The organism is Lactobacillus sp. OTU4228 (genome assembly GCF_001006945.1).
Lineage (GTDB): Bacteria > Bacillota > Bacilli > Lactobacillales > Lactobacillaceae > Lactobacillus > Lactobacillus amylovorus.
Window position 1 is genome coordinate 1 of sequence record NZ_CDLD01000034.1, and the last position, 57,671, is coordinate 57,671.

The window sequence follows — 57,671 nt, forward strand, 5'->3', positions numbered from 1 at the left end:
TAATCAGTTTTCTAAAACCAGCAATGCGGACAATTCCCAGCTTAGGCAATTTAATATGTTTAGCATCAATAAATCTAGCTGTCCCGTTATCAAGATAGGCTTCTGACTGCTTAGGATATTGACAGTTAGTCTGATATGACCAGTCGCTGCGTTTTTTGTGAAAAGTCGGAATTCCATAACCAATCTTGCGATAGTTGTTCCAAGCTTTCTGATAATTTTGAATGGCGTTGGCAATAGCGAGGCTATCAATTTCTTTAACACGCAAAAAGCTATAAGTATCACGAATATTCCTTGGCTTATCCAATAGTTCGCTATTAGTGACTACTTCTTCTGCCAACCTAGTCTCATAATTATTAAGAATAGAAAAGGCAAAAGGCATTGCTTGATATTGTCTAACAGCTAAGTAGTGCTTAGCATGATAATTGCTTCGATTGCGTCCTACATAAGAGTTGTAGACAAAGCGCTGCGCATCATAGTTTAGTTTAATGATTTTCTTTTGCTTAGAACTAGGATAAAAGCGAAGCTTAACGCCAAAATGATAGGCTAAACTGCTCATTCTTTTCATGTATTTCACCTCCTTGTATTATTGTAATTTGATTATATCCTATGTATATCTTATAATCAACAGTAAATAGATACATAATAGACGAAAGGATATTAGACTATGAATAATAAGAGAGACAAAATAAAAGACGCAGGCTATGAAAAACACTACGTCTATAATGCACACTATCATCTAATTTGGTGTACTAAATACCGCAATCAAATCTTTACTAACCAAGACCTGGCTCAAGAAATGCGAGACCTGCTCAAGCAAATAGCCGAAGATAATCAAATCCAAATTGAAAAAATGGAGGTAATGCCTGAACATATTCATTTGCTTATCAGCTTTAGACCATCAAAATCAGGTTCAAGCGTAGTCAAAGCACTCAAAGGAAGAAGTGCTTTTTTATTCTTCAAGAATCATCCCGAAATTAAGCAAAACAGGATGTGGGGCGGGCATTTATGGTCGCCCAGCTATTACTTTGGCACGGTAGGGAATATGTCTAAAGAAGTAGTAGAAAAGTACATTAATGACCAGATCTACAATGCCGTTAGAGACGGCAAGCCCTATCCATCCCCGCATTAAAATACGGGGATTTTCGGGCGTTTTTCATTAAATTGTCGTTTCTCCTTTTTTTCATATGTTTCCATCTTTGTTATTACCTCCTTCGCAAAATCGTCCATGTTGACTCCAAAAAGAAAGCAAATTTTTTTCAACATATTTAAATCGGGTTCATTAACATCTCTCTCCCAATTCGATAGTGCCTGCCGGGTAACATTCAATTCCCCGGCTAGTTCTTCCTGTGTCATTCCCAATTGTGTTCGCAGATGACGTATTTGCTTTCCTGTTGTAATATTCGTCTGTTCCTGGTTCAAAATAGTTTCTCCTCTCTGATACTGATTTTATCAATGATATTTCGCAATAGCCAGCAATGAACGCTTGCATTGCGCAAGACGTTACATTATCTTCTGAAACATATAGCGCACCTTGTCCAGGCGGCTGTTTGGACGGCGGGGCTGGATGACTGGCTTGCCGACAGCGGCCTGATACCCTTTCAGTTCTGTAAGGCATACGCTCTGCCCGTTGGTGTAAGAGGCCAGATCAGTACGGTATGCCTGTATACAGCGGGCGGGAATCTCGCCAGTAAAGACAACTTCATCCTTTTTTACCTGGACCGTTTCGATGGTGGCACAGTATTTCGGTGCATCATGATAAGCCCTGGAAAGATATTCCCGGGGCGCATAGAGGGTGAAGGAGAGATAAGGTTCCAGCAGTTGCGTCCCTGATTCCTTCAATGCCTGTTCCAATACAATCGGGGCCAATGAGCGGAAGTCCGCCGGCGTGCTGACCGGACTGTAATAAAGCCCGTATTCAAAGCAAATCTTACAGTCCGTTACGTTCCAGCCGAACAAGCCCTGCTCCAGCCCGTAACGGATACCATCCCTGACAGCGTTTTGAAAACTCTGGTTCAAGTATCCCAGCGAAACCCGGCTCTCGTATTGTACACCGGAGCCAAGCGGGAGTGGTGTAACAGACAGTCCGATGGATGCCCAAAACGGGTTGGGCGGCACCTCGATATGGATGGTGTGGCTGGCTGCTTTGAGCGGCCGCTCCATATAAATGACGGTGGGTTCCTTTACCACTGTTTCAAGCTTGTATTTTTCCGACAGCAAAGCGGAAACAACCTCCAACTGCACCCGGCCCAAAAAAGAAAGAATGATCTCATGGGTGATGGAATCCACCTCGAAGCGCAAAAGCGGGTCAGTATCCGCAAGTTGCGTAAGAGCGTCCAGCAGCCGTTCTCTTTGCGCTGCCGTTTTCGGCGCAATCGACGTCCGCAGCATGGGGAGGGGGTCCTCACGCCACCTTTTACGAGGGAGCCGGGTTGGGTCCCCTAATACATCGTTTAACCTCACGCTGTCGCTGGGAAGGATAACAATTTCACCCGGATAAGCGGTGTCTGTCCGAACAATTTCCCCTTTGGATGGAATACGCATCTCTGTGATTTTCAGCTTTTCTCTCCCGGCCAGGGCCACCGTATCCCGCAGGCGCAGCGTTCCGCTGTATAGCCGTAGATAGACACGCCGCTGGCCGCAATCTGTATACTCCACCTTGAAAACGCTGCCGCATAGGGCGGCGCTCCCCTGTTCCCCAATCGGTTGGAACAGCCCTGTCACCGCATCCATCAACGGTTGAATGCCAAGGCCCTTTTTGGCGCTGCCATAATAGACCGGGAACAGGGAGGCGTCTTGAACCCGCCGCTGTTCCTCCCGCACAAGTTTTTCCCGGCTGATTGGTTCTCCTGCGATATACTTTTCCAATAATTTATCGTTATTTTCGATGACCGCATCCCATGCTTCTATGTCGGTATTTTCCTCCAGGACTATTTCCGGGGACAGCGACACCGTCTGCTTGATGATAATATCGGCGGAGAGCTTATCCCGAACAGACTGAACCACGCTCTGCAAATCAACGCCAGCCTGGTCGATCTTGTTGATAAAGATAACGGTGGGAATGTTCATTTTCCGCAGGGCATGGAACAGAATACGGGTCTGGGCCTGCACGCCATCTTTAGCGGAGATCACCAAGATGGCCCCATCTAAAACAGCCAAAGAGCGGTACACCTCCGCCAAAAAATCCATGTGGCCGGGCGTATCCACAATGTTGACTTTACATCTGTGCCACTGGAAGGAAGTGACTGCCGCTTGAATGGTAATCCCACGCTGCCGCTCCAAAAACATGGTGTCCGTCCTCGTTGTCCCTTTTTCGACGCTCCCCGGTTCTGAAGTGGCTCCGCTGGCATATAGCAGGCTCTCCGTCAAGGTCGTCTTTCCAGCGTCTACATGGGCAAGAATTCCAATATTGATTATTTTCATGTGATTTTCCTCCCTTTACTGCCCCGAAGGGCATAAAAATCCCCAGCAGTAAAATACTTTTACCACTGGGGATGATAATTTGCGGACATACACATATACAGCATACACCTGTTTGTGAGTGCTGTTTTTGGGGATATGTCAAAATTGATAAGGCAAAAGTATTCTTAAATTGGGTACAAAAAACTAAGCCCCTACAAAAGGGACTATCATAATCCTTTGTTCCCACTATTTGATTATAGTTTTATTTAAGAATACCTTGCCGCATATTTTTTACTCCTTTTCTGGAATTGAATTATTATATCACATCAGTTTTAGGAAAACAAGTATCTAAAAGAAATTTTTCTTCCCCTTATATGTAACAATCATACCGGCTTCCTAACGTTCAGAATGGTTTCTACTGTCTGCTGCGGTGTTTGGTTGGAATTGTCCAGCCAAAAGCCGATCCGTGGTGTTGTCTGCATTTTACTAAATACAAATTCAATGTATACAGAAAGAAATATATAAGGAGTGGGAGGGATTCCGCCGTAGTCGGCATTGTAGGAAAATCCAAAAGTTTAGATTTTCTCAAAATGCTTATCTTTTGGTCTTTGGTTCGGAATAGTGTAGTGCTGGCGGTCTATCTATTGTTTTCGGTTGCTTGCTTCTTTACCGTACATGAGCATTGGTCTAAGGGTGGTATCTGCATCTTTAGTCTTGCAGGTGATTTACTTAGTAAAAAAGACTCTGCTACGTGGGGTAGCATCATAAGAAGTAACTTTACAGTTGGACTTCAAGTAAAAGCACAGACTCCAAGTAAAGGTACCTTACAATCAGTTTACTTGTTAAACGCATCTGATTATTTAGATGATGACTGGTATAAGTTGCTGATCAGTACATCTACCGATACTCCTACTATTTCCTTCAACATTGTTGTCTCAGCAGACTATTTAAAAGAAGCACTAGATGGTAATACTTTCCTATCTGATTTTCTTCAGTCTAAACGACTAGTTAAATCAATTTATCGCAGTGCAGATACGATTGATTTTGAGTTTTACGATCATTATAAATACATATTCTCTATTGAAAGAGATCGAAATAAATCACTTAAACAGGCTATTGCTTCTTCACCGCTGCCTTCAGGAATTTTAATTACCAAATTTAACGATCACAGCCGTGAAATATATAGATATTAATGCAAAAAAGCTCTCAAGAATTATTACTTGAGAGTTTTTTGTTGTTTAAAAAGGTGTGTGACTTAGTTTCTGGTGCGAAGCTCTTGCCCCAGTGACCTGAAGTCTTGAAGTGTTTAAACCAACTAGTAGCACTTCCTGCACCAGGTCGTGGCGTCTTGTCTGCCTTGACAATACCTTCGTTATCATCTGATCTTACTTCAACAGTAACATGAGCACTGGCTTGGAAGTTGCCGTGCCTGAAAGTTCTCGTTGAACCGATCCAACATGCAGGTCCTCTACGTGTAAGTCTTTGGTAAATCCCGAAATTACCATTACCAATCATCTTTGTTTGGAAAGGACTCAATTCCTTAGCTGCAACTGATTGTGGTTTAATAACAAACAATGTTAGAAGACACGCTAAAATAAAAGAAATGCTCCATTTCTTTTCCATATCTATTTTCTACTCCCCTACTTTTAACTTGATAGCACGACTAACATTGTAATTCTTTATACTGATTTATGCTAAGCTTGTAAGCAGTAGCATTTTAATTTTTGTTAATATATTAATTTATATAAGATGCAAATAATAACACTATTAAGTTTTTAAAATATAAAAAAGACGCTACATTCGTAGCGCCCTTTCATTTTATTAATAAATTCTAGTTTTCAACGATCAAATTCTTAAGATCATCTGGTAAGTTAAGTGGAGCATACTTAGCACTAACAATCTTCAATGCTGATTGCTTTACGTATCTCTTCTTGCCAATGTAAACGTATCTAGTCTTACCGTTCTTAACAATCATTGATGACTTGTACTTCTTGCCATACTTAATAGTCTTCTTGCTTGCAGCGAAGGTAATCTTCTTTGACTTCTTACTCTTCTTGTAAGCGTAGTAGATCTTAGCACCCTTCTTTGACTTAGGGGTTACAGTAATGTATTGCAAGCTTCTTTTGTAAGCATCTTGAATGGCCTTTACATCGTTGTTTGCTTGTTCAACAAAGGCTGATTCAGTTGGAACATTGCCTGAAGTAGTTACATCAGTTGATGGAATGAAGACAAAGCTGTCTTTACCATTGATTGTTCTATTTTCAATGTAGTACAAAGTTACGGTCTTGTCGCCTTGCTTAGCTTCAGTTGACCATAAAACATTAATGGTTTGACCCTTAGTATAATTTGAATCAATTTGGTCTGGATTGGCTTGATCCTTAGCTACGACAACAAGCTTTGGATTATCACTATTTACAATAGCTGAAACAGTTCTATGTTTTACACTAACATTACCAGTCTTAGTATTTGAAGATTGAGTGGTGCCTGCGGCATGAACTGGTTGACCCATTGCCATGCCAGTACCAGCAAGACCTGCTGAAAGCATCACAGCAGCTGCTAATGAAGTAAATAATTTTTTAGTTTTCATTTATAAAATCTCCTAAAAACAAAACTCTTATAATTTAATTATAACATTATTTAGGAAATTGCATTAATTACTTCCCCGCAAAGAGCTGGCCGATTGTTTCCATATCTTCTGGGGCAATCGTAAAGTCAGTTTGCGGATTTTCAACGATATCATCTACTTGAACAATTGGCACAATTCTCTTTTGGGCAAAGTAGCGCAAAACTAATTCCATCGTGCTTGTACCATAATGGCCGGCGATTTCGGCCAATGCATCAATATTGCCTGCAACCGAAAGTTCCACTTGCATCTTGTTTTCTCTAGCTAATTTGATTAAAGATCCATCTTCGTAATCCAAATGAATTACGCTGGGCTTAATCTTAGGTGCTTTCAAAATAGCAGCCAAGGTATCACCATTAGCATTGGTTACACCAATATTCTTGAGCCAGCCTTGGATTTTAACTTGTTCTAATTCTTGCCAAAGTTGATTATTACGTTCGGCGTCATCACTTAAGCGAAGCATAGCCAAATCGGCATGTTTAGCAACTAGATTATTTCTGATTTCTTTCAAATTATTACGCATCTCTTCACGCGTATTAACTTTTTCAGAAACCTGAATTTCCACGTAAGTTTGTGGACTCAGATTTTTAAAATCGATTTTTTCATCCGCAGTGCAATTAAGCAAACGATAGCCTGCCTTCATTGCCCTTGCGACATCTTCATCACTGGTAACAGTGACGCCAACTTTTGGCATCAAGCTACCATCATTCAAAACAACTGCTTCATCTAATAATGACATTAAATCATTTCTCTCCTTAAGCTAATTCAACATAAATTTTGATAGCTTCTTTGACAGTTTGATAAACAGTTGAGACATGCAAAGTATGAGCTAAAAACTTCTCCTTCTCATCCTTTGACATTTCTGAGTCAAAGAAGACTTTTATGTTCATTTCAGTTACGACCGATTTGCCGTGACCTAGATTTTCAGTTTTAGCATTATTTTCTACACGAAAATTTTTCACGTCTAAACCATGTGACTTAGCGACCATTCCTGCGGACATTACGATGCAGGAATTTACGCTACCACATAGATATTCGACCGGGTTAGGGCCCTTATCATGTTCCTTATCGTTGTCATCACAGATAAATTCATGCTCACGGGCCTGGTTAGCAATTTGCCATTCTGTGTCTTCAAGCTTGGACTTTACTAAATATTCACTCATAATGTTGATCCTTTCTTCGTAAATTAATGGTGGTCAATTGCTTCGTTTAAACGTTTGCGCCAGATAAAGTAAACTAGCAGCATGAATGGAATCAATACTAGTTCTACTGGATAAAACCATTCAATTGGCAACACGCTATCAACTACTCCGCTTAGCATTGGGCCAAAGGCCATCGCAATATCAAGTCCTAAATAAAAGGTAGAACTAGCTAAACCTTGTTCCTCAATCGGAGCAAGTAAAAGTGAGGTTGATTGTAAAACTGAATAAATAATGCCATAGCCCATTGCCATTCCGACTGCGGCTAAAGCCATTTGCCAATTATTGTTCATCATGGCTAATAAGCTGATATATGCGATGGTTGAGATTAAGCTAATCCAGAACCAAACACCGAAGCGAACAGTATCAAAATAACGTTTCAACCCAATTCTGATGATCAGTAGTACTACCGCATAGATCAAGAAATATGATCCTACGGCAACAGACAAATGCTTTTGTTCAACATAGGTAACGAGATCTGCCTGCGTTACAAAATATGGTGTCGCAAACAAGGTAGTCAAAATCGCTACCGGTAAAACATTCATCTGAATAATCTTGAAATGCTTTTTAGGCATCTTGCTTTTATCTTTAACAATTGGCTTGGCATGATCACCCACGAATTGGATAGCTATTACCATTAATAATGCGGAAATAGCCGAGGCGATCAAGCTCTCACGATAACCGATTTTTTGATAAATATTAATCGATAATGCCGGTGCCAAAGCCATGGCTAAGGCATTCATCAAACCATAAAAGCCCATTGCTTCGCCCACGTGCTGCCGCGGCACCAAGAATGCCAGCCAAGTTGTCATACAAACGGTACACAAAACATAGCCGGTACCATTGATCAATCTGAATAAAAGCAGCCAAGCACTTGATGGCGTAAAGACATAGCCTAATACACCAATTAAAATCAAAACACCGCCAATAAAAGATAGACGATATTTTGAAAACTTATCTGTCAAATTGCCGGCAATAGGACGCAAAAACATTGCGGCAACGCTCATAATACCTACGATTACACCGGCAAAGGCGCTGCTTGCCCCTAAGTTCTTGGCATAGCCATTGATCAACGGATTAACGAACATCGTACTAAACATAAAGAAGAAAGATGCTGCCATCACTAATACAACATCTTTGGTATAAATAGATTTTTTCTTTGCCAAATTAATGCCCCATTTCTTTAGCTTAATTATACAGCTATTGGCAAAACCTATTTAGCAATCTTCAAAACTACGGCAAAGACGATCAGTGAACCGATCCCCAGTACCACGGCCACTCTAAATAACAGCCAGAAACGGTTGTAAATTAGCGTTTCGTTTAAAAATACGACCATTGTTTGACCAACGGAGTTTTTGGCAACCCTGTAAGCATATTGATTTCGACCTACATCTATGCTGCCTGAATCTTGATGGTCAGATAAAGCCTTTCTTGTAATGCTTTTAATTTTCGTACTGTTAACCTGATAAACATTATTATCGTTAACTACGGACACACGGTGTGACGCATCCACTGTCACTGCAAAATAGCGGTATTGATACACAGCTTCAGGATTATATGGCCCACCTAAGAAATTACGGTTGATGGAATCATTTTGATTGCCAAAGGCCGCATGTGCATTACGTGGTGATAAGTGACCCTCATTTTTAACCAAGGCAGTTAATACGCGGTCGACTTCATTCTTACTTTGCACTCGCGTGATCCCGACAAGACCGCCCAGAGTGATTAACAAAACCAGTAGCAATGCAGCAACGGAAGTCCCGATGAACTTCCAACGGAATTTTTGAATTATCTAATCACCTACTTAACTAATTCATAACTACCACCTTTTTCGCCTTCAATTTTAACTGTGCTACCGATTGACCGCAGTTTTTGGCGTAAATATGAAACATAAACCCAGAATACTTCTGGATTGGCATCTTCGTCGTTCTTCCAAACGCGATTAAAAATATCTTCGGTTGATAATTCTTTATTTTCATTTAGCAAAAAAATAATTCATCAATTGGATCTCAGGGCCGCTTAATTGAATGGAATTATGACTGGCCAGGTTTTGTTGTTCAACGTTAAGTGTTACATCCCCCACAGTCAATAAATTAGGAGTGTAATCATCTTCACGCCGTTCTTTTGAACACAATCTCGCAAGGAGCTCTTTTAATGAAAATGGCTTAGTAATATAGTCATCGGCACCACTATCAAGGCCAGTTACGCGGTCGTCAACTTCGGCTTTAGCAGTAAGCATCAAAATATAAGTCTTATCGTCGCTTTCTCTGATCTTCTTCAGCGCAGTAATACCGTCCATTACTGACGAATCGTCTGCATGCTTACATCACAAGAAGCAAGCTCGTCAGCTACTCGTTTTAATTCTTTCCCGATCATCTCAGGATTCTTGATCTGATGTTTATATTTCATTTCATGTTCAAGACTTGCCCAAGTGTCCATGGCAATTGTTCTTAGCTGCACTTCAACAAAATAATGACCTGGAATATTGCCGTCGACATCTTCGTCGGGTACGGTAATTTCAAGAATCATATGATATGAACGATAACCATTAGGCTTAGCGTTAGTAATATAGTCTTTTTCGTTATAAACACTTACATCATCCCAACTCTTGATGTAGTCAATACAGGTATAAATGTCATCAATAAAGTTGCAGACAACACGCAAGCCGATACTGTCACGCACTTCACGCAAAGCTGAGTGTGCAGTCAATGGATAATGCTTTCTGGTACATTTTTCTTCCATACTAGCTTCACTTTTTACACGGCCATTTAAGTGTTCATATAAACGCTCATGATGAACTTTTTGGTAATTGTTGTTTAATTCATCAAAACGATTCATTAACTGGTTAAGTATCTTATCCAGTGTGGGGGGCGTATTTTCCGTAAATATTCAACATTAGTCCCTTCTTTCGTTTCTATTATTATAACAATGCTTTTTGACTTTTCTTTGAAGGTCATGGGATTATTAGCAAATCATAATTTTCTATAAAAATCTTTTAAAATTGCAAAAAAGACACCTACCAATGAATTTCATTGATAGATGTCTTTTATTCTTCCTTCAATTCAAAATGGCTGCCATCTTCATCGACAATCCCGACTACTTCAGCATTTTTATCTCCAACTTTTATTGTCCCCATTTCAATTTTACCGTAACCTTTGGCCTCATCAGTTACTTCAATATCATCAAAAGCATTGCGCAATAATTTGCGAGCAATCTTACTTTTAATCCGGATTTCTTTTGACTTCTTGAAAGCTGCTTCTAGGGTATAACCTGCATCAAGTTGATCTTTAATAAAAGCAATCAAATAAACTGTTGCCAAACTGTAATGCCGCACGCCAGAACCTTCATTGATTGGCTTGATATAGCCCTTTTTCTCCCAATATCTAAGTTGACGCTGCGATACGCCCAAGCTACTACTTACGCCGCCTATACCTATTTCTAGATTTTCAAAAAGTTGATGTAATTTCTTTTTCTTTACATTTTCCATATTTATCAGCCTCACTAATTATCACAATTATATTAATTTATGTTAGATTTTTCAACTTTAGTGTCATATTTTATATCACTTGTGTAAGATTATTTGACATTGATATTTTTTAGGCTTATATTAGTTACCGAACTTAATTTTCACAAAAAGGGGGATGAACATGAATAAACAACCTGTCGATATTCATGAAAAACAATACAATCGTAACTTATTAGTACTAGTATTGATCATCGGCTCATTTTGTACGGTATTGAATGGTACGCTTTTGTCGACTGCTTTACCTTCTATTATGAGAGACTTCAAGATTAGTACTGCTACTGCAGAATGGCTTTCTACCGCTTTCTTATTAGTAAATGGAGTAATGATTCCTATTTCTGCTTGGCTAATCAATCGCTTCGGCTCTAGAAAGATGTACCTTTCAGCAATGTCAACCTTCTTCATTGGAACGGTAATTGCTGCTATTGCACCTAACTTTCAGACACTTTTAGCAGGGAGAATTATTCAAGGTCTAGGTGTTGGGGTCACCATGCCACTGCTTCAGACAATCATGCTTTCAATCTTCCCAGCTAATAAACGTGGGGCCGCCATGGGGACAGTCGGCATCGTTATTGGCCTAGCTCCAGCTATTGGGCCAACATTATCTGGTTGGGTAGTCGACAATCTTTCCTGGCGTTACCTTTTCAGCATTATTGCTCCAATTGCCGGAATTGTTGTAATCCTTGCTGCCTTTTTAGTAAAAGACGTTTTGCCAACTAAGGATGAAAAAATCGATGTCTTTTCAGTTGCCACTTCAACTATCGGATTCGGTTCTCTACTATATGGTTTTTCAGAAGCTGGTAATAAAGGTTGGACAAATCCTGAAATTTTAGCCTTTATTTTTGTCGGTATCATCTTCGTAATTCTCTTTGGTATTCGCCAATTGAAGATGGATGATCCATTTCTTGATATTAGAGTATTCAAGCACTTCGAATTCTCACTTGCTGCTATTCTTTCAGGTGTTACTAACCTAGCCATGGTTGGAATCGAAATGGTTTTACCACTTTATATTCAAAACTTACGTGGTGAATCCGCATTTCACTCTGGCTTGATCTTACTTCCAGGTGCTTTGATGATTGGGATTATGTCACCAATTACTGGTCGAATCTTTGACCGTTATGGTGCAAGAAAAATGGCCATTACTGGTATGACACTTCTTACTTTGGGAACTATTCCATTCGTATTTTTAACTGAGAATAGTTCATTCTTAATGATTATTATTCTCTACGCAATCAGAATGGTTGGTGTTGCTCTGGTTATGATGAACGTTACTACTTCAGGGATGAACTCACTTCCATTAGATAAGATTTCTCACGGTACCGCCGTTAACAACACCTTTAGACAGGTATTATCATCAATTGGTACTGCCATCCTTGTTTCAGTATTGACTACAACTACTAACAACAATATGCCAGCCAAGTCAATGCTTAAGACGTTGCCACTTCAATATAAGAATGGTGCAATTAATGCGACACTTGATGGTTTCCATGCCTCATTTGCAATTAGTATTCTCTTTGCATTGATCGCCTTAGTTCTTTCATTCTTCTTGAAGAAAGGTAATCGTGCACGTGAACGTTCAGAGAAGGTGGACAGCTAATGATTTTAATTATCTTAATTCTGGCAGTTATTGCCTTTATCTATTTCAATGTAATTCCTAAAAAGGGTTATATGCCGCTTGCGATTATTTCACTACTCATCGCAGTATTGAGTATCGCTGGAATCGTAGCTCACGACTACAATCACTATGGTATGAAGACCCAAACTACCACTGTTAAAAAAGAATTGGTCTCTTCTGCATCCCCGCAATTGCCAGTTCTTTTATACCAACCACTTGGCAACGGAACAGAAAAGATCTATTTATATAAAACAAAAAATACAGATAAGAAGCCTACCCCAATTAAAACCGATAAAACTCACGCTAGTATGAAAACTGCAGCTAAGCCTTCAATGACAATCAAGACTGAACGCTACGTTTTCAGTAATGGCTGGAATCAATTCTTGTTTGGCTGGTTTGGTCACAATAATGAGTTGAAGCATCGTGAATATACTTTCAATGTGCCAAAGAATTGGAAGGTTTTATCAATTAAGCAAGCTAAGTCTTTGCAAAAGCAAATGGCTAAACGTGCTGCGATGATGAAGAAGATGCAGCAAATGAAAAAGTAAACAAAAAGCGCAATTCCTTAATTGGAACTGCGTTTTTTCTATACTAAAATCTAAACTCTGGGCGATAGCCAACATAATGATGCAAAATGTAATCCGAATCTTCTTTCAAATCCCAATAATCGATATTATTAGAAAACATCATAACCGTTTCATTCGTCTTGTAATTGGCGATAAAGCACGAATTATAACCGGGGATGCTTCCATTGCCGGCGATCACATTATTATGGAAATATACGCCGCCAAAATAGGCCACCTCTTCATGCTGAGTCTGTTGAGAAAAAGTATTGATCATCTTAGGATTCTTTAGCACTGCCTGATTTATAAACTTCCAATAATCTTTTGGCGACATGAATAAGTTCCCTGCTCCAAAATCAGAAGACGTAGTTACTGTAACCTCATGCCAGCTAACATTATTTACAGGCTGAGGCACCTCATTTTTGGCAACCTCAGAAAAATCCTTAATTTGTCTAAGGTTAAGTGGCCCCGCAAAAGTCTGTTTAATATAGTCATTGTAGCTCAGATGCGTCTGCTTACTAATAATTGCTGCTAACAATTCATAGTCAATGTCTTGATAGTCCCAAGTGTGAAGGTGGTCGTACTTGATGTGCTTGAGCATGAAAGCAGTCTGCTCCTTTTCACCTTTTAGCGGCGAATCTGGCCGGGCATTATTGATTAAACCACTAGTGTGGTTGAGCAATTCACGGATCGTTATGCTCTTGCTACCCGGAATTTGAGGATAATACGTGGATAGCGACGTATTCCAATCAAGTTGGCCTGTTTGCTTTAATTTATAAATAGCAGTCCCAGTCATGATCTTTTGCAAAGAAGCAATTGGAAACAAGCGATTAGCTTCGACCACTTTTTCTTTATTCGAAGTTTCTTTGTTTTTCACCACAACGGGCTGGCCTTTTTTACCGCTAACCAGGGCTACACCATTGATGTGGTGCCACTTCATGTAGTCCTTAACCTGCGTGGGCAGATCCTTATCGCCGGTCTCTACCCTATCTACCGACCAAGTAAACATCGCTGTGACAACACCGATTGCCAAAACTCCACCTAGTAAAATTCTTCTCCAACGCATGATTTTTTCCCTTCCACTCAAGACTTTTTATATGTTTAGTATACATGTTACAGCAAAAAAGAGGCGTTAATTTTTACTATTCCTGCAAAAATCACCCTCGAAAAAGCCAAAGTCAATCTATAAATAAGCCAAAAATAATATTTTAAAAATCCTTAACCTATTCTAATGAAAAAATTCGATACAATATTAATTATGATTTTTCAATTTAGAAAGTAGGAAAGAAAGTGACCCAAAAAAGAACCATCACTCCTTGGGCGATTTTTATTGTTTGTTGTTTTATTTCAATGATTGGCTTTGGCCTGATTGTTAATACTATCGGTCTGTTCTTTGGGCCGATCAGCCAGGAATTTCATGTTGGCCGTGCCAGCGTAGCCTTGATGACTACCCTGCAGAACGCAGCTGCCGCTATTTCACTCCTTTTTGCAGGAAAAGTTATGAAGAAAGTAAACTTGCGCTGGTTACTAACTGCATGTTTCAGCATAATCGCCATCAGTATGTTAACGCTCGCTGCAGCTCACAGCTTAACGCATTTTTACATTGCTTGGATCATCATTGGTATTTGTCAGCCAATTGCAATTACTTTATCAATTCCCGTTCTTTTAAGTAATTGGTTTAACCAAAAACTCGGCACAGTAATGGGTATTTCTCTGGGCCTATCCGCATTCGGTGGAACCATTTTTAACCCGATTATCGCAGATATCATTACTAAATTCGGCTGGCGTGGCGGCTTTATCGCAGAAGGTCTTTTAATTGGCTTGATCTTAATGCCACTTGCTGCTTCAATTAGACCTAACCCTGATGAAAAGCACCCTGCTTACGGCACAACGACTAAGTCTGAATCAAATTCACTCTTAAACGGCATTACGCTTAAAGAAGCACTTCATCAACCAGTCTTTTATGCCTTAGCCTTTGCGATGTTAGCTTTGCAATTTGTGTCGGGAAGCGTTCAGCATATTTCAGGCCACATTACTAATTTAGGAATTTCACCAGTTTTAGCAGCTAGTGTGGTATCCGGTGTAATGATCGGTGCAGCTGTTGGTAAAATTTCCATTGGTTATTTCTTGGATAAATTAAGTCCAATTTTAGTATTGTTGGTCTACTCACTTTTTGGCATTTTAGGTTGGAGTGGCCAAATCTTCTTGACTAACAGTACCCTGCTGACTATCTCTGCTTTTATTCTTGGTTTAGGTCAAGGTGTCTGCCTAGTGGCTCTACCATACTTAATCCAAAAGCAATTTGGCGAAAAAGATTATAGTAATATTTTGTCCGTAATCAACATGCTGGGAGCATTCGCAATGTCGCTATCAGTATACTTGGTAGGTCTATTCTTCGACCAAACCCATTCTTACAACTTAGGATGGACAATTAACGTAATTGCCTATATTCTAAGTTTTATCGCAATCTTTATTACCTTAAGAAAAAAGGCATAAAGCAAAATAAAACCGGCTCTTTGTCAAGAAATCCTGTTGATGAAGAGTAAAAGATGAGGATTAAGCAATTAATAAATTGCTTGGTCCTTTTTCTTTTACCTTGTTTTCTTCCAGTCTGATTCTAGTTAAGAGATTGATAAAGTTAGAGTAGCCGTAAGCAGTTCTTTCGATTTGTTTTATCTTGCGGTTGAAGCCTTCAAGACAGCCATTGGAATAAGGCAGACTAGCACCGTTTAGAACGGCTTTTAGGTTATGCCTAAAGGTTAAAAGCGTCCTATGCATTAAAGGTCCAACCTTTTCTTTAGAGTAGATAATATCTTTCATAGCTTTAGTATCATGTTTATCAAGTGCCGTAAAGAAGGCCTGCAACAAGTTGTAGGAGTTAGTTAGAGTGTCGTCACATTCAATGCCTTCCATGACGATTTGTTCTTGAGTAAGCGAATCCTTGTAATGCCAGTTGTATCTGGGATGGATCTTTTCTAGATCATCAAACTTCTTAAGATATAGCTTCCAAGGAGATTTGAGCAGGCTGTATTCTCTGGTGCCTTTTTTAAACTTCTTCATAACAGCTACTCTTAGAGAATTTATAGATCTGGTAAGCATCTGCACCATGTGGAAGCGATCAATAATAATCTGAGCATTAGGGAAACATGCTCTAACGATATCCTGGTAATAGAAGTTAAGATCCATGGTTACGGTCTTAACGTTGGCTCTAGCTTTAAGCGTAAACTTGCCAAAGTATTTTAATAGATTCTTCTTGAACCTGTTTCTGAGAATTTGGACTACTTCATGAGTTTCGCCATTTAAGCAGATAAAATGAAGCTTTCTGTCTACTCCCTTAAACTCATCAAAAGCAAGATGTTCAGGCAAATAGTCATAGCCGTCAATAAAGCGATGAGAGCAAGATGCCAGTACCCTTTGAACTGTATTAACTGAAGTATTGTGCTCGCGAGCAATACTAGTCATTGAACGATCCTCAGTTAAGGCACTAAGGATCTTTAGCTTTGAAGTGTTAGAGATACAGCAGTATTTATTTACCAAGCTGCTTTGAGCCATGGATCTTTTACTGCAGTCACGACATTTGATCCTTTGCTTAAACAGCCTAATTAAGACAGGGACACTAGCATTAGCAGTGATATAGCGTACGTGGATCTTAAGGTGTCCGTTATGAATCAGACTAACTGAGCCACAAAAAGGACAGGCTGGCTGAATGAGCTCAGCCTCATAAATTTTATATTTAGTACCATTGAGAATTTTATAAAAATAATCTTTAAAAACAATGTTGTGGTCTTCAATATCAAGAGCAAATCTAATATAATCATTTAAAGAGGACATAGTAATACCTTTGTTTATACAAATAAAATGTTTGGTGGAACGGATTTTTTATTGTAGAGAGGACTATGTCCTCCTTTTTTATGCAATAAAAAATCCTGTTAACAGCTTATCACAGAGATAAGTCATCAACAGGAAAAATTATAGAGCCGCAATTTCTATTGATTTTGCGTGCGTTTCTGGCATGCTTTAAATTATCTAAAAAAGAGAGGAAGATCCTAATGAGTAAGACTGAAACCAAATCAGAAGAAAATTTTTCGAAGCCGTTCCGCCTGAAGCCTCAAACAAGTCAATATCTAATCAAGGCGTACGTTATTGCGATAGAATGTTTGTCCTAGAAAAAGACTGGGAAAACCTATCTAACCAAAACATAAAGCAATGACTCTGCCTAATTCCAATTTTGGAAAAGCCTTTGCTTACTCTTTGAATCATGAAACAACATTCAAACATGTTTTATTAAATGGCCGACTGGCTTTATCCAACAATTTAGCTGAACGGGCAATCAAGACGCTAGTAATTGAGCGCAAGAACTGGTTATTCTCTCAGAGTTTTAACGGAGCCAAATCTTCTATCATTCTTAGTTTGATTGAAACTGCAAAACGCAATGATTTAGATCCAGAAAAATATCTAAAATATTTACTCTATAAATTACCCAATGAATCAACTCTGACAGACAAAGCAAGTGCAGGCAAGCTGCAGATAAATTTTGAATATAATTAACCCCATCTTAGCACAAGCCAAGGTGGGGTTTTAAGATACTTCAGTTTTTTACGCTTACAATCAAACTTTTTCAGAAATATAAATTTCTTGAACATAAAATAAAAAAACAATGCGATGTGCATTGTCTTTCAATAAGGTTATAGATTATGATCTTTTGAGGAAATAATATTGAGGAATAATTTTAAAAGTTGATTTGCTTACCGTTAACCAAAACTCGGTAAGTTAAATCTTGTAAGTTAGCAGTTAATTCTGCTTTATGATTTTGTTCTTTATTGATTCGAACAATACGGATTTCATTTTCATTAGGGGTAGAGATATCAATAGAACCATTTAAGTCAAATGCAGGTTCATTGTTTCTAAAAGTAAAGAGTTTCAACAAAGAGGCAACAACAGGTCGCTGAATTTCTTGTTCAACTTCAGCTTTGCTGTAATAATGACGATTAATATTTCTCCCCTCTTTAGTTTCTTCAAGGAGCTTAATATCATTCTTGCCAGCTAACATCCCAACATAGTAGACCTGCGGAATCCCAGGAGCAAAGACCTGCAATAATCTTGCCATGAAGTATCTTTTATCGTCATCGCCCAAAGCTGAATAAAAAGTAGTATTAATTTGATAAATATCCAAATTATGATATTCAGCACTTGAATACTTTTTCTTAACATTAGCACCAACTTTATAAAGTTCTTGGCTGGTGTAATCGATCTCTTCTGGAGAAAGAATATCACGCGCATCAACTACGCCAATACCATCATGAGTATCCAAGGTAGTGAATTGCTTCATTGGACATTTCTTTAGCCAAGCTGCCAAACGATTGGATTTACCTGAATAAAGCGAATACAGAGTAACCATTGGTAGAGCAAAGTCGTAGATAAAGTAGCCATGTTTTGAAATCTTGAACGGCATAGAATAATGCTCATGGATTTCTGGCAAAATCGTTGCTCCTTCATCAGCAATATCATCTTGTACCTGCTTAAGCAAATTCCAGATTTCTGGTTCTACAAAGAAGTCATTAGTATCTAGTTTTTTCACAGCATAAGCAAAAGCATCCAAACGAATGATATCTGCTCCGTGCTTAATTAGGCTAACCAACGTGTCCTTAATAAACTTTTGCGTAACCTTTTTGCGCACATCTAAATCGATTTGCTCAGGACCAAAAGTATTCCAAAGTTTCTCCTTGCTCCCATCCGCAAAAGTAATCTCTTGATATGGAGCACGATCTTTACGCTTATAGATTAGGTCCACATCTTCTTTAGTTGGACGACCTTTTGGCCAAAACTTATCCCAACTTAAGAACATATCTGCATATGAACTTTTGTCCTTATTCTTTTGAAAATCTTCGTAATACTTAGAATGCCTAGAAATATGATTGATCATAAAATCAAACATCAGGTAGTATTTTTCGCCCAACTTTTCAACATCTGACCAATTACCAAATTTAGGATCAACTGTCGTGTAATCAGTTGGTGCAAATCCGCGATCACCCGTTGAAGGAAAGAATGGCAGTAAATGAATGCCGCCAACCGCACCTTTTAAATCATTTTCTAAGACTTCGCTTAATTCTTGCAAGTTTTTACCTAAACTATCTGGATAGGTAATCAACATTACTTTATTTTTAATTGGCATCAAAACACCTCTAGTCTATTGCTTTAAAGTGATACATATAGGCTTTAAAATCACCATGTTCAGCAGGATCATAAAAGCCCATATTCATCAGTTCATCGCCACCATAAACTTCGTGAGTAGCTTGATCCTCGTATTGTTTATTTGGATCAAGACCAACTAATTTCGTCTTAGTTAAATATGGTTGAGCTGAAGCCATTACTTTAACTGTGCTTAATACGACTTCATTTTGATCGGCTGAAACAGTCTCCCAAGCACACTGATTGCTAGTTTGGGCTGACTTCAAACGATAGAACTTGCCAAACTGGGTCACTTTTCTAATCTTTTTGTATGCAGCAACCTGCTTAGCCACCGCCTTACGGTCTTCTTGGCTTAACTTGGTTAAATCAAGTTCATAACCAAGATCGCCCCACATTGCTACTATGCCACGAGTATTGAATGGAGTAATTCGACCGTTTTGTTCATTAGGACTAACTGATACGTGTGAAGTCATCATTGATTGCGGATAAACCAAACTCGTACCATATTGAATGGTTAAACGATCAATGGCATCACTATCATCACTAGCCCAAATTTGTGGATCATAGTAAGCCATACCGGCATCAAAACGACCACCGCCACCAGAACAACCTTCAATTAAGAGGTCTGGATGAGCATCAACAATTCTTTCTAATAAGTCATAAAGACCTAGAACATAGCGATGGTAAACTTCTCCTTGTCGATTTGCTGGTAAATCTGTTTCATAGATATCAGACAAGTGACGATTCATATCCCATTTGATGTAATCAATCTTGCCTGATCCTAAAATCTTTTCCATCTGATTAAAAATATTATCACGTACTTCTTTACGACCTAAATCAAGTAAATACTGATTTCTTGATGGACTAGGATTTCTACCAGGGACATGCATCAAATAATCAGGATGATTCTTGTAAAGATCAGAATCATATGAAATCATTTCAGGTTCAAACCACAAACCAAATTTCAAGCCTTGCTCATGAACATAATCAGCAAAATGATCTAATCCTCTAGGGAACTTTTTTGCAAATACTTTCCAGTCACCTAATGAAGAATTGTCATCATTACGGTGACCGAACCAACCATCATCAAGAACGAACATCTCAATACCTAATTTCTTGGCATCATCAACAATGGTCTTTAATTTATCTTCATTGAAATCAAAGTAAGTTGCTTCCCAGTTGTTCACTACAATTGGACGAACTTCATTCTTATACTTGCTACGAATAATTCGATCATGAATCAAGCTGTGAAAGGCTTGACTCATTTTATTTAAACCCTGATCTGAGTAAACCATTAAGACTTCAGGGGTTTGAAATGCATCCCCTGCATTCAACTGCCAATTAAAGTTAAAGTCGTTAATTCCAACGTTTACATGAGTTTGTGCAAATTGATCTTTTTCGACTTCAAACTTATGATTACCAGAATATACAAAAGCAAAACCATATGCGTCCCCTTGGAATTCATCCGTATCAGGATCAACTAGAGCCAAGAATGGATTCATTTGATGACTTGAAGTACCACGATGACTTGAAAAGACATGGATACCTTGATGAATCTTACTACGATCCACTCTTCGTTCATGCGCATGTGCACCAGGCAAAGTAATTGATTCAAAATTACGATCTACAAAGTCGATCTGCATAGAAGCAACTTTTTCAAGATTAACCGTTTCCTTACCTGCATTCTTCACTTTTACTGAGCGAACAATAACTGGACGATCACGATAAATAGTGTAGAACAAATCAAAGTTCAACTCAGTTTTCTTATCTTCAAGAGTAACAATTAGAGTCTGAGCTTCACTTTTATCTTTTACCCATGAATGAGGTAATCCCTTTAAATTCGGCTTACCATCTTCAATACGATAATCCTTATAAGTTAAAAACAAAGCATTAGAACCATCAGCTTGCCGTACTACAGCAGCTGGAGTGTGATAATCCATTTCACCAGCTGTACTATATTCTTTAGGCAAAGAATCTCTTGAAAAAGTTCTATCAAGTGATCCTGGCAAATTACCAGAGAAGCCGCGATCAAGACGTGGATAGCGTAATTGATTATGGTAATTATTCACTTTTTTGCCAAAATACAAATGGCAAAGCGTACCACCATCTTCTACTGAAAGAAGATATGAAATTTGATCATTGTGTAGATGAAAAACTTTGTTTTTTTCATCAAAAGTGATTAATTCTTGTTTCATTTAACAAATTCCTTAATTTTCAACTGCCTTTTGTGTTTCAGGATCAAAGAAGTGAGATTTATTCATTTCAAAGCCCATTCTTACTTTGGCACCAGGCTTAGTAAAGTCACGAGCGTCTACCTTTGAAACTAATTCAGTATTGCCAACCTTGCAATAAAGTTGTGTCTCAGCACCCAAAAGTTCAGAAACAATAACTTTAGCTTCAACAACTTGCTCTGGGAAGCTTTCCAAGAAAACTCCCTCTGTGTGAACGTCTTCTGGACGAATACCAAAAATTAATTCTTTACCATTGTATCCTTTATCTTTCAAAACTTTTAATTTACCTTCTGGAACTGGAATTTCAAAGTCATGATTTTCCTTGTCGATAATCTTTCCATCCTTCAAGATAACATGAAAGAAGTTCATCGCAGGTGATCCAATAAAGCCAGCTACAAAGACATTTGCAGGCTTGTTATAAACTTCCATTGGCGTACCAACCTGTTGTTGAATACCATCTTTAATAATGACAATTCTATCGGCCAAAGTCATAGCTTCAGTTTGATCGTGAGTAACATAAATAGTAGTTGTCTTTAATTGTTGATGTAATTTAGCAATTTCTGCACGCATTGTAACACGTAATTTAGCGTCCAAGTTTGATAACGGCTCATCCATTAGGAAGATAGGAGCGTCACGGACAATTGCACGTCCTAAGGCAACACGCTGACGTTGACCACCTGATAAAGCTGCAGGTTTACGTTTCAAATACTGAGAAAGGCCTAAAATTTTAGCAGCTTTTTGTACTTTTTTATCAATTTCTTCTTTAGGAACCTTTCTCAACTTTAACCCGAAGGCCATGTTGTCATAAACAGTCATGTGAGGATATAAAGCATAGTTTTGGAAGACCATCGCAATATCACGATTCTTAGGTGCAACGTTATTCATGACTTTTCCACCAATCTTCAATGTACCTTTGGAAATATCTTCCAAACCAGCGATCATTCTTAAAGTAGTTGACTTACCACAACCAGATGGACCAACAAAGACGATAAATTCTTCATCTTTGATATGCAAATTAAAGTCAGTTACCGAATAATTATCGTTACCTTCATATTTCTTATAAACATGATCTAAATCTACTTTAACCATTTTCTTCTCTACCTCATTTTTCTCAATTACTTAACAGCACCGTTACTCATACCGGCAATAATATTCTTTTGGAAGATCAAGTACACAATTGTAATTGTGATAATTCCAACTACGTATGATGCGAAACTTGGACCATAGTCATTGAAGTATTGACCAGTGTAGTTGTATTGGAACAATGGCAAAGTCCACATCTTTGAATCTCTGTTTAAAATCAACAATGGAAGCATAAAGTCGTTCCAGAACCACATAGCATTAATAATTAATGTGGTTGCGTGCATTGGCTTTAACAATGGGAAGATAATTTTAAAGTAAGCAGTAATCTTGTTAGCACCATCAATTTCAGCAGCTTCATCCAAACTTTCAGGAACACTTTGTTTAATATAGCTGACATAAAGGAATAATGTTTGAGGTACAGCGTAAGTTAAGTACAAGATGATTAGTCCCCACATGTTAGCCAAACCAAGTTTACTCATCATTACTGTAATCGGAATCATAATTACTTGGAAAGGAACAAAGATACCAATGATTAATAAGATGTACATCCAGTTATATGCTGTCTTTTTGGACATATTTCTTGCAATGGAATATGCGGCCATTGGTACAAAAATCATTACCAAAACAATAGATAAAACTGTAATGATAATTGAATTACCGAAATAATTCATTACTCCATCGGCAAATAATCTTTGGAAGTTTGCAGTGGTCCAAGGATTAGGCCATGCAAAGAAATGTTCCATGATTTGTTTAGTTGTCTTAAATGAACTTAAAAATGTGTAAAGCAATGGGATTAAAATTAACATTCCACCGACAATCAGTAAGGCATAATCCCAAAATTTCTTTGATTTGTTTTCTTTTTCCATTTTGTATACTCCTCTTATTCAACGGCATACTTATTAGAAATTTTGATTTGGATAAATGAAACAATTGCAATCAAAAGGAATAATACAATCGCAATCGCGTTAGCATAACCAAATGAGTTATTGTTAAAGGCATAGTTGTAAACCAACAAACCTAATGAAGTAGTTGAGTTGTTTGGTCCACCAGCCGTCATTGCAAAGATTTGGTCGAAAGCAGTTAAACCTGATTTAAGAGCTAAGATAAAGACCATTGAAATACTTGGCAACATGTAAGGAAGTTCAATCTTCCAAAAGATTTGACGACTATTAGCACCATCGACTTCAGCAGCTTCTTTGATTTCATCTGGAATACTTTGTAAACCAGCTAAGAAAATAATGATCGGCATAGCTACACCTTGCCAGAGGAGGACGAAAATTGTAGCAATTATTGCTCCAGTGTCGGTACCTAATAAACTCGTTTGCAACCATGAAATATGAAGTGCATTACCAATTGCTGGTAAACCATAGTTGAAAACTTGTTTAAAAATCAAAGCGACTGTCAAACCTGACAAAACAGCTGGGAAGAAGAACCATGCTCTAAAAAAGGTTTGGCCTTTAATTTTAGAATTTAAAGCACGAGCTACCAGAATTCCGATAACGATTTCACCCACAATAAGGCAAATTGTTAATATTAAAGTAAAGCCAATCGACTTAGCAAAATTCTGATCCATAAACAATAACTTGTAATTGTTCAAACCCACAAATTTATAATTGTAAGTTAAACCAGTCCAATTAGTAAAACTGTAAAACGCACCTTGAACTAATGGAAAGTAGAAGAAGATGAGTTGCAGAAAAATTGGGACGATTAAAAATAGCCAACCCCAATATTTTTCAATAAAATTTTTCGATTTCATTTTTGCATCCCCCTAATTAGAAGCCTTCATTGGGTTAAAGAACGTATTCATATCATTAACCATTTGTTGCTCATTACCTGTCATTAAGTAACTTGCAGTTAAATTAAAGAAATCATTTTCACTAGTCCAATCTTGAGCAAGCCAGACCATATCGTGTTTTGTAAACGCCAAGCTTGATAAACCACCTAATTGAGAATCAAACCCCTTTTGTTTAACTCCTTTAACCGCAACAGGACTTCCATCAACGTCATAATATTTCTGCATAGCAGCAGGTGTTGTCATATAAGCAACAAATTTTTCAGCGGCTTTCTTATGCTTACTCTTTGAAGAAATTGATAAAGCTAAGTCACCTGAACCAACTGTCATTTCATGACCTGCTTTAGCAGCTGGAAAAGCAAAAGTTCTAACTTCAAATTTAGGTTTTTGTTGATTAATCATTGGTAAAGCCCAAGAACCATTTGGCATAATTAGACTTTGACCATTTGCAAATGAAACAACTGCGTCATTGTAACTAGCACCACGCCAGTTGTTTTGAGCATTTTCACGCAATAAATTTAAACGCGTAAAGTCTTTTTGAATATACGGATTATTGACCTTAATTCCATTTGGAGCTGAGAATCTGAGCAACTTGTTAGCTTGTTTTGCACCGCCAGTTACAGTTGCAAGAGATAATTGATGATAACCATTCAAAGTCCATGGTTCAGTTCCAGCTACTGCAAATGGTGCTTTGCCACTAGCTTTGATTTTCTTAACGGCTTGTTTGAATTGATCCCAAGTTTTTGGTGGCTTAATACCTAACTTCTTAAATTCAGTAGCGTTATAGAAGAAGCCATAGACATTTGCACTAAGTGGTGCATTATAGATTTTGCCGTTAACTTTGAATGAATCCGCATAATTATTCTTAATGTTTTTAATATATGGTGCATGAGTCATATCTTCAAAGTAACCAGCTTTAGCCCACTCTTGAAAATCAATATTTTGTGGGTAAATATTAATAACATCAGGAACATCACCAGATAAAATTCTAGTTTTCAGTACCGTACCAGCATTTGGTACATCTACTTCTTTTACATGAATGTCGGGATTCTTTTTTTCGAAATCCTTAATAATTGATTTTAAAGTACTCGACATTTCCTTCTTTTGGTTGAAATACTCAATAGTAACTTTTTTACCAGAATTACTATCTTGCTTTCCACAAGCTGAAAGACTTACAGCTGTTACAATAGCTGCTCCGATAAGAGCAGCCTTTTTCAGCCATCCTTTCATAAAAATCACTCCTCAACTATTAAATTCTCTTCTGAGCCTTCTTTAAGCGCTTTCATTATTTACATTCATTATTATTGCCTATTTAAATACAACAAACCATAGTATTTTAATTAGCATTATTGTCATTTTGTTCAATAATCATTTTGACATGTTAAATATAATGATTATCATATTGTCGCCATTCTGTAAGAATGATAAAATACATGTTAACATGTAAAAATATGATATTTTTTTCATAGGGGAATAAAAATGAAGGGTGAATACAAAACCTTAAATGATATTAGCCTGGAAAGTAACGTCCTATTTTTCGGCAAGGAAAGTTGCTTACCTAATTACTACTTCACAGGAAATAATGTGCGAAAGAATTACGTTATTCATTATATACTTAAAGGGAAAGGCGTTTTTTCCTCTGCAAATCATGAAGCAGTTCAACTTAAAGCTGGAGACATATTTATTCTGCCTAAGGGGGTTCCCTGTTTTTATCAAGCAGACGGTAAGGAACCCTGGACATACTTTTGGATTGGATTATCTGGCTTAAAAATTGCCACAATGCTATCAGGCTCTATTTTGTCTTCAAAGCATTACTTAAGGCAGGTCGAAGGTTCTAATTTTTGCAAAAGCTTAAATAAACTATTTGAAGTAGTTCATAATCCCAATGTGCTAACTAATGACTTACTAACAGAATCCCTAATTTATCAAACTTTTTATTATCTTGACACAGAATATCCCGTTAAGAAGAAAAAGCAACATATTGCTAATTCAGAACAATTAAAAATAGCATCCAAATATCTGCATGATAATTATGATGATCATAGTTGTTCAATAGCATCTCTATGTAATAAACTCGATGTTTCTCGCAGCTACTTATATAATCTTTTCAAAAATGGTTTTAATACTTCACCGCAAAAATTTTTAATAAAAATTCGTATGGAAGAAGCTAAAAATAGATTAAAAGATAGTCCAAACTCCATTCGACAAATTGCTGAAGCAGTAGGTTATATTGATGAATTTACTTTTTCTAAGGCTTTTAAGAAATATTCTGGTTTTAGTCCTAAAATTTTTCGCCAAATGAATACTAAATAAAGTAAAAAGATGATTGCTTTGTTGGGCAATCATCTTTTTACTTTATTCAAATTTCCAATCAACGGTCCGCTTAAACTTTTCATTCGGCAAAAGAGTAATTTGACCTAAATCATTACCTTCAGCTGGTGGACACTGTGCTTCAAAGGTCAATCCATCATATTGACCAATATTATCAGGGATACCTGTATGATCAAAATGATTACCAGCATAAAGCACTAACGCTGGAGCATTTGTTGTCACAGTCAATTTATGCTTATTTGAACTCAACACTGCATTCGGCAGATTGCCATTTAAAATGAACGGATGGTCCAATCCATTGCGAAGTTTGATTTGAGCATCATTACTATGTAATGCATCCCCTACTCGCTTCTTTTGTCTAAAATCGAAAGCTGTACCTTCAACTTCTTCCATGCCACGATCAGGTAAACCTGTTTTATCAACGGGCAAATAATAATCTGCGTTCATTTGTAAATCCAAATTCTCTGCTCGATCGCCTAAATTGAAATAAGTATGGTTAACCGGATTAAAAATAGTCAGTTTATCACTAACAGCTTCTAAGGAATAACGCAAAGTATTTTCATTATCAAGCTCATAGCAAGCATGTAATTTTAAATTACCAGGATAACCATTATGCCCATCTGGATCAAATAAAGTTAAATCTACTTTAGCAGTTTTTCCATCACAAGATGGCCTAAAATTCCAGACTTGCATATCAGTTCCAATACCGCCATGAATATGATTTTCACCATCATTTAACGGCAATTGATGGATTTCTTGACCATGCTTCCACTGTCCTTCACGCACGCGTCCTGCAATTCTACCAACGGTACCGCCTAAGAAGTTGCGTTCTCTTGAATAATCCGCTGGTGACTTCAATGATAAAATCATATTTTCACCATTAAGCAGTACTTTTTCAAGAGTGGCACCATAATTCAGAACATTGACGACCATATCATGATCATTTGTCAATGTGATTTCGCATAGATCTCTACTATCTTTTCTGCCATATTTTATAAAAGAAGTTTTCATTATTAACCTACATTTTCAATCAAAGTTGAGATAAATTTATTCCAGCCCTTGTCGCCATCTGCATTGTTCTTAAACACACCGGCATCTTGCAAAACTTGCTCGAAGACTTCAACCAAAGCTTGTTCCATTACTTGATCGACATTGTCCTTAGTAATGTTTTGTTCTGACTTAATTTTGTCAGCCCATTCTTTATGACTATCTGCCATGTCATTATCTTCGCCAAGCCAATATTTCTTAACTTCTTCAAGTTCACTCTTCAGACGACCTGGTAAAATAGCACGTCCCATAACTTCAATTAAGCCAATATTTTCTTTCTTAATGTGCCACAACTGCTTATGTGGGTGGAAAATACCCAGTGGATAATCCTTATTAGTATTATTATCACGCAGTACCAAATCAAGCACAAAGCCCTTACCCTCACGGTGCATAATAGGAGTTACCGTATGATGACGCGTTTCTCCATCAAAGGCCTTAATATCACGATCAGCATCAGAATATTGATCCCAGAACTTAATAATTTGGCTACCAAGATCGATTAGATCAAGTGAATTATTACTAATAAGGCGCAAATCACTCATTGGCCAATCAACAATCCCAGCCTTAACATCTGGATATTCATTAAAGACAACAGATTTCTTAATCTTAGCCTTCATCATTGGGAAGGTATGACGACCACCTTGATAGTGCTCATGAGCTAACATTGAGCCACCAACAATTGGTAAATCAGCATTTGAACCAACAAAGTAATGTGGGAAAGTCTTTTCAATTTCAACTAAGTTAATCAAAGTCTGCTGGTTAATAACCATGGGAATATGCTTTTGATCCAAGAAAATACAATGCTCATTGAAGTAAGCATATGGTGAATATTGGAAGCCCCAAGGACGACCAGCAATATTCATGCGAATAATTCTCAAATTAGAACGAGCATTTTTACCATAGCCACCTAAGTAGCCTTCGTTTTCAAGGCAAAGAGCACATTGTGGGTATTTTTTGCCAGTTGCATGAGCCGCTGCTGCGATAGCCTTTGGATCTTTTTCTGGCTTGGACAAATTAATCGTAATTTCAAGGCCATGTCCTTTTGAACTAGTTCCTGAAAAGACAACATTTCTGGCAATAGCTTCTTTTTTAACGTAATTGTTGTTTACACAAAGCTTATAAAACCAATCAGTTGCTTTTTCAGAAGATTTTTCCATTTTTTGCCAAAAGATACTATTAGTCTCAGATGGAGTTGGGGTTGCTAAATCATACAGTTGATCATTCAGCACCTCCCGTGAAGTTACATCATCTGGTATTTTTTTATTCTTCACAGCCATATCTACTAATTGTTTAACAGCTGCTTGATCATTTTCTTCTTCATCATGATCACCAACCAGACCACGAATTTTATTAATTACATAAACACGATCAAGCGGCTTATAAGCACCACTACTAATTACTTTATCCGCAAACTTTTCAATAACCTTCATAACTTACCCTTCCATAAAAATTATATTCTCTTAGTACCATCAACGATTTCTGCATCATAGAAGCTGGCATCGTAACCAATCTTGTCACGGTAGATATCGCCAACATTTTTCTTAAAGTTTTCTGCTTCTGACTTCTTAACAATAGCAATTGCACTACCACCGAAGCCACCACCAATCATTCTGGCACCCAATACACCCGGTTGCTTCCATGAAGCTTCAGCCAACGTATCGAGTTCCTTACCAGTTACTTCATAATCATAATGAAGTGAAACGTGTGAAGCATCGATCAAGCGACCCAACTTCTCTAAGTCGCCATCTTTCATCGCCTTAGTTGCGCGTAAGGTTCTTTGGTTTTCACTAACGGCATGACGAGCACGCTTTAGCTCTGTCTCATTATCAATAAGGTAAGAATATTCATCGAAAGTGTCGTTATCTAACTCACCTAGAGCCTTAATATCAAGCTTTTGTTGTAATTTCTTAACTGCATCATGACATTCGCGAACACGGTCATTATATGCAGAATCAGCTAAAGTATGTGGCTTGTTAGTGGCCATGATAATAATTTCATATTCGCCTAAAGCAAGTGGCATGTATTCATATTTCAAAGTATTGCAATCGAGGAAAATGGCACTATCTTTTTTGCCCATAATGCAGGCAAATTGATCCATAATACCTGAGTTCAAGCCTACAAATTCATTTTCGGTTCTTTGACCCATCTTAGCTAATACAATCCGATCAACATCTAAGTTGAATTCATCTTTTAAGATAATCCCCATCAACATTTCGATGGCAGCACTTGATGATAAGCCTGAGCCTGATGGTAAGTTGGCTTTAATATACAGGTTAAAGCCATGATTGATGTTGTCGTATTTTTCACGTAAGTAAGTGATCATGCCTTTAAAGTAGTTAGCCCAGAAACGATCGTCTTTCTCTACAGTGGTATCATCAATATCAAATTCGACGATATCACCATCAACATTGCCTGAGAAAAGACGTACTTTCTTGTCTTCTCTTGGACCATAAACGCCATAAACACCTAAGCTAATTGCGGCTGGGAAAACATGCCCACCATTATAGTCGGTGTGTTCACCAATAACATTAATTCTACCTGGTGAGAAGAATACATCTTGTCCCTTTTCACCAAAAGTTTTTTCGTATTCAGTAAGTAATTCTTCTTTATTCATTGTTTGTACCTCAAATTTGTACTGTAATCGTTTTCAGCTACTAGTATATCTCTTTCACTTCTTTTAGTAAATAGTTTACTAGAATAAATAAAATGTTTAATTAGATGAATTAAAAAAGCCAGACGCTTGTCTGCAAAAAAATAGCCTTAGCTCACACTAAGACCATTTTGCTTATTAAAATTTTCTTTCACCATGTTGGTAAACTTGTTTATCAGCTTGTTCAACTGCAGATACGTCTTTTAACGGATTATCTTTCAGCACTAAGAAATCTGCATATTTTCCTACTTCTAAAGAACCGTAATCTTGATCAATCTTAAGCAATTCCGCAGATCCTAAACCAGCCGCGCAAAGTGCTTGATAATTGCTAGCACCAGCTTTAGTTAATTCGGTAAGTTCTTTAGCCGTATCTTTAAGTGGATTCATGAAAGTACCAGCATCAGTCCCCAAAGCTAACTTCACACCTGATTCAATAGCTTTTCCTACATTCTTATAAAGAATGCTGCAAGTCCAAATAGAACATCTGTCATGTGCTCTGTTCTGTCTCTAAAGAATCTGGTTGAGACTTTCCAACTGAAAATTACTACTAGAAGCAAAGCGAAAAAAGTTTAATATACCGTTAGAAACCAGAGCGATTAAGTTTGCTACAGTTTGCAGTCCATGTTCAAATCCACTTTGTTGCCAAGTGGCCCAAGATCTGGAAATTAAACGACCTAATTGAAGGCCTTGCTTACCGAAAATTAAACCATTCATTGGGTCTACGATAACATTTTGGATCATGATACCGAAACCGGCAATCATAGTCGTAGCTGCGACAAGTACAAATGTATCACGCAGCGTTAATAATAATCTGTTACCGGAAATTTTTCCGGCAATTCTGATAAAACCATTTTCGAATTTCTTTAAACCCGATGGCGTCGAATTACTACTCATAATTTCTCTCCCTCTTTTTGTAACCGTCTACATCTCACTTGCAAATATATGATATAACATATTTTGTTTCGCCAATATTGTTATAACAAAAAGAGAGAATTTTTATTATTCTCTCCTTTTAAATCTATAAGACAATTGCTTCTTTTATTGGAAATTTTGTTATGCGGTAGTAAGTTTCGTTCCATTCAAACGCCCGGCCACCACTCAAATATGATTTTTGCAGCCATTTAAGTAGTGGTTCCTTTTCTTCAACTTGACCTTTTACTTCGCCTTTAGCAATCAAATCCTGATCAGCATGAACTAAGGAAATTTCGCGTGTTGCCTTAGCAGGCTTAACATTAAGTTTTTGTTGGATTAATGGATATATTGAAGATTCCATCATTTCCATATTCAGGCCTTGGATTACTTTGGCAGGAATACAAATTTTTTGAAAAGCCACAAGTTGCTTATTTGTTGCTATTGCTGCTCGTTTTATTGTATAGACGATATCATATGGCTGAACATTTAAGGCTTCTGTGATTTTTGGAATTACTTGCCCTACTTCAAAATCAAGCAATTTCAATTTGTACTTTTTAAGATTGATTAATTCCAATTGATTTGAATCTACTGTAGCATGCATTAAATTACGTTCCTTTACATAAGTGCCTGCACCTTGGATTCGATAGATTAGGCCTTGGCTTTCCAACTCTTTCATAGCATTACGAACCGTGATGCGACTAACATTGTATGATCTTGCTAGATCGAATTCTTTAGGAAGTTGATCATTAGGTTGATATTCCCCTGTTTCAATCTCATGTTTTAGCTTTTCTGCGATTGCTAAATATTTAGGCGTATCTTTCATATTCTCATCTCAATTCATGATTTGTTATATCATATTTGTTCTAACATGCTTGCTTTTTTAGTGCATGTATATCATACCGTATGATTTTTATTTTGGTTTACAAAAAAAGAGATAGGTATTCAACCTATCCCTAATCTTCGTTTTTTCTTATCTATTCATAATCAACCAATTCTGAAAGTGGATATCTAGTAGTTGTAATCTCATCTTCAGCCTTTGGATCGTGCTTACCAATCGCAATTGCCATTACTGGTACGTATTGCTTAGGATCAAGTCCCATCACGGCTGCAGCCTTTTTAGCATCATAACCTGCCATCGCATTAGTGTCATAACCGTGCTCACGTGCAATCAACATAAATTGCATGGCAGCAAGTGAAGAATCAACCATCGAATCCGCAACTAACATTTCTTGTGGTGCCTTTTCATATAGTGGCATGAATGTATTTAAAGCCGCTTCCATTGCTTCCTTAGTTACTTTCTTTTCTTCATACATGCTGTGCCATAATTGACTGTATTTCTTGAAAGCCAACGTGTTACCGAAGAATAGGACTATGGCAGAGCTATTATCAACTTGCGGGAAGTTAAAAGGCATAAAGTATTGGTGCAGCTTCTCTCTACCCTCTTTTGTATCAACAACTATGAATTTCCAGGCTTGCAAATTGCATGCGGAAGGAGCAGTGATAGTTTCTTCCAGCATTTCATTCATTTCTTCATGACTAATTTTTATGGATGGATCAAATCTACGTACTGAATGTCTTTCAGTCAAAATTTTATGAAAATCATTATTTACTATACTCATTTTTTAAGCCTCCATCGTTATTTCTTATCGCTTACATCACTAGTATAAAGCATATTAGTCATAATGTCGCTCTTATATTATTGAAAAAGGCGTAAACAAAAAGGATAAATAACTCCCTTTATTATCTAGATATGTACTATAATAATATTAGATTTAGCTAATGAAAGTTAGCTATTTCGATGACTACATTTTCATCTCTTGATATAGTCACGTTTTTCCAAACATCCTAGTGCATTGGAAATAATGATGCACTTGTTCGCATATAAAAAGACCACTGATTTATTCCGTCAGTGGTCTTTTTATTTATACTATATTCACAGTTAAGTGATATTATTACACTTTAACCATTGTTTAAGCTCTATTCTTGAAATGTCATTCACCCTCTTGCCATCCAAGACAAGCGTGTCAGGCAACAATTTTCTCAACTCTTCCACGCCACGTTCTGGGGTACTCAAAAGGAAGTTAGAAATTTCGCCTAGCTTCCTTATTTATTGATCTAAATTCGAGGGAAAGAAATAGGATTTGTTACTTGGTTAAGACTTGGACATCCCATCCTTTCATTGAACTCTTAGCTTTTTCGCCAGTTAAGATGTCTTCATAATCCGCAAATTTATTTGGCAATTCTCTTTCTTCATTGCTCATGTTAAGCACGAAGTAAAGTTCCTTGCCATCTGCTGTGACACGCTTAGTTACTTCAAGCTTATGGCTGTCGCAAACTAATGATTCAACTCCAGTTTCAAGCACAATGTGGTTGAATAATTGTGTCAAACCTTGGTGACCTAACTTGGTTCCAACGTACCAAGCCTTGCCTTTGCCATAATCATTTTCAGTAATCGCAGCAGTGCCAGTGTAAAACTCATCAGCGTAGCTTGCCAAAACTTTGGCCTTATTTGGATGAATCAAATCACACATTAAGTTAGTTTCGTATTCTTTGCCATCCATCGTGACTCTAACTTTTTGACCTGGAACCATTGCGTCGCTTTCTTCAACCCAGATGCCGGTGACATCTTTCAATGGACCAGGATAGCCGCCAAGGTAAACATTGTCAGTTGAATCAACCATACCTGACATGTAGGTAGTAACGAGGTGGCCGCCCTTTTCAACATAGCTGTTGATCTTTTCAGCTAAACCTGCTTTAACCATGTAAAGCACTGGTGCAACAACCAAGTCATAGTTACTAAAGTCATCATCAACACCAATAATATCGGTTGGAATGTTGCGTTCATAGAATTGACGGTAGTAGTCCAAAATTGAGTCAACATAATTCAAATCTTGAGTAATGCCATCAACATATTCGTATGACCAGAAGTTGCTCCAATCAAAGACAATTGCGACTTTAGCTTTAGTCTTTGAACCTAAGATTGTTGGACCAGCCTCCTTTAATTTTTGACCCAAATCAGCCAATTCACAGAAGGCTCTAGTATCAGTTCTTTGTGAATGAGCAATAATTGCACTGTGGAATTTTTCGGAACCACCCACTGCTTGCTTTAATTGGAAGAACTGAACAGTGTCAGCACCGTGAGCAACAGCTTGCAATTCAGTTGCGGCCATTTGACCTGGACGCTTTAGTGGACTGTAAGATTGCCAGTTAACTTGTGAAGGTGCAGATTCCATTAACATAAATGGTTGATGCTTAAGGCTTCTCATTAAGTCATACAAGAATGCTGGCTTATAAGCAGGTGCGTCGTAAGTTGGATAACTATCATAGGAAATAATATCTTGATCCTTGGCCCACTTTTGATAGTCAATCATCTTGTTTGGCAAACTGTGGAAGTTAGTAGTTACAGGCGTTTCAGGATCGTACTTCTTGATGACTGCCTTTTCCATCTTGAAGAGGTTTTGCAAACTTTCGGATTGAAAGCGCAAGTAGTCGATTGAAAGGCCAGCAACAATGGTTTCGCTACTTTCTGGACCCCATGCATCCCCCAACTCGTTTGGAACAACAATTTCATCCCAGTCATAAATCGTGTGACTCCAAACATTCATGTTCCAAGCCTTGTTGAGCGCACCCAAGGTCTTGTATTTGTTTCTCAACCAGTCACGGAAGGCGTTTTGACAATTTCCACAGTAGCAGTTGCCACCGTATTCATTGTTCACGTGCCAAACTACGATATGCGGATTGTCAGCGTAGTGCTGGGCCAATTTTTCAACTAACTCACTATCCAGTCTTTGATAATTCTTGCTGTTCGGACAGAAATTGTGCCGCTGACCAAAGACGTGACGTCTGCCTTGGTAATCAACTCTTGCGATATCCGGATACTTTTTAAACATCCAGGCTGGCATTGCGGCTGTTGCCGTACCCATCACAATATCAAAGTTTGCATCAGATAATTCTTGAACGATCTTGTCTAATTTAGAAAAGTCATAGACTCCTTCTCTAGGTTCAAGAACTGCCCAAGAGAAAATATTAATTGTAGCTGAATTTAAATCTACCTTTTTAAAGACCTTAATGTCTTCAGGCCATGTTTCTTCTGTCCATTGATCGGGATTGTAGTCTCCACCATAAAGAAAACGTGATAATGTTTTTGTCATTTTTAAACCTCTACTTAAACTGGACTTCTACTACTTCATCACCATGTTTTACAGTAGAACCTGCTTTAATTGGACTAGCTTTTTTAATTCTACCTGGTTGAGTGTAGAAGGTAATGATCGTATCCTTGTAGCCATTCTTAAGAGCCAAATCACGATCAAATTCTAGTAATAAGTTGCCCTTCTTGACTTCTTGTCCATCATCATAATACGTTTCAAAGCCTTCACCACGCAAGTTTACTGTTCCAAGACCAACGTGGACGACTACTTGCAAGCCATTATCTGAGACAATCTCAAAGGCGTGTTTTGTACCAAAGGTAAATCTAATCTTACCATCGAATGGTGCATAGATCTTGCCGGCACTTGGTTTGATTGCGAATCCCTTTCCTGGGAATGGCTTACCATCTTCATCGACGACGGAGGACATTTGCATCAATTCACCATCGGCTGGTGCGTAAATCTTTTGCTGTCTAGGTCTTGCTTTAGTTGAATCGTCTTTTTCGATTTCACCTTCAGCAAGCTTAGTCTTCAATTCTTCAACAACTTCGGCGTGTTTCTTTTCGGTCAAAGTTACTTTGCTTAAGAACACGATGATTGAAATCACAGCTAAGATTAAAGGAATATATAAGGCCATTGTATTAAAAGTGCTGATATCGTGTGCTGTCATGTCGGCAGCAGTTGCGGCACCTGTCATACCAGCTGCAATAGCTACATATCCAACCAAAGCATTAGAAACAGCACCAGTGAATTTATCGATCATTGGACGAACTGCCAAAACGACGGCCTCGTTTCTTTGACCACTCTTAAGCTGACCATATTCAATCGCATCAGTTAAGGTCAAAACAGTTACTAATTGAGCAAAGTTGATGTTGAATAAAACCAACCCTAAGTCCATTAACACAACATTATCACGGCAGAAAATGAATAAAAGATAAGCACAGATCATGCAAGTTTGACCTGCAACAAACAACCATTTTCTTGGAATGTACTTATTTAAAACTGGGAATAATGGACTGACACAGAACCCTACAATCGTTGCAGCAAGCCCTACAACCCAGAATTCGCCTGGTTTACCAATGACAAACTTGTACAGGTAGAACAAAACCCCGTTAGTAATAGTGTTAGCAAGTGAAAAGACTAAGTAGGCTAAACTCGGCCAAAGAATTTGATCGTTATGGAAAATAGCACTGAAGACTTGAGGCAAAGTAGTTTTCTGCTTGGCTGAATTTCTAATTAAATTGTGCTTTTCTTTAGTACCTAAGCAAACAATAATGGCACAAACAATTGCTAAAGCTGAAATTACGGCCGCAAAGGCAAGCCAACCTGGTGCGCCTTCTTCATGTTTACCAGTAACTGCATAAGTTACCCCAGTTACTAAAGGAACAACGATAATTGCTAAACCGTTCCAACCAATAGCACCTGAAAAGGCACCCAATGAAGTATAAATACCACGCTCATGTGAATCTTCACTTAAAGCCGGAACCATACCCCAATATGAAACATCGGATAATGAATAGAAGATATCAAAACCGATGTAGATAATTACGAATAAGATAGCGAAAAGAATCCAATTGCTTTGCGCTAAGCCAAAGATTCCAGTAAATAAAATTAATAATAATACTGCACTAACTACAGTACCCAAGAAAATCCATGGCTTAAACTTTCCCCATCTTGTTTTGGTATTATCAACTATGTTGCCCAAGATTGGGTCAATAACCAACTCGACAATTCTAATCACTACCATTAAGCCAGTGATTAAACCAATCAATTTATCAGCTACTGATTGCTCTAGCCCACTGAACATTCCGCTAGTAATAAAAATAATAAAGTATGTACTCATTACACCATAAAAAGCTGCGTGTCCTAAGTTACCCAGACAGAATGATGCATAGGAAATTATTTGTTTCCCTGAATTTTTATGACCGTTTGTCATAATGCTTCCTCCTAAATTGTTATCATCTGTAATCGTTTACATATCTGAGTATACGCTTAGTGTCAGTTTTGGTAAATTATTTATTTAATATAACTAAATTATTTACTTAGAGTAAATAATAAAAGAGAATGCTATGCTTCAGCATTCTCTTTTCAAAATATTCAAAATAAAAAATTTTTATTTACTAAAAAATTTACTCACCTTTAGGAATAAAGCTTTTACGTACCACCAAGTTAGTGTTCATATTCACATCAATATGCGCACGATCAGGTTGAATAATTAAATTGGTCAGCATAGTTAAAGCTAAATCAATCATTTCCTGCTGGTTGATGTTGTAAGAAGAAAGTGGTGGTGATACGTACTTCACTACATTACTGTTATTGATACTCAAGATTGCGGTATCTTTTGGTACGTTAATATTTTCTTCGTTAAAGGCCTGTAAAACACCGACTGCTAATGTATCAGAAGCAATTAAAAATGCATCTGGTAAATTGTTCTTGTACTTCTTTATTACTTCTTTGCCAAGCTTATAACCATTTTCAACGCTGAATGGTCCTGAAACGAACATGTTGCTGTCATCTTTTCCGCGAACCTTCATATATTCCGCAAAGGCAACGGAACGTGGATCATTTTCTTGAATATGATCATGCTTAGGGCCAACACCACCAATAAAACCAATCGATTTATAGCCGTTTTTAATAAACAAATCAATAGCATTCTTAACTGTTAAAGTTAAGTTAGGTCTAATTGAATCAAACAATTCGGGAGCTGGATTAGTATCAACAAACACCCCATTTGGTAAAACTCCGTGCAATTTTACCAACTCAGCATTTTCGATTGGCGCTGCTCCTACTCCAATAAAACCTTGGAACAATGAGGCATTTTCAATTAAGTCAGCCGCATTATAAAAGGTCTTCATCTTCATTGATTCTTGCTTAACGGTTTCTACCAAGGCTTGCTTTAAAGAAGTAAAATACTCATCTTGCAACTGTTCTTTATGGTTAGTGCGGTAAAGAAGCGCAATTGTAGGCTTAATTTCCTTTTCTTGGTGGTCTTTCCAATAACCAAGCTTATTAGCAATTTCTAAAATTTTATTTTTGGTATCTGCAGTAATCGATAAGTTAGGATCATTATTGAGCAACCGCGAAACAGTCGCAGAAGAATACCCCGACTTTTGTGCAATTTCTTTAATAGTTGTCATAATTATTTCTTTCCCATTTACTAATATTCCTGTCTTTATTATACAAAATATTTACTTAATTCCAATAAAGATCAATTTTATTCAAAAATATTTTCCTCGAGATTTGCCAATTAATTTATTTACTTTTAACAACTAAATTATTTATTTATTTGATAAATTATTTAATTTGGTGTTATAATAAAACCGTTTTCAAAATATATTTTTTATAGAAACTAGGTCTTATCATGAAAGCAAATATCAAATGGCTTGATGATCCTGAAGTCTTCAGGATTAATCAACTGCCAGCTCACAGTGATCATCCTTTTTACAAAGATTACCGTGAATGGCAAAACCACAGCAGCAGTTTTAAACAAAGCCTCAACGGTGCCTGGCAGTTTCATTTTTCAAAAGATCCTCAAAGCCGGCCCATTGATTTTTACAAACGCAGCTTTGACTCATCTTCCTTTGACACCATCCCCGTTCCTAGTGAAATTGAATTAAACGGCTACGCCCAAAATCAATACACTAACATTCTGTATCCCTGGGAAAGCAAAATCTATCGTAAACCTGCCTACACCCTGGGGCGCGGCATCAAGGATGGCGATTTTAGTCAAGGAAAAGACAACACAGTCGGTTCATATCTTAAACACTTTGACTTAAATCCTGCTTTAGCCGGCCATGACATCCATATTCAATTCGAAGGCGTTGAACGGGCCATGTATGTCTATCTCAACGGTCACTTCATCGGTTACGCCGAAGATAGTTTCACACCTTCCGAATTCGATCTTACACCTTACATTCAAGCAAAAGACAACATCTTAGCTGTCGAAGTCTTCAAACACAGCACTGCTTCCTGGCTAGAAGATCAAGATATGTTTAGATTCTCCGGTATTTTTCGTTCAGTTGAACTCTTAGCCTTACCTCGGACTCATCTAATGGATCTAGATATCAAACCAACTGTTGTTAATGATTACCATGACGGTGTCTTCAACGCTAAATTGCACTTTATGGGTAAAACCAGTGGCAATGTCCACGTCTTAATTGAAGATATCGATGGCAAAACTTTGCTTAATAAAAAGTTGCCACTTAAATCAACCGTTGAAATTGAAAACGAAACTTTTGCCAATGTTCACCTATGGGACAACCATGATCCATACCTTTATCAATTAATCATTGAAGTTCATGACCAAGATGGCAAATTAGTTGAACTTATTCCTTACCAATTTGGTTTTAGAAAAATTGAAATTACCAAGGATCATGTGGTTTTGCTTAACGGAAAAAGATTAATCATCAACGGCGTTAATCGTCACGAATGGGATGCTAAGCGTGGCCGCAGTATTACCCTAGCCGACATGAAGCAAGACATTGCTACCTTTAAACACAACAACATCAATGCCGTTAGGACCTGCCACTATCCAAATCAAATTCCTTGGTACTATCTCTGCGATCAAAACGGAATTTACATGATGGCGGAAAACAATTTGGAGTCCCACGGCACCTGGCAAAAGTTAGGCCAAGTTGAAGCTACTTCCAATGTACCCGGCAGCATCCCCGAATGGCGTGAAGTCGTCGTCGACCGTGCCCGCAGCAATTATGAAACCTTCAAGAATCACACTGCAATCTTATTCTGGTCACTTGGCAACGAATCATATGCCGGCAGCAACATCGCCGCTATGAACAAACTCTACAAAGATCACGATTCTTCTCGCCTCACCCACTACGAAGGCGTCTTCCATGCACCAGAATTTAAGAAAGAAATCTCAGACCTTGAAAGCTGTATGTATTTGCCACCTAAAGAGGCAGAAGAATATCTCCAAAATCCTAAAAAGCCACTTGTCGAATGTGAATACATGCACGACATGGGCAACTCCGACGGTGGCATGGGCTCTTACATCAAGCTAATTGATAAATACCCTCAGTACATGGGCGGCTTTATCTGGGACTTCATCGATCAGGCTCTGCTTGTGCATGATCCAGTCAGCGGACAGGACGTATTGCGTTACGGTGGCGACTTTGATGATCGTCACTCCGATTATGAATTCTCTGGCGACGGTTTAATGTTCGCAGACCGCACACCCAAACCAGCAATGCAGGAGGTTAGATACTACTATGGCTTACACAAATAATTTACACGTCGTTTATGGCGAAGCTAGTTTAGGAGTCAATGGTCAAGATTTCGCCTATTTATTCAGCTACGAGCGTGGTGGCCTTGAATCTTTGAAAATCAAGGACAAAGAATGGCTTTACCGCACGCCTACACCAACTTTTTGGCGGGCGACCACCGATAACGATCGCGGTAGCGGCTTTAATCAAAAAGCAGCCCAATGGCTAGGAGCTGACATGTTCACTAAATGTGTGGGTATTCACGTTCAAGTTGACGATCACCAATTCGACGAATTGCCTGTCGCTCCAATCAATAATCAATTTAGCAATCAGGAATTTGCCCATGAAGTAAAAGTGGCTTTTGACTACGAAACTTTAACTACTCCTGCAACCAAAGTCAAAATCATTTATAATATTAATGATTTTGGTCACATGACGATTACCGTGCATTATTTTGGTAAAAAAGGCTTGCCGCCTTTGCCTGTTATCGGCATGAGATTCATTATGCCAACCAAGGCTAAAAGTTTTGACTATACTGGCTTGTCTGGTGAAACCTACCCTGACAGAATGGCTGGAGCAGAACGCGGAACTTTCCACATTGACGGCTTGCCAGTTACTAAGTATCTTGTACCACAGGAAAACGGGATGCACATGCAGACTAATGAATTAGTCATCACCCGTAATTCTACGCAAAACAATGCGGACAAAGATGGCGACTTTAGTTTAAAGATTACGCAAACTAAGCAGCCATTTAACTTCAGTTTACTGCCATACACTGCAGAAGAATTAGAAAATGCTACCCACATTGAAGAGTTGCCATTGGCTCGTAGAAGCGTATTGGTAATCGCGGGAGCTGTTCGCGGCGTAGGCGGCATCGACAGCTGGGGCTCCGATGTAGAAGAGCAATACCACATCGATCCTGAGCAAGATCATGAATTCTCATTTACGCTAAATTAATTTAAATAATTTATTTTAAATTAGTAAATAATTTACTAAATAATGTGTTATAATGTAATCGGTTTAAGTAAAGACTAATAACCAATTAAAAAAGGAGTAAACATGAAAGTTTTAGTTATCGGCGGTGCCGGCTATATCGGCTCACACGCTGTTCGTGAATTAGTTAAGGAAGGCAACGATGTCGTTGTTCTTGATGCTTTGTACACCGGTCACAGAAAAGCCGTTGATCCAAAGGCCAAGTTTTACCAAGGCGATATCGAAGATACCTTCTTAGTTTCAAAGATTTTACGTGATGAAAAGATCGATGCTGTTATGCACTTTGCTGCATATTCATTGGTACCTGAATCAGTTAAGAAACCACTTAAATACTACGACAACAACGTTGCTGGAATGATTTCACTTTTGAAAGCAATGAATGACGCTGGTACTAAGTACTTAGTCTTCTCAAGTTCAGCCGCTACCTACGGCATCCCTAAGAAGTTGCCAATCACAGAAGACACCCCACTTAACCCAATCAACCCATACGGTGAAACCAAGATGATGATGGAAAAGATCATGGCCTGGGCCGACAAGGCTGACGGCATTAAGTACACTGCTCTTCGCTACTTCAACGTTGCTGGTGCTTCAAGCGACGGTACAATCGGTGAAGACCACGCTCCAGAAACTCACCTTATTCCAAACATTTTGAAGAGTGCTATTTCTGGTGACGGCAAATTTACCATCTTCGGTGATGACTACAACACTAAAGACGGTACTAATGTCCGTGACTACGTTCAAGTTGAAGACTTAATTGACGCTCACATCTTAGCTTTAAAGCACATGATGAAGATCAACAAGTCAGATGTCTTTAACTTGGGTACTGCTCACGGCTACTCAAACCTTGAAATTTTGGAAAGTGCTAAGAAAGTTACCGGTATCGACATCCCTTACACTATGGGACCACGTCGTGGCGGTGACCCTGACTCACTTGTTGCCGACTCAACTAAGGCAAGAACCATTTTAGGCTGGAAGCCAAAGCACGAAAATGTCGACGATGTAATCGCAACCGCTTGGAAGTGGCACAAGAGTCACCCAAAGGGCTACGAAGACAAGTAATAAAGTAAATTAAAATAAAATCTAACCCTATCTTTTTAACTATTTCTATTTTCTATTATCAAAAAATGTCAGTCCGATCAACTGGCATTTTTCTTTGGCACAAATCCTGGTACAGACCATTATTAATTTGATATTGTATAATAGTTGATGAAACAAATGGCGGAATTTTATGACAAGTATTAGAGACATCGCTAAAATTGCAGGCGTATCCCCTGCTAGCGTTTTGCGAATCTTAAACAATGATCCCACCTTTCATATCAATGAAGCTGCACGTGGTCGTGTAATCGAGATTGCCAGAAAGCTAAATTACAACAAAGCCAACAAAAAGCGCGGACCAAAACAACCTGATTCTTCCCTTTCAGTTGCTTTAGTTATGCGCTATGGCAACATGCGTGAATTCAACGACCCCTACTTTTCGAATATGCATAAAGGAATCGACGAAGAAGCTAAAAAATGGCACATAGAAATATCGCCTATATTGGTGGTAAATCTGCCGTAGTTAACTTAGATGGCAAAATTGTTTTAAGAAAAGATGACTTGCGTGAAGACGGCTATATCGCCTGGATGAAAATGCACAACTTTGATCAGTATTGTCACATCTTTACTGCTAACTGGTCAGCTGATGAAGCTTTAGAAGCTACCAATCAATTATTGCAGTTAAAAGATCGACCAACAGCGATCGTCGTTGCGAGTGACCCAATGGCCTTAGGCGTCTACAAGGCCTTAAATGATGCCAAACTTCTTATTATGCTTGACTTTACGTAGAAAAAGACCTAAAAGTGTCTCACTTCAAGAAGATGTATTCATGAGCTTTTTTCTTTAATCAGTATACTTACCATCATCCTTAACAAATAAGGCAACGATGAAACCAATCACTGTCAAAGCAATGGTGAAGTACATACCGTAGTGCACACCGTTAGTGAACTTGAAGGCAGCTAAACCGTTCACCGCATTTCTACCTAAAGTCAAGAAACTTGTAGCAAGCGCAGTTGCCAAAGCACCCACAATCTGTTGCATGGTGTTCAAGATAGCAGAACCATCGGCAGATTCAAGGCCCCTAAGTGAGTTCAAAGCTGAGGTTTGTGATGGTGACATAGCAAGCGGCGCACCAATCATCAAGATGAAATGAGCTAAAATCACATACCAAATTGTGCTGTACGTAGTTACTACACTAAGCATCACGGCACCAACGAAGGCAATGATAAAACCAATTCTAGCAGGCCACTTGGCACCAAAATTATCGTACATTCTACCAGCAAAAGCAGAAGTTACGGCGTTAATGACACCACCTGGAAGCATGATGATCCCAGTCAAAGCAACAGCTACAAGCAAACCATTTTGCAAGTATTGTGGCAAAAGATACATTGCTGACAAGATGATACCAAAATCAACCATGACCAAAATTGCACCCAAAGTGAAGTTGCGGTGTCTAAACACACGCATGTTTAAAACAGGTACTTCAAGTTTTAATTGACGTCTTACATAGAAAATCAAGGCAATAACACCGACGATTAAACATGCAAGAACTGGTACTGAAAGCCAACCCATTTCGCTGGCAAAACTTGCACCCGCAATCAAACCTGAGAAGGCAAAGATTGACAAAATGATGGACACAAAATCAACTTTTGGCTTAGTAATTTGACTAACATTCTTCAAACTAAATAAGCCGATTACAAAGGAAATGACTAAAAATACGACGAATGTAAAGAAGATGTCACGCCATGAACCAGCAGCTAAAATTAAGCCCGTCAAAGTTGGACCAATTGCTGGAGCAAACATGATTACTAAAGCAAGAACACCATTAACTGTACCTAACTTATTTGGTGGGAAAATCAACATCGCAATAGTAAACATTAAAGGCAAAATGATTCCAGTTCCGATCCCCTGGATCATTCTACCGATTAAAACCATCGGAAAATTAACCCCGAATCCCGAAATAAGAGAACCGACAATAAAGGCACCGAGGCCAAATAAAACTAATTTTTTGGTCGTAAACCACTTAGTAAGCAAACTTGAAAGTGGCAGGACTATCCCGATTACAAGCATATAGCCGGTAACCAGCCATTGAATTGAAGACTGACCAACTTGAAGAGCCTTCATCAATTGTGGTAAGGCAATGTTCAATGAGGTTTCACTGAACATTCCTACAAATGATCCTAGCATTAATGGGAGAATGGCAAGCCATGGACGCTTAACATCAACACGGGCTTTCATTCCACTTTGTGCATTATCCATTAATTCTTTCCTCCTTTTCATTGCAACGTTGATTACTTTACCAGAAAAAATTTTTTCTCGTAAGTAAAACTTTTATGTAAACGAATTCATACAAAAAATCGCTAGAATTTAATCTAGCGATTTATCATAAATTTCTATTTTTACCAAGGTCTTTGAGCATTAACATCACAATATTTATTAAAGCTAATAAAATGATAGTCATTCCATTCACCATCATCTGAGGTTGAATAAGAAAGCGCAAACTCTTTACTTGATAATTCATTAGCCTTAGCTCGATCTTCCGGATCACTAATTCCATCAGTATCTGGATCATCAAAGAAACTATAAGTGCTTTCTGCGTCTAACAGTCCATTAGCATGTCCAAATTCAATAGCTTCCAAATTTTTACCCATAATCATACTTATAATACCGTTATAAATATCTCTCTTCATATCGGTCAAAGTTTCTGGCTCTTTTGTAGTAGCATAACCATTTTCAATAGAATTATGATCAATGTTTAATCCATACTTTTTAGCAACTCTAATTAAAGCTGGTACATCATGATGGCCCAATTTCTCATCTAATGTCATATTTGCTCTAGGATAAACGCCAAATGAAAAACCATCTTTTACATATTCTTCTGCAACATCATTAGCCATATTTTGAGCTTTTTCTGTATACTTCAAAGGAGCAATATTTAACTTAGTACGCGCTTCGTTAATTATACGCATTGCAAATAGACTTAATTTTTTTGTTGATCTAGCGTTAAATGACTTGGATCAACTTCTTGATTATCGGCTTTGGATTCAGGAGTGAACTTATTTATCTTCATTCCTTTCTTACCGACCTTATCATAAAACCATTTTGGCTTATATTGTCCTTTAGCCAAATTTGAAACAGTGTAGCCTTCTGGAAGCACAATATGATCTTCTTTATAAACTATAGCTTTCTTTTTAGGCTTTTTATATACTGGTGTCTTTTGATAGGTAGGATCATAGTACCTAACCTTATAATTTAGCTTTTTATTACGATAGTTGGTATTCGCAACAAGAATACAAGTAGCATTACCAGCAAATAATGCAAATCTTTTACCTCTTATTTTATTAAAACCAATAATATATGTTTTGGTTCCTTTAGATAAGTGACCAGCATGATAGTTTTCACCATCACTAGGATCATAAAACATAGCTTTCTTAGTAACTGTAATCTTCTTAGTTCTTTTAGTAGTAGCTTGAACTTGATTACTCATCACTCCACCAAATGTGCCTCCCATCATAAGTAAGCACAATAATGTCTTTAAATATTTTTTACTCATTTTTACTCCTATATCTATATCATTCATTTACTCGCTTTATTCTCAGTATATCACCTACATTAATTCTTTTACTATATGAATATAGCAAGTTTTGTAATTGCTTTTATAAATAAACTTTTTTCTAAACATAAAAAAGGCAATTCGCCTAAACGAATTACCTAAAAATTATTTTTTATTTGTTCTTACGTTTTCTGCTACCTGCAAGTCCGAATAATGAACCAACTGTAGCCAATAGCAATCCGAAGATTCCTGCCTTGTTCTCCTTTTCACCTGTTTGTGGTAAAGTTTCTTCATTTGTGGAGTTAACAGTAGTTTGGTTTTCTTCAGTTTCATCAGTTGTTTCGGTTGAAACATTTTCTGGTGTTGCTGAATTATTACGTACTGCGTTTTCAAGTGGAGTTACTCCGGAGTTGGCAGTATTTCCACCCGCATTACCTGAATTGCCAGATTTGCCTGGTTTGTTTTCACCGTGTGGTGGAACTTCGCGTTCATCCTCATCTTCTGGATATGGATCATCAGGATCTGGGTCTGGTGTAGGAGTTGGGTCTGGATCAGGTGTTGGTGTTGAGTTAACAGTGTAAACCACTCTGATAGTTGTACTTGCAGAATCAGGTGTAATACCTTCTTCAGCATCAACTTTATCCTTATCTGGAGTGTAACCATCAATAGTTGGACTGATTACTTCTTCGAAAGTAGTACCGTCGTTTGCTACCCAAGTAATCTTGCCTTGAACAATCTTACCATTTTCATCAACTTCGATCTTGCCATCCTTAATATTTACTAATTGACCAGTAACCTTATCGATGTAAGCAGTACCTTTGAAGTTAACAGTTTGCGTTACAGAAGGTTTGGCAGTTGTACCATCTGCATATACGTATTCAATTACGCGGTTGATATCCTTATTCAAGTCTTCTGGGTTCATTGAACCAGGATTTTCCGGCGTTACCGTTATTACGCCATGCTTCAAGGTAATAGTGAATGTTTTTTCGTTTTCTGCGTCAAATTTTCCACCGATGATTGGCACTGCTCCTGCTAATTCATAGCCTTTATCAAGGTAGATTTGAAGCAGCTTGGCAGGATCAAGATCGCCGCTGAAGCTAATATCAGTGTTATGTTGGCCACTGGTTGTAAGTTTATCTAACTGCGTGCCAGTAGTTTGGTCCACAAATACTACATTTGCTGTACCTCTCTTTTTACGATAAAGTACCGTAACATTTGTACCAGCGTCCTCTGGTGTAATTCCATCTGGATATACAGTAACAAGTTCATAACCATCAATAACTGGTACTTCAGTCGCTCCAGCCTTAGTAGCATCATTTTTATCATTATTAAATTGTTTTCTGAAGCCTTCAATCTCTTTTCCAGTCTCTTCATCCACTGGAATAATTGAACCCAATTGACTGTAAACAAATTGAACTTCGTGAGGACTAGAGGTTACGTATGGGTTACGAGCTGTATAAGTAACACGTCCATCTAGCTGGAAGCTTACAGATTCACCAGGAGGTATAACCTTAGTTTGACTCTTTCCGTTTTGAACTACAGTTACACTCATATGTCCAGCAGCACTTGTTTGATTATATACTACATAATAGTCTAATGAAGCATTTCCATTACTATCATACTTATAATAAACTTTCTTATAGTAACTATCTTTATCAAACTGAGAAAGTGTTCCTGTAAAGTTACCACTAGGGATATTGCCTGGAGATAAATAGAAACCATCAATGATTTGCTTAAATTGATCTACATTCTCAATAACAAATTCTTGACCGGTAAATCCTGAAACAATTATATTTGGATATTTATCGGAGCCTTCAATAGCAACTAAATTACCCTTTTCATCACGGTAATAGTATTTAATTACTGAATTTTCAGTATAAACTGGAACAATTTCACCAGTGGCTGAAACTGTACCACTACTCATGTTACCTAAATTGTAAATTGGACTACTTGATGAACCAGAACCGGTAATCGTTGAAGCACTACCGGTAGGTTTGCTACTACCATTAATAGTTATATTACTTGCACCAGTATTAGAGAGATAGTACTTTTCGCCATTTATTTCAATGTACTCATGCTTACCTTCTCCAATTACAATGGTTTGACTTACTTTGTTATAATCTCCATCAACTACATAAGCATAAATGTTTTTATCATTTTTATCATGTCTATTAACAGAGAGAATCAATTTTGAGTCTGGTTGATATTGCCCCCATTTGTAATCGCCAGTACTATTAAGGTTTACAATTTGATAAATGTACTTAGTATCATTAATAGTTTCACCAGTCTTGTCATCGACAACGATACTACCAGCATTAGATAAGTTTTCATTCTTAGGATCAGTAGCTTCAATAATTACCTTACCATCACTAATTGCTGCATTTAAATCAATAGTTTCATCTTTTTTATCTTTATCAGTTTCTTTTTCAGAAGTCTTGTCCTTATCTGTAGATTCTTCTTTCTTATCTACAGTTTCATTTGAATCCTTAACTTCAGTTTGAGTCTTATCAGTAGTCTCATCTTTTTTATCCGAAGTTGAAGTATTTGTATTATTTACCTCAGTAGAAGTTTCGTTTTTTTCAACTACTTGTTGTTCAGCAGTCGAAGTAGTAGTGTTTTCTACTGCTACATTTTCATTATTTGCATTTTGAGATTCAGTTTGGGTGTTATTTTCTGCTGGCGTTGCAGCAGGAGTTTGTTTTTCTACTGAATCGGTGCTTTGAGTTGCTTCAGTATTTTGAACTGGAGTGTCAGTTTCAGCAGTTTCTTCTGAAACAGTAGAATTTTGAGGAGCAGTTTGTTCTTCAAAATTTTCAGTAGGATTTTGTGTTTCAACCACTACTTGTGAAATTTGATCTGTTGATTGAGAAGTATCATCAGTTGATTTTTCTTCTAACTCAATTCCTACTCCGTTATTTTTATTTCTAGTTGAAGCTTTTACACTTGGACCAGTAGTTCCCATAAATGTTAAACCAATCAAAACAGAAGCAGCACCCGTAGCTAATTTACGGATTGCATAATGTTCTCTCTTGGATTCCATTTTACGAATTCTTTCTTTTATATTATTCTTCGGAATCATAAAATTCACCTCGCATCTATAAAAACCGTTTAATTAAAAATCACCCTTCTAATTTAATCCCTATTTCATCCTTAGTATTATTTAAACATGATTGGTAACAAAATGTCAATATACAATATATAAAGAATAATAAAGTATATATTAAGAAAATATAAACAGAAGAAAACGTTATTTATTTGATCATAAATATCTTATATATCACCAAAGAAAGCGCTATACTGCTCATTTTGAATCAAATAGTATGCTATTTATATAAATTAATAATTTTCAATTTAAAATATAAACATTTTTATATAAAAAAGACTTTCAAAATCCGTCTTGAATCTCGAAAGTCTTTAACTTTATTTTAATTTCTACATACAAGTTATCGCAGTTATAATACCTAACACTACACCAGGTGCATTAGCAACTATTATCGGCCAATCGCGTTTTTGAGGAGCATTCCATCCATATGCAACCCACAAGCTAGCGTTTATAGCTGCTATTAGTGGTTGAATTGGATTACCCTTCTGACCATTTAAGTTACTAATTATTTGTGCAATATATGATACATACATTAACACTGAAATGATCGATGCAACACGACCGATTGCTAAATATCTTTGTTCCTTCGTCATTTTAAGCACGCATCACCTTTTGCATTTTGGGCATATCATCATTTCCAAATTGAATCTTCAAATCTTTAGGTATTCTGTACTTAACTTTGATATCTGAATTTTCTTTCTTCCAGGAAACTTTAACTAGTCCTTTAGGCGTTATTACTTCGCCTTTTGCCCAGTCTAAATAGCCAGGAACTATATCAAGTTTTACCTTCTTAAAGCCAGGTTCTGCAGGGCGAATTCCTAAAGTAATTGCAGGAAGTTCATACAATGCAATGGCACCCCAAGCGTGGCATTCACTTCTTTCGCCACTCTCTGCTTCAACTGAAGTGGTGCAGTGCTTTGCAATCATGTTTCGCCAAATATTCCAATATTTATCAGTATATTGATAAATGTCTACTTCACGTAATGCTTCAAACAAATAATATGACATTGCTACAGAACATTGAGCATACTTATCACTCTCACGAATGGTCTTCAGTAAGTTAATCTTAACTTCAGTCTTAGACAAAACGTTAGTTAAAATTCCAAATACCTGACAGTGCTGACTATATTCTTCAACACCTGGGCCGTCTTGAATCATTCCATCTTTGCCTACACAATATTTTCTAATTGCGCGTGCAAGTTGATCAGCTCTAACTTGATATTCCTCTTTTAATTCATCTTCACCTAAGAAATCAGCAACCTTAATTGCAGCTTGTAATCCCATCAAGTACAATAAGCTTTCCATTGTTAATGGACCATATTTATATGCTGTTGGAACTCCAGTTGTAGCATTCCATTCCTTAGTCCAATCAATAAATGACCAATAATCAGCTTGTCCATTTAATCCACCAAGTACACCAATCAAGCCATTATTTTGACGATGATTTTCAAAGTAATCTAGTATTCTTTCCATTGTCGTTAGATTTTCTAACAATAATTTCTTATCGCCAAAATACATCATGTGATCATAAAGCATCATAATAAAGTAAATTGAAAATCCAGGAATAACATTCTTTTCAAAACTTGGATAAGCAGCGTTGAGTGTTCCATCAGGACGTTGTGATCTTCTAAAAGAAGCTATTGCATTTCTAGCTAAGCGATCATCATAAGAAATCGCATAAGTATAAAGCATTTGAGCTCTGGAATCCATGACATACTGCAACTGTTCATAAAAAGGACAATCTTCATATGTCTCATGCATACATCTTCGCAAAGTCAATTTGCTAAGATTCCAAATTGCACTTAAAGATGGATCCGAAGTTTCTACATGGCTCTTTATTTGTAAAGGATAACCAGTTTCTTCATAAGTAAAGCTCTTTAAAGTTAATGGTTCATTTGAAGTAGTGATCTTTAATTGGATATATCTAAATGTTCTAAACCAAAATGGAGAATATTCCTCATCTTGCATCCCTAAAACACAGTAACTATCAGTAAAGCCTTTCAAATGCCCGTTTTTACTATCCGTACGATCACTTTTTACCGGAATCGGCAGACCATTAACACTAGTCATCTCATTAGTTACATATGCCTCTGATTGGAGAATCTTTATTTTAGTGTCGGCACCATTCCTCATCTTCAATGACAAATATCCTGTCATTTCTTTACCTGCACTTATCTCAACAATCTCAGTTGTATTAGCTGGAATCGTTAATTCTTGATCCTTTTGTAAAAAGTTGTTCCAATCATCTTCTTTAAAAGCAGATTGTCTAATCTCTTTAATGCCATCAAAATGCTTAAAGTCACGATATAAGAATGGGATAGTTCGTTTGTTTAAATCCTTTAATACCGGTGCCAGTTCTGCTTCTTCATATTCTTTAGCATATTGCCATTGATTATCAACTTCGCCATTGATCAAATTAGCGGTTTCTTTATCACCTTTTACGTCTTCATATATTTGCAATGGTGCAAAATCAGGATCTTCTGATGTAATTTGATAATCAGGTTCATAGTATAACCATGTTGAATCCGTACATATTTGTTCACCAGCAATATATAATCCTGGGGTATTTGTTCTCGCAATACCAAAGTTTCCTTGATTATGAAGATCTGGATAATGAAGTACCTTTACTCCTATATCATTTACACCATCATGTAAATATTGAGATAGATCAATTTCATCATAAAACCAATGATTAATACTACCCTTTTGTGGACCAACTTGTTTTAGTTCGCCATTAATGTAAAGCTTATATCTTGAATCCGCACTAATTTTGATTGAACAGCTTTTATTTTTATTGATCTTTACGTTTTTTTGAAAATAAACCAGTGTAGGTTTATTAATTTTTTTGTCTTTCTTAGACCAAATCCACTTTGCATCCATTATTTGACACCTTTAATTCCCATAACAAATACTGAACCAAGGACTGCAGCTACGATTGAAACTGTAAATGCCAATGCGTAACCACCAGTAGCTGTAACAATTGAAGCAGTAACAACTGGTCCTAACATTTGACCAATAGTAGTAGCTAAGTTCAAGAAACCTAAGTCTTTACCAGCTGAAGGACTATTATGTAAAACGTCAACGTTCAAAGCTTGATCAACTGAACTGTAAACACCGTATCCTAAACCGGCAATTGCTGCATAAGCATACATCCCCATTGCTGATGGGAAGAACCATGGAAATGCAATACCAAGTGCAAATAAAATTGATGCAATTAATACTGGAAGCTTACGTCTACCAGTTATATCAGATAATGGGCCAGAAATTGCAGGTCCAATTAAGGAAACAACCATAGTGATAATTGACATAATTGAAATAACCTGAGCTGCTGGGCCTGTCTTTAAACCAACATAGTCAGTTACGATATAAAGTTGATATGCAACGATCATTTGGTATGCCATAAGCATGCACAAACGTCCTGCAAATGCTTTATAAAAGTCGTGATTTTCCTTAAACTTTGGAGGTCTGAATGAGACTAATAAGTCTTTCCAATCACCCTTTGGCTTTGGTAAGTAATCTGCAGAAGGTTCTCTAGGAATAATTAATACAACTACAATCCCACTAGCTAACATAAACAAACCAGCTAGAATTGATGACAAGGTTACATTGTTAACTAATTGAGAAGCAAGTAATGTACCTAAAGGACCACCAATTGTTGAACCAGCACCATAACATGCACTCATCGTTCCACGAATATTCTTAGGAATTCTGTCAGAAAGCATTGCAACAAATGGTGCAATCATAATGTTTAACCCTACCATAGCTAAACCATAGTAGATAACAATTAAAGTAGCATTTGGAGCAATACCTGTTAAGAACATGAACACTCCGCCGACTATACTACCTACAATTAACCATGGAGTTCTGCCTCCAAATTTTGATCTTGTTCTATCAGATAAATTACCAAAAACAAAGTTAGCAACTAACGAACAAATTGATGAAACAATTCCGTTAATTGATAAAACAGCAGCTGGATTTGAAACTAATTCTTTTAATCTTAAAGGAATAATGAAAGCTGCAATTGCATTTATTCCTACCATCCATAAGACACCGAATACTAGAAAAGCCACACCAAATTTAATCATATTGCTCTTTGAGATTGGCTTACCAGTTTCTGGAGATAATTTGTCGTCTTCTTTAGCAGCGGCTAAAGCAGCTTCGTGCTGTTTTAGTCTTATTGCTTTAGAATTTTCTGGATATTCATAAACCATATTCGTTCCACTCTTTAACATTTTTATTCTCCTTAACTTTTTTATGTGTACTTGATTTTCTTTGCGGTTTTTATTGTAAGCGCTTAATCAAATGCCAACAATCACTGTAGTTAAGAGGAATAATTGATCAATTAACAATAATTTATGATAGTCTATATATAAAGCGGTTACATTTTATTATTTTTTTTACTGAAAAATTGACGAAATCGAAACTAAATATTGCTAAAATGATAAAAATTACTTATGAACAATTAATAAAAAAACTTCATACCTATAGTCCAATGGAAAAAGTGCTAAAGGAACATCCCGAGATTCGAGGCAATCAAAAACTAATTAAAAAGTTTAATGATTCATTAACGCCTCAACAACAGAAAATCATGATGACGCCTATAGTAAGCTACGATTCATTGCAGACTCTACTAGCTACTTCTTTCTTTGACAAAGACGACCCTATTAAGGTGAAGATTGTTAAACACAATCGTTACACTACACCACTAACACATAATCACGATTTTTATGAAATGTTTTATGTGCTTGAAGGTGAATTTACTCAAAGTATTGGTAATCAAAGATTTTTAATGCAGACAGGTGACGTCTTATTTATCACACACTTTATGTAGATAATCCCAGTATCGTGCTCAATATCCTGATTGATTCAAAGACATTTCAAGAAATATTTCTTAATAATATAATTGGTAACCAAATATTTGCTAGCTTTTTTAAGTCAGATTTTTATACTAAAAAGATTACTAATTACATCATCTTTAGAACTTATGGCGATGAACAAATAAAAAAATTAATCTTAGATATGGACTTAGAGTTAATTAATAAAGAGAAATATTATGCTCCAATTGTTCACGCTCTTTTACTACAACTAATTGCCTTATTGCTTAGAAAATATGAGAACGAAGCAATTGTTCCTAAAGAAGATCGTCCAACTAAACTTGATCTTAAACTAATAGAAATTATTAATAATAATTATCAAAATATTACTCTTTCACAGCTAGCTGCTAAAACTAATTATTCAGAGCAATACATCTCACAACGTTTAAAAGCATCGACAGGTATGTCTTTTGAAAAATACCTATTAAGTCGACGCATGGAAGAAGCACAATATCTTTTACGCTATACTACTTCCCAAATTAACGATATCGGATATAATGTTGGCTATAAGAATCCAGCCACATTCATTAGAGCATTTAAGCGATTCTATCAAATGACGCCAAATCAATTTAGACAAAAAACTAAATCAACACATGAAGAGTAAACAAAAAAACTTTCGAAACCTAATGATCTCGAAAGTTTTTATTATATTCAGTTTTTCAATTAATACTTCAAATCACTAAATTGCTTGTTAGCATTTTGCTTAGCAAGGTCCTTACTCTTCCAGTAAACCGCATTAGTAGTACCTTTTGAGTTAGCTGAAACGATCACATCTTGACCATTTTCGGTATGACGAGCTAAGTAAGTGCTACCTTGACCAGGTTCTTGACCCATATTAGTGAAACTGTAGAAGTTAATGCCATTCATGGTAGTTTGCTTCATGTAGCCTGATAATGAATCAGATGAACTATTGGTATTATCCTTCTTAACGTTCATACTAAAGCCGGCTTCATCGCTGATCTTGTTGCCTGTAATAGTCAAAGTATCGATATTGCCATTACCAGTATCAGCAGTGTACCAAGTACCTTGAAGAGCTGCTGGAATTACACTATTTACATTAGCAGTATCCTTAGTTGTAGCACCATCGCCTTCAAGTTTAGCATTTAATTCAGCGTTTTTAGCTAATTGGTTAACTAAATCTGCATCATTTTTATCATTTAGGTAGTTTACAATGTCAGACAAGCTAGCTGTGCCAACATTACGTTGCTTTACAAAAATAGTGATTTGCTTATTAGCACCATCGCCGCTAAGCATATAACGAGCGTTACTGCTCTTGCCTGTACCACTAACTTCGTAAACATAGCCGCTATTGTCTGAAGTAATACCAGTTTCAGCCTTGCTTCTAAAAGCTACGCTCAAATGATTTTGCTTAGCAGCATTTACTGCGATCTCCCAGGTATCACCATACTTTTGTGAAGCATAAACCGCAATTGCACTAGCGGTAGTCTTGTAGTCCATGTTTTCTGCAGAGAGCTTATCTGAATCACTACTCTTCGAACTAGAGTCTGATGAGGTATTGCTGTTGTTTGAGCTCTTCTTAGAAACTTGACTGCTCTTAGATTGTTCTGATTGTGTATTTCCTTGTGTACTTTGTGAGCATCCTGCCAAAATTAAAGCGGCTGAGATTGCCACAAGTACGGTTAATTTGCGTTTCAAAAGGATTCTTCCCTTCTATAAAATCTATCTCTTTGACATAATACTATTATAAAAAAAGTAATAAGCCAATCTTTTATCAAAGATATTATAGAAAATTTACGAATTAACTGAGGCTAGCAAATTTAGCGTCTACATTAGCTTTAGCTAGCTTAACAGACTTCCAGTAGCTACCGGTGCAACTGCCAGTATCAACGCTATATGTCGCTACAGCCTCATTTTTGCCTTTCTTTTGAACGGTATATAGCCAGCCAAAGTTTTGGGCATTCAAAGCCTGAACGTGATAACAATCAATCCCATTGATATTTTCCATTCTGGCTCTAGCCCATCTTCTAGTTTGTTCAAATGACGTTGGTGCAAAACTACCAGAGATCTTATGGATCTCCCCGCCATTAATGCTATGAGCATCGATCACCAGCTTTTTACCTCGACGGTTGTACCAGGTGCCGCGCAAGTGCTTTGGAACTGTAGCGAGACCATTATCGCCTTTAACACCATATTTATCAGAAGTAATTGACGCTCCCATAGTCGTATAAGCAGCCAGTTTTCTGACATTTTTTATCTCGTTTTTGTCGTTTAAATATGACACAAGCTCATTTAAACTTGCACTACCTATTTTTTTTCGGTTATAAAAATTAACGGTGCTGCCTTCCAAGATGTAAAAAGTATCCGGTTCTTTGCCATTACCGCTAACCTGATAGATATAACCCTTATCCTTAATGTATCTAAAAGCAGTAGCACTCTTTACGGCAACGCTTAAGCCATTTTTATCGGCAGCTTGATAAGTCTTCTGCCAGGCCTTTTTATATTTCAATGCACCATAAACCGTGATCGCACTTGCTTTTTCAGAATCAGATAAATCTTGGGCAACTAATTTTTTTGGAGCCTGTTTTTGAGTGCTAGAAACTCTGCCATTATCTTTATTATTAGTATGAGAATTTTGGCTACATGCCGTTAATCCTAAAACGGCAGCAGTTAAACACATGAATGTTAATATTCTTTTACTCATCAAAAAAGACTCCAAATTCTAATTGTAACACAAAAATATCCCTAAACTTATTAGGGATATTATTACCTTTATTTCTAAATATTATATAGCATATTTGCCCGTTTGACATTGCTCAAACTTTAAAAATTAATAAAAAATCCTCGCACAGAGCGAGGATTCTTACTTGATAATCTATTAAATTACCAATTCATGTAACGTTGACGTTCCCAATCTGAAACAGATTGTGAGTACTTGGACCATTCTAATTCTTTTGATTCGATAAAGCTGTGAGTTAAGTGTTCACCCAAAGCGCTCTTGATTAAGTCATCAGCCTTAAATGCCTTAATTGCGTTGTGAAGAGTAGTTGGAAGTGGCTTGATGCCGTGTTCTGCTCTTTCTTCTTCTGACATTTCAAAGATGTTTTCTTCAACTGGCTTCATTGGCATCTTTTGTTCCTTGATACCGTTAAGACCAGCGGTCAAGCATGCAGCAAGAAGTAAGTATGGGTTAGCAGTTGGGTCAGCTGAACGCATTTCTAAACGAGTGTTGATTTCACCGGCACTTGGAATACGAACAAGTGGTGAACGGTTCTTAGCAGCCCATGCAATGTATACAGGAGCTTCAAAACCAGGAATCAAACGCTTGTATGAGTTAACAGTTGGGTTACCAATTGCAGTGATTGCACGTGCGTGTTCCAAAATACCGTTCAAGAAGTAAAGTGCAGTGTTTGAAAGGTGGAATTCACCATCTTTGTCGTAGAAGACATTGTGCTTGTTCTTGAAGAGTGACATGTTGTTGTGCATACCGTTTCCGGCTTGACCTTCAACAGGCTTAGCCATAAATGTAGCAAACAAACCATGCTTTCTAGCAATGTGACGAGCAACCATCTTAAAGGTTTGGCATCTGTCAGCAGTAGTTAAAGCATCATCGAATCTAAAGTCGATTTCTTGT

General features: G+C 37.4%; 50 protein-coding genes and 4 pseudogenes (1 of these 54 running past the window's edge). 14 read left to right on the top strand and 40 right to left on the bottom strand.

All coding sequences use genetic code 11. The annotated features are described in order from the left end of the window. Window positions 1-565, bottom strand: a 565-nt coding sequence (locus BN1206_RS06645; protein WP_156172723.1) for a helix-turn-helix domain-containing protein, incomplete at its 3' end; no start/stop codon positions are given. A 99-nt stretch (window positions 566-664) separates the two neighbouring features. Here BN1206_RS06645 and tnpA point away from each other — a divergent pair. Beyond that, window positions 665-1,129 carry an IS200/IS605 family transposase gene (tnpA, locus tag BN1206_RS06650; protein ID WP_052543099.1) on the top strand — a complete coding sequence of 155 codons (465 nt, stop codon included), beginning with the start codon at window positions 665-667 and terminating at the stop codon, window positions 1,127-1,129. Here tnpA and BN1206_RS06655 read toward each other — a convergent pair. Both BN1206_RS06655 and tet(W) read right to left on the bottom strand, forming a co-directional pair. Continuing rightward, window positions 1,129-1,419: pseudogene (locus BN1206_RS06655) on the bottom strand (helix-turn-helix domain-containing protein); the annotation flags it as partial. The gene tnpA and the pseudogene BN1206_RS06655 overlap by 1 nt on opposite strands. 81 nt (window positions 1,420-1,500) lie before the next feature. Beyond that, a complete protein-coding gene (tet(W), locus tag BN1206_RS06660; RefSeq protein ID WP_052543100.1) occupies window positions 1,501-3,420 on the bottom strand; it encodes a tetracycline resistance ribosomal protection protein Tet(W) in 1,920 nt (639 codons plus the stop codon). A 623-nt stretch (window positions 3,421-4,043) separates the two neighbouring features. On the opposite strand from tet(W), the gene BN1206_RS09565 reads away from it, so the two are divergent. Next, the gene (locus tag BN1206_RS09565; protein ID WP_082104762.1) at window positions 4,044-4,592 is read left to right on the top strand and encodes a hypothetical protein; all 549 of its coding nucleotides are present in this window, start codon (window positions 4,044-4,046) and stop codon (window positions 4,590-4,592) included. Between the two features lie 13 nt (window positions 4,593-4,605). Here BN1206_RS09565 and BN1206_RS06670 read toward each other — a convergent pair whose 3' ends face one another. The 9 genes and pseudogenes from BN1206_RS06670 to BN1206_RS06710 all read right to left on the bottom strand — a co-directional run bounded on the left by BN1206_RS06670 (window position 4,606) and on the right by BN1206_RS06710 (window position 10,708). Continuing rightward, window positions 4,606-5,022 (bottom strand): hypothetical protein, encoded by a 417-nt coding sequence (locus tag BN1206_RS06670; protein ID WP_022087479.1) that lies wholly within the window; start codon window positions 5,020-5,022, stop codon window positions 4,606-4,608. A gap of 208 nt (window positions 5,023-5,230) precedes the next feature. Continuing rightward, window positions 5,231-5,986, bottom strand: a complete 756-nt coding sequence (locus BN1206_RS06675; RefSeq protein ID WP_022087478.1) for a hypothetical protein — start codon at window positions 5,984-5,986, stop codon at window positions 5,231-5,233. Between the two features lie 67 nt (window positions 5,987-6,053). Next, window positions 6,054-6,761, bottom strand: coding sequence for an aldo/keto reductase (locus BN1206_RS06680; protein WP_014566032.1), 708 nt, complete (start codon window positions 6,759-6,761; stop codon window positions 6,054-6,056). Between the two features lie 16 nt (window positions 6,762-6,777). Further along, entirely contained in the window at window positions 6,778-7,185 is a 408-nt protein-coding gene (locus BN1206_RS06685; protein WP_013438340.1) for an OsmC family protein, read from the bottom strand. A gap of 23 nt (window positions 7,186-7,208) precedes the next feature. Further along, complete coding sequence (locus BN1206_RS06690; protein ID WP_046433730.1) at window positions 7,209-8,387, bottom strand: MFS transporter; 1,179 nt, start codon at window positions 8,385-8,387, stop codon at window positions 7,209-7,211. A gap of 47 nt (window positions 8,388-8,434) precedes the next feature. Next, entirely contained in the window at window positions 8,435-8,914 is a 480-nt protein-coding gene (locus BN1206_RS06695) for a hypothetical protein (RefSeq protein ID WP_231575990.1), read from the bottom strand. 107 nt (window positions 8,915-9,021) lie between these two features. Continuing rightward, window positions 9,022-9,523: pseudogene (locus BN1206_RS09570) on the bottom strand (response regulator transcription factor); the annotation flags it as partial. Then, a pseudogene (locus BN1206_RS06705) lies at window positions 9,520-10,114 on the bottom strand (GTP pyrophosphokinase family protein). The pseudogenes BN1206_RS06705 and BN1206_RS09570, both read right to left, overlap by 4 nt. Before the next feature lie 153 nt (window positions 10,115-10,267). Beyond that, window positions 10,268-10,708 (bottom strand): MerR family transcriptional regulator, encoded by a 441-nt coding sequence (locus BN1206_RS06710; RefSeq protein WP_013438344.1) that lies wholly within the window; start codon window positions 10,706-10,708, stop codon window positions 10,268-10,270. Between the two features lie 160 nt (window positions 10,709-10,868). On the opposite strand from BN1206_RS06710, the gene BN1206_RS06715 reads away from it, so the two are divergent. Beyond that, window positions 10,869-12,341 carry an MDR family MFS transporter gene (locus BN1206_RS06715; protein ID WP_013438345.1) on the top strand — a complete coding sequence of 491 codons (1,473 nt, stop codon included), beginning with the start codon at window positions 10,869-10,871 and terminating at the stop codon, window positions 12,339-12,341. After that, the gene (locus BN1206_RS06720; protein WP_013438346.1) at window positions 12,341-12,907 is read left to right on the top strand and encodes a DUF4811 domain-containing protein; all 567 of its coding nucleotides are present in this window, start codon (window positions 12,341-12,343) and stop codon (window positions 12,905-12,907) included. The genes BN1206_RS06715 and BN1206_RS06720 overlap by 1 nt, the downstream gene beginning before the upstream one ends. A gap of 43 nt (window positions 12,908-12,950) precedes the next feature. Here the strand turns inward: BN1206_RS06720 and BN1206_RS06725 are convergent, their stop codons facing one another. Next, complete coding sequence (locus BN1206_RS06725) at window positions 12,951-13,931, bottom strand: serine hydrolase domain-containing protein (protein WP_231575994.1); 981 nt, start codon at window positions 13,929-13,931, stop codon at window positions 12,951-12,953. 281 nt (window positions 13,932-14,212) lie between these two features. Here BN1206_RS06725 and BN1206_RS06730 point away from each other — a divergent pair, with 281 nt between their 5' ends. Continuing rightward, the gene (locus tag BN1206_RS06730) at window positions 14,213-15,418 is read left to right on the top strand and encodes an MFS transporter (RefSeq protein WP_013642249.1); all 1,206 of its coding nucleotides are present in this window, start codon (window positions 14,213-14,215) and stop codon (window positions 15,416-15,418) included. A 60-nt stretch (window positions 15,419-15,478) separates the two neighbouring features. On the opposite strand, the gene BN1206_RS06735 is transcribed toward BN1206_RS06730, so the two are convergent. Further along, a complete protein-coding gene (locus BN1206_RS06735; RefSeq protein ID WP_052543101.1) occupies window positions 15,479-16,753 on the bottom strand; it encodes an ISL3 family transposase in 1,275 nt (424 codons plus the stop codon). A 375-nt stretch (window positions 16,754-17,128) separates the two neighbouring features. Between BN1206_RS06735 and BN1206_RS06740 the strand changes: the two genes are divergently transcribed. Next, window positions 17,129-17,470, top strand: coding sequence for an IS66 family transposase (locus tag BN1206_RS06740; protein ID WP_014566038.1), 342 nt, complete (start codon window positions 17,129-17,131; stop codon window positions 17,468-17,470). Between the two features lie 181 nt (window positions 17,471-17,651). Here BN1206_RS06740 and gtfA read toward each other — a convergent pair whose 3' ends face one another. The 6 genes from gtfA to BN1206_RS06770 are packed head-to-tail and all read right to left on the bottom strand — an operon-like array spanning window position 17,652 to window position 25,447. Further along, the gene (gene gtfA, locus BN1206_RS06745) at window positions 17,652-19,094 is read right to left on the bottom strand and encodes a sucrose phosphorylase (protein WP_013642252.1); all 1,443 of its coding nucleotides are present in this window, start codon (window positions 19,092-19,094) and stop codon (window positions 17,652-17,654) included. A gap of 10 nt (window positions 19,095-19,104) precedes the next feature. After that, window positions 19,105-21,306 (bottom strand): alpha-galactosidase, encoded by a 2,202-nt coding sequence (locus BN1206_RS06750; protein ID WP_052543102.1) that lies wholly within the window; start codon window positions 21,304-21,306, stop codon window positions 19,105-19,107. Window positions 21,307-21,318: 12 nt separating this feature from the next. Next, on the bottom strand, window positions 21,319-22,431 hold the full coding sequence (locus BN1206_RS06755; RefSeq protein ID WP_052543103.1) for an ABC transporter ATP-binding protein: 1,113 nt from the start codon (window positions 22,429-22,431) through the stop codon (window positions 21,319-21,321). A gap of 26 nt (window positions 22,432-22,457) precedes the next feature. Continuing rightward, entirely contained in the window at window positions 22,458-23,291 is an 834-nt protein-coding gene (locus tag BN1206_RS06760; RefSeq protein ID WP_052543104.1) for a carbohydrate ABC transporter permease, read from the bottom strand. Between the two features lie 14 nt (window positions 23,292-23,305). Further along, on the bottom strand, window positions 23,306-24,181 hold the full coding sequence (locus BN1206_RS06765) for a carbohydrate ABC transporter permease (RefSeq protein ID WP_052543105.1): 876 nt from the start codon (window positions 24,179-24,181) through the stop codon (window positions 23,306-23,308). A 12-nt stretch (window positions 24,182-24,193) separates the two neighbouring features. Next, window positions 24,194-25,447 (bottom strand): extracellular solute-binding protein, encoded by a 1,254-nt coding sequence (locus BN1206_RS06770; RefSeq protein ID WP_052543106.1) that lies wholly within the window; start codon window positions 25,445-25,447, stop codon window positions 24,194-24,196. A 249-nt stretch (window positions 25,448-25,696) separates the two neighbouring features. On the opposite strand from BN1206_RS06770, the gene BN1206_RS06775 reads away from it, so the two are divergent. After that, on the top strand, window positions 25,697-26,530 hold the full coding sequence (locus BN1206_RS06775; RefSeq protein ID WP_052543107.1) for an AraC family transcriptional regulator: 834 nt from the start codon (window positions 25,697-25,699) through the stop codon (window positions 26,528-26,530). A 42-nt stretch (window positions 26,531-26,572) separates the two neighbouring features. Here BN1206_RS06775 and BN1206_RS06780 read toward each other — a convergent pair whose 3' ends face one another. From BN1206_RS06780 to BN1206_RS06825, 10 genes and pseudogenes are all read right to left on the bottom strand, one after another. Beyond that, a complete protein-coding gene (locus BN1206_RS06780; protein ID WP_013642257.1) occupies window positions 26,573-27,559 on the bottom strand; it encodes an aldose epimerase family protein in 987 nt (328 codons plus the stop codon). Window positions 27,560-27,561: 2 nt separating this feature from the next. Next, window positions 27,562-29,025, bottom strand: coding sequence for a UDP-glucose--hexose-1-phosphate uridylyltransferase (locus BN1206_RS06785; RefSeq protein ID WP_052543108.1), 1,464 nt, complete (start codon window positions 29,023-29,025; stop codon window positions 27,562-27,564). A 20-nt stretch (window positions 29,026-29,045) separates the two neighbouring features. Further along, complete coding sequence (locus BN1206_RS06790) at window positions 29,046-30,209, bottom strand: galactokinase (RefSeq protein WP_013642259.1); 1,164 nt, start codon at window positions 30,207-30,209, stop codon at window positions 29,046-29,048. 174 nt (window positions 30,210-30,383) lie between these two features. Then, window positions 30,384-30,701: pseudogene (locus tag BN1206_RS06795) on the bottom strand (amidohydrolase family protein); the annotation flags it as partial. A gap of 51 nt (window positions 30,702-30,752) precedes the next feature. After that, entirely contained in the window at window positions 30,753-31,139 is a 387-nt protein-coding gene (locus tag BN1206_RS06800) for a PTS cellbiose transporter subunit IIC (RefSeq protein ID WP_013642261.1), read from the bottom strand. A 124-nt stretch (window positions 31,140-31,263) separates the two neighbouring features. Continuing rightward, window positions 31,264-31,980, bottom strand: coding sequence for a GntR family transcriptional regulator (locus BN1206_RS06805; RefSeq protein ID WP_052543110.1), 717 nt, complete (start codon window positions 31,978-31,980; stop codon window positions 31,264-31,266). Window positions 31,981-32,131: 151 nt separating this feature from the next. After that, window positions 32,132-32,776, bottom strand: coding sequence for a nitroreductase family protein (locus BN1206_RS06810; RefSeq protein ID WP_013642263.1), 645 nt, complete (start codon window positions 32,774-32,776; stop codon window positions 32,132-32,134). Between the two features lie 525 nt (window positions 32,777-33,301). Beyond that, entirely contained in the window at window positions 33,302-35,308 is a 2,007-nt protein-coding gene (locus tag BN1206_RS06815; RefSeq protein ID WP_013642264.1) for a beta-galactosidase, read from the bottom strand. Between the two features lie 10 nt (window positions 35,309-35,318). Continuing rightward, complete coding sequence (locus tag BN1206_RS06820) at window positions 35,319-37,238, bottom strand: sugar MFS transporter (protein WP_014566044.1); 1,920 nt, start codon at window positions 37,236-37,238, stop codon at window positions 35,319-35,321. A 193-nt stretch (window positions 37,239-37,431) separates the two neighbouring features. After that, window positions 37,432-38,439, bottom strand: coding sequence for a LacI family DNA-binding transcriptional regulator (locus BN1206_RS06825; RefSeq protein ID WP_052543111.1), 1,008 nt, complete (start codon window positions 38,437-38,439; stop codon window positions 37,432-37,434). A 224-nt stretch (window positions 38,440-38,663) separates the two neighbouring features. Here BN1206_RS06825 and BN1206_RS06830 point away from each other — a divergent pair, with 224 nt between their 5' ends. From BN1206_RS06830 to BN1206_RS10140, 5 genes are all read left to right on the top strand, one after another. Continuing rightward, complete coding sequence (locus BN1206_RS06830; protein ID WP_013642267.1) at window positions 38,664-40,544, top strand: glycoside hydrolase family 2 TIM barrel-domain containing protein; 1,881 nt, start codon at window positions 38,664-38,666, stop codon at window positions 40,542-40,544. Then, entirely contained in the window at window positions 40,528-41,478 is a 951-nt protein-coding gene (locus BN1206_RS06835) for a beta-galactosidase small subunit (RefSeq protein ID WP_014566047.1), read from the top strand. Before BN1206_RS06830 ends, BN1206_RS06835 begins: the two co-directional genes overlap by 17 nt. Window positions 41,479-41,580: 102 nt before the next feature. Next, entirely contained in the window at window positions 41,581-42,573 is a 993-nt protein-coding gene (gene galE, locus BN1206_RS06840; RefSeq protein ID WP_013438365.1) for a UDP-glucose 4-epimerase GalE, read from the top strand. A gap of 169 nt (window positions 42,574-42,742) precedes the next feature. Further along, window positions 42,743-43,072: a LacI family DNA-binding transcriptional regulator gene (locus tag BN1206_RS10135; protein ID WP_082104767.1), complete on the top strand. Its 330-nt coding sequence runs from the start codon at window positions 42,743-42,745 to the stop codon at window positions 43,070-43,072. After that, the gene (locus tag BN1206_RS10140) at window positions 43,027-43,338 is read left to right on the top strand and encodes a substrate-binding domain-containing protein (protein ID WP_052543112.1); all 312 of its coding nucleotides are present in this window, start codon (window positions 43,027-43,029) and stop codon (window positions 43,336-43,338) included. Before BN1206_RS10135 ends, BN1206_RS10140 begins: the two co-directional genes overlap by 46 nt. A gap of 54 nt (window positions 43,339-43,392) precedes the next feature. Here the strand turns inward: BN1206_RS10140 and BN1206_RS06850 are convergent, their stop codons facing one another. From BN1206_RS06850 to BN1206_RS06880, 7 genes are all read right to left on the bottom strand, one after another. After that, window positions 43,393-44,808 (bottom strand): DHA2 family efflux MFS transporter permease subunit, encoded by a 1,416-nt coding sequence (locus BN1206_RS06850; protein ID WP_052543113.1) that lies wholly within the window; start codon window positions 44,806-44,808, stop codon window positions 43,393-43,395. A 140-nt stretch (window positions 44,809-44,948) separates the two neighbouring features. Further along, window positions 44,949-45,518, bottom strand: coding sequence for a hypothetical protein (locus tag BN1206_RS06855; RefSeq protein WP_052543114.1), 570 nt, complete (start codon window positions 45,516-45,518; stop codon window positions 44,949-44,951). Between the two features lie 11 nt (window positions 45,519-45,529). Further along, the gene (locus tag BN1206_RS06860; protein WP_156172741.1) at window positions 45,530-46,129 is read right to left on the bottom strand and encodes a hypothetical protein; all 600 of its coding nucleotides are present in this window, start codon (window positions 46,127-46,129) and stop codon (window positions 45,530-45,532) included. A gap of 145 nt (window positions 46,130-46,274) precedes the next feature. Then, window positions 46,275-49,181, bottom strand: a complete 2,907-nt coding sequence (locus tag BN1206_RS06865) for a mucin-binding protein (RefSeq protein ID WP_052543116.1) — start codon at window positions 49,179-49,181, stop codon at window positions 46,275-46,277. 353 nt (window positions 49,182-49,534) lie between these two features. Beyond that, a complete protein-coding gene (locus BN1206_RS06870; RefSeq protein ID WP_022087775.1) occupies window positions 49,535-49,798 on the bottom strand; it encodes a SemiSWEET family transporter in 264 nt (87 codons plus the stop codon). 1 nt (window position 49,799) lies between these two features. Next, window positions 49,800-52,085 (bottom strand): alpha-L-rhamnosidase-related protein, encoded by a 2,286-nt coding sequence (locus BN1206_RS06875; protein ID WP_022087776.1) that lies wholly within the window; start codon window positions 52,083-52,085, stop codon window positions 49,800-49,802. Further along, window positions 52,085-53,437 (bottom strand): MFS transporter, encoded by a 1,353-nt coding sequence (locus BN1206_RS06880; RefSeq protein ID WP_022087777.1) that lies wholly within the window; start codon window positions 53,435-53,437, stop codon window positions 52,085-52,087. The genes BN1206_RS06875 and BN1206_RS06880 overlap by 1 nt, the downstream gene beginning before the upstream one ends. 206 nt (window positions 53,438-53,643) lie before the next feature. On the opposite strand from BN1206_RS06880, the gene BN1206_RS06885 reads away from it, so the two are divergent. Beyond that, a complete protein-coding gene (locus BN1206_RS06885; RefSeq protein ID WP_022087778.1) occupies window positions 53,644-54,036 on the top strand; it encodes a cupin domain-containing protein in 393 nt (130 codons plus the stop codon). Window positions 54,037-54,050: 14 nt separating this feature from the next. Further along, window positions 54,051-54,683 (top strand): helix-turn-helix domain-containing protein, encoded by a 633-nt coding sequence (locus tag BN1206_RS06890; RefSeq protein ID WP_052543118.1) that lies wholly within the window; start codon window positions 54,051-54,053, stop codon window positions 54,681-54,683. A 59-nt stretch (window positions 54,684-54,742) separates the two neighbouring features. On the opposite strand, the gene BN1206_RS06895 is transcribed toward BN1206_RS06890, so the two are convergent. From BN1206_RS06895 to glnA, 3 genes are all read right to left on the bottom strand, one after another. After that, window positions 54,743-55,735, bottom strand: a complete 993-nt coding sequence (locus BN1206_RS06895; RefSeq protein WP_052543119.1) for a hypothetical protein — start codon at window positions 55,733-55,735, stop codon at window positions 54,743-54,745. 103 nt (window positions 55,736-55,838) lie between these two features. Continuing rightward, window positions 55,839-56,741 carry a hypothetical protein gene (locus BN1206_RS06900; protein WP_052543120.1) on the bottom strand — a complete coding sequence of 301 codons (903 nt, stop codon included), beginning with the start codon at window positions 56,739-56,741 and terminating at the stop codon, window positions 55,839-55,841. A 179-nt stretch (window positions 56,742-56,920) separates the two neighbouring features. Next, a protein-coding gene (gene glnA / locus BN1206_RS06905; RefSeq protein WP_052543121.1) for a type I glutamate--ammonia ligase crosses the window boundary here: on the bottom strand, window positions 56,921-57,671 show its 3' portion. It continues 587 nt past the right edge of the window; 751 of the gene's 1,338 nt are visible here — the last part of the coding sequence; its start codon lies off the right edge, out of view — the gene reads right to left on this strand; its stop codon occupies window positions 56,921-56,923.

What these genes read in the sequence shown, in the direction of transcription:
- BN1206_RS06760 (WP_052543104.1), bottom strand. Translation starts at nt 23,291, where the DNA reads ATGGAAAAAGAAAACAAATCAAAGAAATTTTGGGATTATGCCTTACTG.
- gtfA (WP_013642252.1), bottom strand. Translation starts at nt 19,094, where the DNA reads ATGCCAATTAAAAATAAAGTAATGTTGATTACCTATCCAGATAGTTTA.
- BN1206_RS06685 (WP_013438340.1), bottom strand. Translation starts at nt 7,185, where the DNA reads ATGAGTGAATATTTAGTAAAGTCCAAGCTTGAAGACACAGAATGGCAA.
- BN1206_RS06900 (WP_052543120.1), bottom strand. Translation starts at nt 56,741, where the DNA reads ATGAGTAAAAGAATATTAACATTCATGTGTTTAACTGCTGCCGTTTTA.
- BN1206_RS06880 (WP_022087777.1), bottom strand. Translation starts at nt 53,437, where the DNA reads ATGTTAAAGAGTGGAACGAATATGGTTTATGAATATCCAGAAAATTCT.
- BN1206_RS06865 (WP_052543116.1), bottom strand. Translation starts at nt 49,181, where the DNA reads ATGATTCCGAAGAATAATATAAAAGAAAGAATTCGTAAAATGGAATCC.
- BN1206_RS06785 (WP_052543108.1), bottom strand. Translation starts at nt 29,025, where the DNA reads ATGAAGGTTATTGAAAAGTTTGCGGATAAAGTAATTAGTAGTGGTGCT.
- BN1206_RS06670 (WP_022087479.1), bottom strand. Translation starts at nt 5,022, where the DNA reads ATGGAAAAGAAATGGAGCATTTCTTTTATTTTAGCGTGTCTTCTAACA.
- BN1206_RS06755 (WP_052543103.1), bottom strand. Translation starts at nt 22,431, where the DNA reads ATGGTTAAAGTAGATTTAGATCATGTTTATAAGAAATATGAAGGTAAC.
- BN1206_RS06720 (WP_013438346.1), top strand. Translation starts at nt 12,341, where the DNA reads ATGATTTTAATTATCTTAATTCTGGCAGTTATTGCCTTTATCTATTTC.
- BN1206_RS06820 (WP_014566044.1), bottom strand. Translation starts at nt 37,238, where the DNA reads ATGACAAACGGTCATAAAAATTCAGGGAAACAAATAATTTCCTATGCA.
- BN1206_RS06800 (WP_013642261.1), bottom strand. Translation starts at nt 31,139, where the DNA reads ATGAGTAGTAATTCGACGCCATCGGGTTTAAAGAAATTCGAAAATGGT.
- BN1206_RS06870 (WP_022087775.1), bottom strand. Translation starts at nt 49,798, where the DNA reads ATGACGAAGGAACAAAGATATTTAGCAATCGGTCGTGTTGCATCGATC.
- BN1206_RS06885 (WP_022087778.1), top strand. Translation starts at nt 53,644, where the DNA reads ATGATAAAAATTACTTATGAACAATTAATAAAAAAACTTCATACCTAT.
- BN1206_RS06710 (WP_013438344.1), bottom strand. Translation starts at nt 10,708, where the DNA reads ATGGAAAATGTAAAGAAAAAGAAATTACATCAACTTTTTGAAAATCTA.
- BN1206_RS06850 (WP_052543113.1), bottom strand. Translation starts at nt 44,808, where the DNA reads ATGGATAATGCACAAAGTGGAATGAAAGCCCGTGTTGATGTTAAGCGT.
- BN1206_RS10140 (WP_052543112.1), top strand. Translation starts at nt 43,027, where the DNA reads ATGGCACATAGAAATATCGCCTATATTGGTGGTAAATCTGCCGTAGTT.
- BN1206_RS06725 (WP_231575994.1), bottom strand. Translation starts at nt 13,931, where the DNA reads ATGTTTACTTGGTCGGTAGATAGGGTAGAGACCGGCGATAAGGATCTG.
- BN1206_RS06855 (WP_052543114.1), bottom strand. Translation starts at nt 45,518, where the DNA reads ATGCGTATAATTAACGAAGCGCGTACTAAGTTAAATATTGCTCCTTTG.
- BN1206_RS06775 (WP_052543107.1), top strand. Translation starts at nt 25,697, where the DNA reads ATGAAGGGTGAATACAAAACCTTAAATGATATTAGCCTGGAAAGTAAC.
- BN1206_RS10135 (WP_082104767.1), top strand. Translation starts at nt 42,743, where the DNA reads ATGACAAGTATTAGAGACATCGCTAAAATTGCAGGCGTATCCCCTGCT.
- BN1206_RS06715 (WP_013438345.1), top strand. Translation starts at nt 10,869, where the DNA reads ATGAATAAACAACCTGTCGATATTCATGAAAAACAATACAATCGTAAC.
- BN1206_RS06735 (WP_052543101.1), bottom strand. Translation starts at nt 16,753, where the DNA reads ATGTCCTCTTTAAATGATTATATTAGATTTGCTCTTGATATTGAAGAC.
- BN1206_RS06765 (WP_052543105.1), bottom strand. Translation starts at nt 24,181, where the DNA reads ATGAAATCGAAAAATTTTATTGAAAAATATTGGGGTTGGCTATTTTTA.
- BN1206_RS06825 (WP_052543111.1), bottom strand. Translation starts at nt 38,439, where the DNA reads ATGACAACTATTAAAGAAATTGCACAAAAGTCGGGGTATTCTTCTGCG.
- BN1206_RS06790 (WP_013642259.1), bottom strand. Translation starts at nt 30,209, where the DNA reads ATGAATAAAGAAGAATTACTTACTGAATACGAAAAAACTTTTGGTGAA.
- BN1206_RS06770 (WP_052543106.1), bottom strand. Translation starts at nt 25,447, where the DNA reads ATGAAAGGATGGCTGAAAAAGGCTGCTCTTATCGGAGCAGCTATTGTA.
- BN1206_RS06680 (WP_014566032.1), bottom strand. Translation starts at nt 6,761, where the DNA reads ATGTCATTATTAGATGAAGCAGTTGTTTTGAATGATGGTAGCTTGATG.
- BN1206_RS06875 (WP_022087776.1), bottom strand. Translation starts at nt 52,085, where the DNA reads ATGGATGCAAAGTGGATTTGGTCTAAGAAAGACAAAAAAATTAATAAA.
- BN1206_RS06810 (WP_013642263.1), bottom strand. Translation starts at nt 32,776, where the DNA reads ATGAGTATAGTAAATAATGATTTTCATAAAATTTTGACTGAAAGACAT.
- BN1206_RS06815 (WP_013642264.1), bottom strand. Translation starts at nt 35,308, where the DNA reads ATGACAAAAACATTATCACGTTTTCTTTATGGTGGAGACTACAATCCC.
- BN1206_RS06860 (WP_156172741.1), bottom strand. Translation starts at nt 46,129, where the DNA reads ATGAATGATATAGATATAGGAGTAAAAATGAGTAAAAAATATTTAAAG.
- BN1206_RS06750 (WP_052543102.1), bottom strand. Translation starts at nt 21,306, where the DNA reads ATGAAACAAGAATTAATCACTTTTGATGAAAAAAACAAAGTTTTTCAT.
- BN1206_RS06835 (WP_014566047.1), top strand. Translation starts at nt 40,528, where the DNA reads ATGGCTTACACAAATAATTTACACGTCGTTTATGGCGAAGCTAGTTTA.
- galE (WP_013438365.1), top strand. Translation starts at nt 41,581, where the DNA reads ATGAAAGTTTTAGTTATCGGCGGTGCCGGCTATATCGGCTCACACGCT.
- tnpA (WP_052543099.1), top strand. Translation starts at nt 665, where the DNA reads ATGAATAATAAGAGAGACAAAATAAAAGACGCAGGCTATGAAAAACAC.
- BN1206_RS06740 (WP_014566038.1), top strand. Translation starts at nt 17,129, where the DNA reads ATGACTCTGCCTAATTCCAATTTTGGAAAAGCCTTTGCTTACTCTTTG.
- BN1206_RS06830 (WP_013642267.1), top strand. Translation starts at nt 38,664, where the DNA reads ATGAAAGCAAATATCAAATGGCTTGATGATCCTGAAGTCTTCAGGATT.
- BN1206_RS06780 (WP_013642257.1), bottom strand. Translation starts at nt 27,559, where the DNA reads ATGAAAACTTCTTTTATAAAATATGGCAGAAAAGATAGTAGAGATCTA.
- BN1206_RS06805 (WP_052543110.1), bottom strand. Translation starts at nt 31,980, where the DNA reads ATGAAAGATACGCCTAAATATTTAGCAATCGCAGAAAAGCTAAAACAT.
- BN1206_RS06675 (WP_022087478.1), bottom strand. Translation starts at nt 5,986, where the DNA reads ATGAAAACTAAAAAATTATTTACTTCATTAGCAGCTGCTGTGATGCTT.